The organism is Pseudovibrio ascidiaceicola (assembly GCF_900114245.1).
GTDB lineage: Bacteria > Pseudomonadota > Alphaproteobacteria > Rhizobiales > Stappiaceae > Pseudovibrio > Pseudovibrio ascidiaceicola.
This window is the reverse complement of the sequence record NZ_FOSK01000009.1, coordinates 1-57,671: the sequence shown is the minus strand read 5'-3', so window position 1 is coordinate 57,671 and position 57,671 is coordinate 1. Positions and strand designations below refer to the sequence as shown.

Below are 57,671 nucleotides of genomic sequence, written 5' to 3'. Positions count from 1 at the left end.
CAGGGATTAGCGGCAAAACTTTCCGCCCGCCTTGGCGAAGGATTGGTCAACGGTTTCCTCACAGCACGCATTGGCGTTGCAGCAATTCAAACCTGCCGCCCCACACCATTCATCGCCACAAAAGGCCCGTCGCTAACAGAGCTCATGAGCGAGATCACGAAATCTGCCCCAGATGAGATTGTCGACCAAGATTAACGAATATCTCACGCCAGCCCTGTGCTTCCCCCAATCTCTTGGTATGCTCAAAGGACTGGCAAAACAAAGGCGGCAGACACAGCTATGATCACACGCAAAGTCAAAGTGGTAGATGCACAAGACGACTGGGCCGAAGAGTTCCTGCTGGAGCAAGAAATTTTGCGTGAGCTGCTCGGAGATATTGTCGAAGACATTCACCACATTGGCAGCACCTCCGTACCAGCCCTTGCTGCCAAACCAATTATCGACATCCTGCTGGAAGTCTCCAGCATCCCAGCACTCGATGCTCAATCTGCAAAGCTGATCAATCTCGGCTATGTTGCCAAAGGCGAGAACGGTATTGAAGGCCGCCGCTACTTCGAAAAAGGCGGAGACGACCGCACCCACCACCTCCATGCGTTCAAATCAGGAGATCCACACGTCTACCGGCATCTGGCCTTTCGTGATTACCTGAAAGCACACCCTGACGTTCGCGAGAAATACGCCCACCTGAAGAAGAAAACGGCACAGGAGGTCAACGGAGATGTCGAAGCCTATCGCCAAGGCAAGAATGATTTTGTTGAACTACATCTAGCCAAAGCAATTGACTGGGCAAGAGGCTCTTATTGATCCCTATGCTTTTGCCTAAGGTATCAATTGCACTCTCGACACTGCACCGCTCAATCGCATAATGTGACCCCATGTTTATTCAGTTTTTCGAAGAGCTAAAATCCGCTGGTCTACCCGTATCCGTTCGCGAATATCTCACGCTTATGGAAGCGCTGGACGTTGATCTGGCCGGCAAGCGTGTAGAGGATTTTTACTTCCTTGCCCGCGCAACATTGGTCAAAGATGAATCCAACCTGGATAAGTTTGATCGCGTCTTTGGTCACACGTTCAACGGATTGGACCTGATGAGCGAAGTGGCAACCACAGACATTCCAGAGGAGTGGCTGCGCAAGCTCACAGAAAAACACCTTTCTGAAGAAGAGAAGAAGCTTATCGAATCCATGGGCGGCTTTGAAAAGCTCATGGAAACACTTCAAAAACGGTTGGAAGAACAGAAAGAGCGCCATCAGGGCGGCAACAAATGGATCGGGACAGGCGGCACATCCCCATTCGGCGCGTATGGCTACAACCCTGAAGGCATTCGGATTGGACAGGATGGCAGTCGCCATCGCCGTGCCGTCAAGGTTTGGGACAAGCGCGAGTTCAAGGATCTGGATGACACGGTTGAACTGGGCACCCGCAACATCAAGGTTGCCCTGAAGCGCCTGCGTAAATTCGCCAGAACCGGAGCAGCTGATGAGTTGGATCTGGACAACACCATCAAATCCACCGCCCACAAAGGCCTGCTCGACATCCAAATGCGCCCGGAACGGCGCAACTCGGTCAAAGTACTTTTATTCTTCGACATCGGCGGCTCAATGGATGATCACATCCGCGTCTGCGAAGAACTGTTCTCTGCTGCCAAAACCGAGTTCAAGGTGATGGAATACTTCTACTTCCACAATTGCCTCTATGAGTTCGTCTGGAAAAACAATCACCGCCGCCACACAGAGCGCATCAACACGATGGACGTGCTCCATAAATATCCAAGCGATTACAAAGTGATCTTCATTGGCGACGCTTCAATGAGCCCCTATGAGATCACTTATCCCGGCGGTTCAGTCGAACATTGGAACGAAGAAGCAGGCAACGTCTGGGTAAAACGCGTGACAGACCTTTATCAAAAAGCAGTCTGGCTCAATCCGGTAAGGGAAAAGCATTGGGATTACACCCATTCCATCGGCATGATGAAAGAGTTGTTTGACCATCGCATGTACCCTCTCACTCTGGAAGGTATGGATTCCGCCATGAAGGAACTTGTGCGCTAGAGCGTGTTCCGCTTGATTGGTTTCAATCAAACGACACAACGCATTTAACCTCCCCTTTTTGTAATTTTACAACTAGACTGCAAGTAGCATTGAGATCTAGACAGCAACCGCGCTTGGCAAAAAGCATGCTTCACACCTATTTTGGAGTAGAAGCTGCAACACGCTTTCAGCTGGGCGCAAGCTGATTGCGTTAGGCAACAAGTGCACCAGAAGGGCTAAGAGAGGCTATGCTGTGAGCAAATCTATTTTGTGGCAACTGTTTACAAGGACATCGGCAGGCACCATCGCCTTCATTGCACCGTTCCTTGCTGCCAATGCCAACGCGACAACAATTCCGCCCATTAACTCGCTTATTCCAGCGCTCATAATTGAAAGCTGCCTCGACAAAACCGATGTAGCTTTGGACAGCCCGGAATTCATCGATTGCCTGACCAACACCCTCACCAGACAACCTGAGGGCGATAACATACATAGCAGCGATCCGACGCACAGGCCTTCAACTGCAAACCATATCGCCAACACACCAGATCGTCTTGATGGCACCAACGTGGTTGTTTGCGCTTCTGAGAATGCTGGCTACACCAAATGCAAGATCTCGAACGCCAACCGCAATTACGTCCAGTTGCTGCGCCAGACCTCCTCAGCGCTCTGCAAACTCAATGAAAGCTGGGGCGTCGTCCCGTCACATCTTTGGACGGATAAAGGCTGTTCTGGCATCTTCTATGTTGGCAACAAACCGTACGCTCGCAAAACCGTAAATACGGTAAGTGCCAGTTCGTCTTCGCTAAAGAAACAGATCAAGTCCGCCAGCTCAGGTGGTGTGATCACCCCCATTCCGCAACTTCCTGAATTTACGAAGGACGGATGGCGTAAATGTGCCCTTGAATTTCAAGTCTGTGAGTTACCTTACGCGACAACGGTTCGCTTCGGCAGACCCGGCGCGTTTTATGAAAAGACCGCGAAAGGTGATGTTCATTGCCGGACTGACTTCTTCGGAGACCCAGATCCTGCCGCAAGAAAAGCATGTTATTACAAGCTGAAGCGGGATAGCACATCTCCACAGGCAGCACCTCCAACGCAGGTTGTGACACAAGACTTACCGCCATTGAAAAACAGCCAGATCGCACCGGAAGATGACCTGGTAATCAATGTAGCCGAACCACTCTGGAAGGCCCGCCGCGCTTGCTCAACACTGGGCAGTAAGATCATTGCGACCAAGAACTCCCTTTCAGAGCTGCCGCCTGTCTATCTGGGCCTCGGCACCTTCACCAATCAGCAGATAAACCAGAAACCGGTACTGGTACGAACAGGAGACAAGCTCGCGGGCCGCGGTGTCTACCAAAGTCAGGGCATGTACGTGCCCTTCAACTTCTCCTGCGCCCTCAACAGCAACGGAAGAGCGGCTCAACATTTTGTTTTCCATGAGCAAAACACAGACCTCATAACACAAGACCTTCTGCCAAATCCCGACAAGTTCCTTCAGGAAAAGGCTCCATTGAATGGATTTGACGGTCCTTATGTCTGGGTGTCAGGCCTCCCAACCGGTGCAGGCGACAAGAGCGCCGTTTTGGTCCATGGCGTGCCAGAAACAGACGACACAGACTTTTATGCCCGCTGCCTAGCTGGAAGCGGTGATATCGAGATCATGTTTCAGTCAACCGTTCCTGCACTCCAGGAAGGCGATAGTATCCTGATTTCGCTAAGCACGAGACGCTTCAAGGAAAGCTATGTTGGCGTTGGCAGTTCGTTGAATCAGGAGGCCGGTGTTTCCCTGCCACTCCTCACTTTGAGTAATGGCTCCTCACTCTGGAACCGAATGGCACGAGACAACGAGTTGAAGATCAATCTGGGCGGCTATGCAATCTACAATGTGAGCCTCAAAGGCAGCGCCAAGCATGTTCGCGATTTCATCCGCGCATGCGGCGCAAGCAAGTAAACAGCGCTACGCAGTCTTGAAGTATTTACCCGGCGTCGTGCCAAACGCTTTGCGGAACTGAGAGATGAATGGGCTTGGCCCTTCATAACCAAGTTTGAAAGCTACATCACCCACACTCCGGCCTGCAGAGAGTAACTCCAAAGCTCGGAACAGCTTGGCCTGCCCACACCACTTGCGATAGCTCCAGCCCGTCTCATCAAAAAACCGCCGCTCAAACGTGCGCTGAGACATAAGCGTCCGCTCAGCAGCATCCGCAAGGCTCGGCAAGTGCGCAGGGCATGACAGGATAGACTGACAAAGCTCTTTCAAAAGCGCATGATTAACTGGCATAGGCAATTGCAGCGGCGCATCTGGCAAGCTCTTCAACTGGTCAACAATCACCTGCGCAATCCGCGCAGTAGACCCATCAAGCGCATAGTCCCGGGGCGCGGACATAATCTCCTGTATCAACTCACGTAAGAGCGGCGTCACCTGCACCACAACAGGCTTATCAGAAAGCCGCGCAGACCAATCCTCTCGCAGATACAGGCTCCGAAACTGCGTTTTGATCGGATAGACAGTGCGATGCATCATCCCACCTGGAACCCAGACCGCACGCTCTGGTGGCACAACAAATGTTCCCTCCTCGGTAAACACCGTCGTGGAGCCCTGCATGATATGAACCAGCTGTCCGCGTGAGTGTGCATGCGGCGCCCCTTGTCCGCCAATGGGCATATCTACCGCATAAGCAACAATGGGTTGCGGACGATCCACCTCATGTGGGTCTGCAAAAACATCAGCATGAATAGGCATCAAACACCTCTTGGCGACTTCAAGATATTTTTTGGCAAACTAGTGCTATCACGTAAACAAACTTTTCGCTTACTTAATTGCAAAACTCATTTCTAAGAACGAAGCACCATGTTGAATATCATTAAAGACATCAGAGCCGACTGGCGCTCACCCTTTGTATTTTTGTTGGTCCTCACCGTCGCCTCACAGCTTTCGTTTTCTGTGTGGTGGAACCTCATCAATAACTTTGCCGTCAACACGCTCGATTTCACCGGACAGGAAATCGGCATACAGCAATCTATCCGCGAAATCCCTGGCCTGCTGGCATTCACAGTCATTTTCATGCTGTTGATCTTCAAAGAACAAACGTTCACGTTGATCTCCTTGGGTCTGATGGGCTTCGGCATTGCAATTACAGGATACTTCCCATCCGCGATCGGCTTTTATGCCACCACCCTCATCATGTCTTTCGGCTTCCACTACTACGAAACGCTCAAGCAGTCTCTATCCCTGCAGTGGTTGCCAAAGAAAGATGCCCCCGCGCTCCTCGGACAGATTATTGCGGTCTCATCGCTGGTCTCATTGTGCATCTATGGCTCGATCATGATCGGCTGGAAGACGTTCGACCTGTCCTATGAGCAAGTCTTCCTATGGGCAGGGATTGCAGGCATGGCCCTGACCATCTTTGCAGCCTTTGCCTTCCCAAAATACAAAGCACACGTGGAACAGCACAAAAAGCTGATCCTACGCAAACGCTACTGGTTGTACTATGCACTCACCTTCATGAGTGGCGCCCGCCGTCAGATCTTTACAGTCTTCGCTGGCTTCCTGATGGTCGAGCGTTTCGGTTACGAAGTACATGAAGTCGCAGCTCTGTTTCTGCTGAATGGCGCGATCAACATGTTCCTTGCACCAAAGATAGGCGCCTTCATTGGCCGGGTTGGCGAGCGAACCGCACTGACTTGCGAATATGTCGGCTTGATCATCGTCTTCTTGTCCTACGCCTTCGTCACCAACGTGTACGTGGCTGGCACCCTTTACGTGATCGACCATGCTTTCTTCGCCATGGCCATCGCAATGAAGACCTACTTCCAGAAGATCGCAGATCCGGCAGACATTGCACCAACCTCCGCAGTCGACTTTACCATCAACCACATCGCAGCTGTGGTGATTCCAGTGGTATTCGGCACAATCTGGCTCTTCTCTCCTGCATTGGTGTTCATCGCAGGCGCATCCATGGCTGCCGTCAGCCTGATCCTGAGCCGCATGATCCCGCGCAATCCGGAACCTGGCATGGAAACCGTATGGGTCCCTGCCCGCCAGCCACAAGCAGTTGGCGCTGAGTAAACGCTTCCAACCACACAACAAAAAAGGCTGGCCCAATCGGACCAGCCTTTTTTCATTCAAGCTCTGCAGCTGATTAGCTCTGGCTCTCTGGAATATGAACCACGAGACCATCCATTTCATCAGTCACACGGATCTGACAGGAAAGGCGAGACGTGTCACGAACATCCTGAGCAAAGTCGAGCATATCTTCTTCCATAGGCTCTGGTTCACCAGTCTTGTCATTCCAAGCTGGGTCCACGTACACGTGACAGGTCGCGCAAGCGCAGGCACCGCCACATTCCGCTTCAATTCCAGGAACCATGTTCTTAATTGCGTTTTCCATAACGGTAGAACCGGCAGCAGCATCCACCTCATGGCTTTCACCTGATGAGGTGATGAAAGTAATCTTTGGCATATTTAAAGTCGTCCCGACCCTGATTGGCTTATTCTGTTGTCTTCAGATACATGCAGGCGCCCAGCTATTCAAGAACTTCTGGACCAGACCTTATGGTCAAACCCGCACAGCCAATCATACTTTACGAATTCTGCAGCTCTGAGAGATCCGCCGAGACCTCGGCAAGGCAACTCTCAACAGTCATTAGCAATGGCACAGTTCCGTTCGCAGCTTCCTGCTCAGCTTGCTCCAGCGCCTCCCCAAGCGCAAACGCACCAACGCCGCGCGCAGAGCCCTTAAAGCGATGCAGCAAAGCACAAAGGGTTTCTGTTCCCATTGTCTCGCGCAATCCCCGACGGAACTCTTCTATCTGGTGAGCAAACATTTCCAGAATCTGAACTTGCAAATCCGGGTCATCAAACGTCACAGAAGAGAAGTGATCCCTACATATAGCACTTGTAGTTTTATGTAGTTCCATAGCCAAGTTTACGTCAGGCCTCCAAACACAGCCAAGTGACTCAAAGTTATCGCGATATTCTGAAAGTTGATTCGCTTGAGTGACTCAAACCCTGCCACCACCAAGACTCTGCAGTGACTCTACCCCTCATTTCCCATAGGCAACGGAATCTAGTCCCCAAAAGAAAACACAGGTTTTTATTTCATGGTTAACAAGATCCTACCGCCCAGATTCAAATCTAGACTCGTGAACCCGTCACCGGTCCTCACTGCCATTACACGTTAAAATTGACAAGGCGCTCTGTTAAAGATGGTTAACAAGATTTTTCGAATTACCATCGCGCTCCAGCATCGCACGTCCCTCATCGGTCAGCTTGCAGACGAGCCAATCCGGCTTCAACGGGTTGGAAAACCAAGGCTCCGCCCACCCTGCTGCAATACACGCCCGCACAGTTGCAGCTGGCACTTGTCGACCGCTCTCATCGAACAGCGGTAACTTTCCACCTGCTTCGTTAAGACCTCGCCTTAACCATTTGAGTTGTGTGGGACTCGGACGATTGGAACCTTTAGAACTGACTGGAGAATTTTCGCGATTAGCCATAGTGAGTTCCCCCCAAAATTGCTGCCTGTGACTTATCGTAGGGCACCTAAAAATCCCGGCAACTTCTGTTGTACAGTCCACCGGATTGTGCCATTAGGTTAAGGGTAGCTGCAAGGTGGGGAAATCTAAATCTTAAGGTACCGTTAACATTAACGGTCCGCTTTGATTCTGAAAACTCCCTGTTTTTGGCCCTAGAAGTTCGACGGTGCTCTCAATTCAGAGCTGTCGGATTGCATGGGGCCAAACCTATTGTTGTCTGAAATGCGTTCTTGTTTGGGAGGAATGTATTTCGCGTAGGACGGACACCTTGTGGTGACGGCGCCGGCACAAAAGGCGAAAGATGTGCTGACGACCGGCAAGTAGAGAGTACGGACGCGAGGCGAGATATGGCGAACACCCCGAAGGCGAAAGCTCCATCGGAAGTGGCTCTGTCAGCGGTAGAAGAAGCCCTTCAGGCTGATTTTGGCGCTCCACAAGAGTCTATTTTATCCAGTGAACAGGAGAGCACCATTGCGGAACCCCCGCAAATGTCTGCTAGCCCTGCAACGGAGTCTGTAACAACAGCTCCTTCCTCTGATAAAAAACTGGCTCAGCTTGTAGAAGAAAATCAGGCACCGAGACAGGTTCGCAAACGTGGCCGTGGTGGCCGCCCGCCGACAGCAAGCAACGATGACCGCCAGTCTATTGGCTCGTTGATGTTTGCTCTTCAGCGCAAGCCGTCTGCAGCTCCGTTTTGGTTTGCATTTGCAGTCTCCGTTGTCTGGGCCAGCCTTGGCTTGGCGATGTCCTGGGGCTCCTTTGCTGCTCAACTCGAAAAATCATCCTCCTTCTCAGGCGTATTTGAAAACCCGACGCTGGTTCTCATCTCCGTCTTTATTGTTGTTCCAATCGCATTTGTCTGGGTCATGGCACTCCTGTTCTGGCGTGCACAGGAAATGCGCAACGTCGCACGGGGTATGACGGAAGTTGCTCTTCGTCTTGCTGAACCTGAAGATGTTGCAAAAGAAAGCATCCTGAACGTTGGTCAGGCAATCCGCCGCGAAGCTGCCGCCATGGGCGACGGCATTGAACGCGCGATTGCACGTGCCAGCGAACTGGAAGTCCTCATTCATAAGGAAGTCTCTTCCCTTGAGAACTCCTATAATGACAATGAACTGAAAATTCGCCGTCTGGTGGAAGAACTTGTCAGCCAGCGTGAAGCCATTCAGGCAAACGCAGAGCTGGTTCGTGAAACCATCTCCGGCTCCCACGAAAATCTTGCATCACAGCTCGCGAACACATCAGAGGAATTCGCCTCCTCTGTTGATCGTGCCCGGGAACGCCTAACCGGTTCGATCGACGCTACGCTTGAGCAGATGACAAGCAAGATCGAAAATCGCGTCACAGAAGCAACCGACAGTTTCACTGAAGCTGGTAGCGAAATGGTCTCCTCGCTGACCGTTCGCTCCGATGATTATGTCGAGCGCCTCACCTCTACCGGCTCTGAGCTGGTTGAAACACTCTCCGACACCGGCTCCAAGCTCTCTGAAACACTTCACGAGCGCGGATCTTCCATCAATGAAGAGTTCTCCTCTACTGCAAACTCCTTCATTGATAACCTGACCGAGCGCGGCACAGACCTCAACACCCGTCTTTCTGAAACCTCAGAAGCACTCGTTGACAATCTGGCGAGCCGCAGCGATGAAATCACCGCTTCCCTGTCCTCCACCGGAACTGAAATTGTTGAGGGTCTTTCCACTCGCGGCAATGAAATCAGCGACCTGTTGGCAGAACGCGGCGATGCTCTGAACGCAACACTCGGTGCTGCTGGCGCAGAACTGTCTGCAACCATCACAGACCAGACAGAAGCCATGAAAGGCGTTCTGCAGGCACAGGGCACTGAGCTGACTGCGTCTATTGAAGAGACCGTCTCTTCTGTGACCGCACAGTTTGTTGGCGCAAGCTCTGACCTGACACAAACTCTGGTCACCACATCCGGTGATGTTGTTGGCCAGATCAGTGCAGCAAATACAGAACTTAACTCCACACTGACCAATGGTCTTTCCGAGTTTACATCCAGCGTTTCGCAAACCAGCGCCGAGCTGGCACAAACACTGGTGATCACCACATCAACCGTCACCGAGCAGTTGACCGAAGCAAATGCGTCTCTGACCGATACGCTCAACGTTTCCGTTCAGTCCATCAGTTCTGCTGCTGAAGGGGCGAGCTCTGAGGTGAGCGCTGTTCTTTCAAGCGGCGTGACAGAGTTGAGCGCAAGCGTCACAAGCGCAAGCTCCGAACTCTCGCAAGCTCTGGCAACAACAACCTCCACTGTGACCGATCAGATCAACAGTGCAAACGACACCCTGACAGAAACAATGAACCTTGGCGTTGTTTCCATTAATCAGAGCGTCGAAACAGCAGGTTCTGAGCTGACAACGACACTTCTCACCGCTTCCAGCGAAGTCACCGAGAAGATCACCACAGCAAACGACAACCTGACTGAGACCCTGAAGGGCGGCATCGATACCATCACCCGTACAGTTGATGGCGTCAGCGGCGAGCTCTCCCAGTCTCTGGACAGCGGCGTTGAACTTCTGTCCCAAACAGTCAGCAACACAACCTCTGTCATGGCAGAGACAATGGAAAGCGGCGTAACCAATCTCAACGAGAGCGTTTACGGTGCATCTGCACAGCTGACAGAAACACTGGACACCAGCGCATCCAACTTCACAGCATCTGTGTCTGGCGCAACCGCCAACATCACAGAAGCTCTGGAAGAGGGCGTCTCCAGCCTCAGCACCACTGTTTCTGGTGCAAAAGAGCATATCTCCGAGGCTTTGGAAGGCGGCGTTGTCACACTCAGCGAAACCGTCAATGCTGCAGGCTCCCAGATCTCCACGATCATGGACAGCGGCGTGGGCAGCCTGACAGACTCCGTCAAAACTGCAGACACAATCATTTCCGAAACGCTGAACACAGGCGTCGGCAACCTCAGCGAAACCGTCAATGCAGCAAGCTCCCAGATTTCCACGATCATGGACAGCGGTGTGGGCAGCCTGACCGACTCCGTCAAAACTGCAAACACGATCATTTCCGAAACGCTGGATACAGGCGTCGGCAGCCTCAACGAAACCGTCAACTCCGCAAGCTCGCAGATCTCGACGCTTATGGAGACCGGCGTTGGCAGCTTGAACGAGACCGTAAACACTGCCAATACTCAGCTGACAGATACGCTGAACCTGACAGTCACAACAGTTTCCGACCAGTTCGGCAGCGCAAACGCGCAGCTGCATGAAACGCTCGAAACCTCTATCTCTGGCATCACCGATCACTTCACCTCCGCAAGCACACGTCTTTCCGACGAGATCCTTACCCGCGGTGAAGAAATCAACGCCAACCTGTCTCTTACAAGTGGCCGCCTAATCGACACGATCACAGGCCGCACAGAAGAGATGATGGGTGTTGTTGATGAGCGTGTGACCAACCTGGACACTGCCCTGCGCTCAACTGGCGAACAGGCAGCAGAAGGCATTGCAAACCGTGGTCGCGAGATCAACGAAGCAATCGCTGTTCAGTGCACCGACTTCATCGACACACTGTCCCACCGTTCCACTGAGGTTTCCGAAGTGTTGCGCGGCGCTGGTGAAAGCATCATTGCGGATCTGTCTCTGCGTGGCGGCGACATTGCGACCCGTCTGGATGACACGGCAAACACACTCGGCACCACCATCACAGTTAGCGGCGGCGAGCTGGCTGACCGTCTTGGCAACGTCAGCACTCAGATCTACGAAAGCATCACCATCAACGGTGCTGAGCTGGATCAGCGTCTGGCAGAGCGCGGTGCAGAAGTTGCTGAAACCATCAGCAAACAGACATCCGCCTTCAAGACCGCTCTTGAAAGCACAACAACAGACATTACCGGCGCACTTGGCCTGCGCACTGAGGAACTGGCTGACAAACTGGCTGACACCGGTACTCAGCTGGCATACCTCATCGGCTCTCGTGGTGAGCGCGTAACTGCTGATCTGACCGAAATCGGCGATCGCATTACCGAAACCCTCGACATTCGTGGCCGTGCTCTTAACGATGGTCTGGCAAGCAAACTGGCAGAACTGGAACAGGTTGTTACCGAAAGCGGTTCCGATCTTGTTCAGTCCCTCGACTTGCGCAGTCAGAACATCGGCGAATCCTTCGACAACCGCATCGAAACACTCGATGCAAAACTCGAAGAACGCACCAGCACCTTCGAGCAGAGCTTCGATACACGCGCAGCAGCCCTCACCGAGACCATCGAAAGCCGCACAACCAAGCTGGCAGACGCGGTCGAACAGGGCACTGGCATCATCGCAAGCACACTGGAAGAAAAAACCCAGTCCATCTCCAAGATCCTCGAAGATCGCACCGATATCATTGCGGTCAATCTCTCCGAGCGTGTGGAACAGGTCGGTGTTTCTCTTTCCAATCGCGCAGAGAAGATCGGCGAAATCCTCGCTCAGCGTTCAGAAGCCATCGAAGAGACAATCTCCACAAGCCTGTCCACCTTCGATCAGGCTGTCGGCGACAAAGTCGAAGCAGCTGCAACTGTCATCTCTGACCGTGCAGAACACCTTGCTGAATCTCTGTCCACTGGCACAGAACGCATTGATGAAGCTCTGGACGCACGTGCCAAGCAGATCTCTGAAACTCTGGTCAGCCGCACCCGTGAGATTGCCAAGGCATTCCACGACGGTCAGACCGAGATCAACGAAGCGCTCGACAGCCGTCTGGAAGAAGCTGGCAGCATCATCGTCAAGCAGTCCAAGAACCTCACCGACGCTCTGTCCGAGCAGGTCGCAGAGATCAATGTTTCTCTCGGCTCCAAGGTATTCGAAGTTGCAGAAACGCTCGACAGCCGCTCCAAGGCTCTCGAAACGATCCTCACAGACCGCCTCGAAGCAATCTCCTCCACTATGGGAGACGAGAGCGAGAAGGCAGCAACCACGCTTACAAGCGCAATGGCAGAGGCAACCTCTTCCCTTGGCTCCGAAAGCACCCGTGTTCGCGACCTTATCCTCGAAGTCGTTGGTCAGGCATCCGATCGCCTTGCTCAGGAACGTGACCTCACAACCGAAAAGGTTGTCAGCAGCGTAGAGCAGCTTTCCGGCACACTGAGCAAAGAAGGCGAGCGTCTACAGGAGATCGTATCCAACTCCATCGGCGAAGCCCGCAACTCTCTGGAAGGCGAAGGCGAGAAAGCAGCAGCAGCTGTTTCCGATGCCATGGCAACCGTACGCGGTACACTCACCAAGGAAGGTGACGAAGTCGCACAGCGCGTTCTCAGCACCGTGGCGCAGGCAGCAAATGCTCTGGCCGTGGAAAGCGAAAACGCCCGCGCCATGTACACCGCAACTCTGGCAGAAATGTCTGGCGCCCTCACCGGCGAAAGCGACAAGGTCCGTGGTGACCTGTCCCAGACCATCGAGCTGGTGACCGGCCGTCTCTCTGCGGAAAGCGAACGCTCCAAGACGATCCTCGCAGAATCTGCAGAAGATGTTCGCAAGCTTCTGGCAGGCGAAACCGACGAAGTCCGCGCTCGCGTCTTCACCACCATCGAAGAAGCTGCAGGCACCTTGTCCACCCGCGTCAAGTCCGTGGCAGACGAGCTGCTGGTTAAAGCCGAAAACCTCAACGATGCCTTCGGCAGCCGCTCTGCTGAGCTCTCCGAAATCATCGGTAAGGACGGCAGCGAGCTGATCACTGCCATCGAAAACCGTGCTCATGACCTCACGACACGCGTCAACGAAGTCCAGAACGCAATTCTGGATGCGGTTGCCGTGAAGGGCCGTGAAGTCTCTGACCGCTTCGCACAGAACGGTCTGCAGGCAACACGCGACCTGGTTGAAGCAGGCGATAAGATCGTGACTGCAATCGATGAGCGCAGCAACATCGCAACAACCCGTCTGGACGACAGCCGCGAGCGTATGCAGGCCGACATGAACGTCCTGCTCAACGCAGTCTCCACAAAGGGTCAGGAAGTTGCAGAGACCGTCACCCGTCAGGGTGCAGTCGCAACCGATGCTCTGACACAAACCATCGACGGCATCGGCAACACCATCGAAGATCGCACCCGTATGGCTGTGAACGTGATGACAGGCACCAAAGAGCGTCTGGAAACAGATGTCTCCGAAATCCTGACACGCCTCAACGCATCCAATGGAAGCCTTCGTCAGATCCTTGCATCCGCAAGCGAGAACCTGTCTGAAGTTGAGACCAACCTCGCAAACCGTGCAGGTGAGTTCAGAACTGCGATCGACCGTGCTGTCACCGAGACTGAAGCAGCAAACGCCACCATCGAGAACCAGGTCGGCCAGCTCCGCAACACAACACATACTGTGCTTGCAGACGCTGCGAAGATCGCAGGTCGCATGGAAGACCAGAACCAACTTCTCGGTCAGGCCATTGCAGATCTGGAAGCAACCAACACCCATGTTGACAGTCGCTTCACAGACCGCCGCATGGCAATCGAAATGGTTGCGGACACTCTGATCAAGAAAACGTCTGATGTTGAAGTGCTCATGGCGAACTACACCAACACCCTTGGTGACACGCTAGAAGTTGCTGACGACAAGGCCCGCGAAGTTTCTGGCATGCTCCGTGCTGCTGCTGAAGCTGCGACCAAGTCTGTGACTGAGCAGTTCGAAAGCATGCGCATGACCGCTGGTATGGAAGGTCAGAAGGCACGTGATGCAGTTAAAGCTGCCCACGATGATATCCTTCATGACATGAAGTCCACCGTCACTGAAGCATCCGAGCGCTTTACCGATGCAACATCTCGCATGCGTGAAGTTGCCCGTTCAGTACACCATGAGCTGGAAGCAACCCGCTCTGAACTGAATGCAGGTATTCTGGCTCTGCCGGATGAAGCAGAAGCATCTACCTCTGCACTGCGTCGCATCGTGAGCGAACAGGTGAAGGCACTGGAGGAACTCTCCACAATCGTGTCCCGCCAGTCCTCTCAGTTCGATGTGTCCACGCCAGCAGAACCAGCCCGCGCAGTCAACGCTGCTCCGGCAGCTGTGGCAGCAACCAGCCAGTATGCAGCAGCTGAAGCACCAACACTGCAGCAAGTTGCAGCCACCGGCGCAAAACCTGCCCGCATGGCCCCGTCCCCTCGCCGCATGGAAGCACCTGCTCCACGCGCAAAGCGTCCGCAGCCAGCACCAGCAGCTGCACCGCAGGGAAACGGCACATCCAAGGGCTGGATCAGCGACCTGCTCCGCCGCGCTTCAGACGATGAAGACACAATGGGCGGACATCCGCGCGACACAGCAAACGCACGCACCCCGCAACACATGGTTGAATCCCTCAACTCCCTGAGCATGGACATTGCTCGTGCAGTTGATCACGAAACCTTTGTAGATCTGTGGGAGCGCTACAAACGCGGTGAGCGTGATGTCTTCACCCGCCGTCTGTACACCCTGCAAGGTCAGCAGACCTTCGACGAGATCCGTCAGAAGTACGGTCGTGATCCTGAATTCCGCAGCGCAGTTGAGCGTTACATTCAGGACTTCGAGCAACTTCTCTCTCAAGTCTCCAGAAGCGACAGCGACAATCAGCTCGGTCAGACCTACCTGACCTCTGATACCGGCAAGGTTTACACCATGCTTGCTCACGCAAGTGGCCGCTTCGACTAAGCGCTGTAGACATTCAAACCCAAAAAAGGCTCCTGATATTTTCAGGAGCCTTTTTTGTTGGTTCAGCACAACTACACCAGCCGCGATACCCGCTACTTTTGTGTTTTGCCTCTTACACCTCTCAGTTTTTTGTGATCTTCGACCCCAAAACTCTCTCATTCGCATCCTACAACTCGGGGATGTTTGATCCTCTGAGTTAGCGATAGGGTGTGCTTCACAAGAGCAAAGGCGGATAAGAGTAATGCAGGCAACGTGGCGGCTAAATTCCTTAAAAAACGCATTGGAACACATCCATTCAACAATGCAGCTGAAGTTCGGGTTCCGGTTGTGGGATGGCACACACGTTCCCGCCAATCCGCCCACCGCGATTATTGCAATCAATGACCCTGGTGTGATCTCGGCCCTGATGCGACGCCCTAAGATTGAGACACTCGTCGATGCATGGGTGCAAAAGCGGATCGATATCGAAGGGGTCAACCTCTTCGAAATGGCAGAACTGCGCCCAGCTGGAAAAGTCAGTAAGCTGGCCAAAAAACTGAACCGTCGTCTTCTCGTAAAAGCTGCTCTCCCTTTCCTTTTCGCCCCCTCAAAACAGCGGACAAGCTCAGATATAAAAGGGGAAGGTGCCCGCGATGGCAGCGAGACCTCCAATAAACGTAACATCGCTCACCACTATGACGTCTCAAATGAGTTCTATGCATTGTTCCTTGATGAGCAAATGCTTTACACCTGCGCCTACTTTACGAAGGCCGAAAACACACTAGACCAGGCTCAACGCGACAAGCTGGATATGATTTGCCGAAAGTTGCGACTGGAACCGGGAGACCACCTGTTGGATATCGGGTGTGGTTGGGGTGCTCTTATCTGCCATGCTGCAGAGCACTACGGCGTCAAGGCGAAGGGCGTGACCCTTTCTGAGCAGCAAGTCCTGCTGGGCCGCAAAATCATCGCAGAACGTGGCTTGGAAGACCGTGTCTCAATCGAACTGCAGGATTTCTCCAAACTCACCGGCACTTTCACAAAGATCTCGTCCATCGGCATGTTTGAGCATGTCGGCCTTGCCAATCACGAAGGATACTTCCAGGCTGTGAAGCGCCTGTTGGAGCCCCGCGGAATTTACCTTCACCATGCCATTACAAGACCAGGCAAACGCACAGAGAAGAAGTTCAGGAAAAAGCCTGCAGAATACAAAGCACTGATCCGCTACATCTTCCCAGGTGGTGAGTTGGACCACATTGGCATGAGCCTCCGCAACCTTGAGGCTACAGGCTTTGAAGTGCACGATGTGGAAGGCTGGCGCGAACACTATGCTTACACGACATCCCACTGGGCAACACGGCTTGTGGCACGTAAGGAGGAAGCGATAGCGCTAGTGGGAGAAGAAACCTTCAGAATGTGGGCGCTGTATCTGGCAGGCGTATCGCTGGCATTCGAGCGCGGCTCAGCACAAATTTTCCAGACAGTCGCTACCCGAAAAACAAAAAGCTTCTCCGGAATGCCCCTGACACGAGCCTCCCTGTACAAACGAGAGAATGAGACCTGTTAGCGATCAGGATATCGGAGGAACTGCTCATCATCTCAAACTCCACGGCTCACAGGCCTCTTGCTGCGATAGCGACGATCAGCTCACCAGAGCAAATGCGATGACCCACATGACAACGGCGATGACACCATCAAGAAGCCTCCATGATATAGGATTTGCAAATATTGGTCGCAGCAAACGGGCGCCGTATCCCAGAGAGAAGAAGAACACGAAGGACGCCACAACAGCCCCCATACCAAAAATGTACTCAGCTCCTTCATGGCGACTTGCAACAGAACCAACGAGCAGCACCGTATCCAGATAAACATGCGGGTTCAAAAACGTAAGCGACAACACGACAGCGAGCGTACCAACCACACCAGCCGCTTTACCCTCATTAGGGCTAAGAACTGCCCCTCCCTTGATCGCCGAAAAAGCACTGCGCGCACCATAAAGTGTCAGGAAGGCCGCCCCGCCATACCGTAAAAATGGCTCCAACTCCGGAATTCTTGCAGATATAGCGGCAAGACTGGATATTCCAATCGTAATCAGGAAAGCATCACTGATAGCGCATGTGATGCAAGTCAGGAAAACATGCTCTCCTCGCAAGCCCTGCCTCAGCACAAAAGCGTTTTGCGAACCAATTGCGAGGATCAAACTAAGACCAAGTGAAAAGCCAGAAAAGGCAACTGATAACACTGACATTGCGCTTCCTAAGAGGGAATGGGAACTCATTGCCAACTTGACTATAACGGCCACCAACATTAGTAAAATTCAAATATCTACTCCTACATTAGAGATTCTAATGAACTTCGATCGTGCACAACTGGACGCATTCGCATCAATCTTAACGACCGGCACGTTCGAGAGAGCTGCACAGCACCTCGGCATCACGCAGTCCGCAGTGTCTCAGCGCCTGAAGTCCCTTGAAGAGAAACTTGGCTGCGTCCTCATAATACGAGGCACGCCATGTGTGGCCACCACTCAGGGAGAAGTGCTGCTCCGCCATGCCAACGAAGTTGCGTTGCTGGAAAAACAGGTCAAAGAGGAAATTGGCTTTTCAAGTGAGGCGAGCAACCTGACCAGCCTCCAGATCGCAGTCAACGCAGACAGCCTTGCCACGTGGTTCATAGATGCACTCGCACAGGTGGACGGCTTTCTGTTCGATCTGAAAATCGATGACCAGAACCACAGTGCAGACTGGTTACGACGCGGGGAAGTTCAGGCCGCTGTCAGCGCGGAACCAACTCCTATACGCGGATGCGATTGCTTTCCATTGGGCGCTCTGCGTTACCGTGCAACCGCAAGCCCGGCATTCGTAAAGCGATGGTTTCCGGATGGCATAACCCTTGAGGCACTAAAGCTCTCCCCTGCACTCACTTACAACGTCAAAGACACGCTGCAGACAGAGTGGTTACGCTCAGTTTTTGGTGAAAGCATTTTCCCAAACACCCATTGGCTCCCAAGCCCTCAGGCGTTTATCGATGCCACAGTCAATCACATCGGTTGGGGTATGAACCCAAGCATTCTGGTCGATCCTCTCATTGAGCAAGATAAGCTGGTTGAGCTGATCCCGGACACGCCATTCGACACAAAACTGTTCTGGCATACAAGCAGGTCAACAGCCCACACAATACAACCCCTCACAACAGCCATACGCCAGGCAGCAAGGTCAGCACTGGCTGACTAAGGCCAGATGCGAGTAACCCGACTTACACACAAACATAAGCCATGCCTGAGTGACGCCCCTTCTTTACGCGGCAAACCTTTATTATTGGAACTTAGCCTTAGCAAGCGATGCAGTTTTCCAGAGCACGACACATACGCTTTGGTACAAAGTGCTAAATTGACCTAGAAATCAACATCATAGTAGTTCTGCTTATCTGCACCAGTGTATCGGGCATGCCACCGCATCAAACTGAGCAGCTCCTTCTCATCGGGCAACGCAAGGAATGCTGACATGAACCACCCAAACATCGCAATTCTCGGGGCCGGAACAATAGGAATGAGTTGGGCAGCGCTGTTTGCCGCCACGGGTCGGCAGATCACGGTTTATGATCCCTCACCAGAGACAGAAGGCCGGGTGACCGCTCTGGTGAAAAATGCCACAGAAACGCTTGCTGCACTTGGGTGGCAACATGCCGGTGACACCTCGAAGTTGCGGTTTACAAACGACCCGGTGGCAGCAGTATCAGATGCCGACTTCATTCAGGAAAGCGTGCCTGAACGGCTGGAGATCAAACATGCGCTTTACCAGCAGATCGAACCACACCTGAATCCAGAAGTTATCATTGGCAGTTCAACCTCCGGCTTAAAGCTCTCTGAGATGCAGACTGGATTTAGCAATCCAGGTCGCTTCATTTTGGCCCATCCGTTCAATCCGCCACATCTCATCCCATTGGTAGAGTTGATGGACAACGAGAAAACGGATGCTGGCGTGCTCCAATCGGCAAAAGACTTTTACGAAAGCATCGGCAAAGTCTGCGTACGCCTCAACAAAGAAGTTCCCGGGCACATTGCAAACCGGCTCCAGGCAGCAATCTGGCGCGAGACCATTCATCTTGCGATGGAAGGTGTCGCCAGCGTCGAGGATATCGACAAAGCCGTTGCTTACGGCCCCGGCCTCCGTTGGGCCGCTATGGGTCCAAACACACTCTTGCATTTGGGCGGAGGTGAAGGCGGTATCCGTTCGTTCTGTGATCACCTCGGCGGGCCTTTCCAAAGCTGGTGGGACGATCTTGGCTCCCCAAGGATCACACCAGAGGTGGTGGATACACTCGAAGATGGCGTGAAAGCCTCATTGGAAAACACATCCATGCAGGAACTGGCAAAGCGCCGAGATGATCTCGTTTTGCAATATGTTTTGTCGGGGCAAACCAAGAAAGAGAAAAGTCCAGCCTAAGCCAAGCTGACATCCAGCCCATCAAGCGCTGGTCCTATGTTTTTTTTCCGACCCGTCCCTACCATGAGCGCATGCACAACAAAGGAGAGTGTAATGTGCTCATCAACGGGTTCGGCAAAACCGACAGTTCTGATCGAGAATGACCGCGTAAAAGTCACCGAATGGCGGTTCAAACAACGCGGAGACAACACCGGCTGGCATCGCCATGCCTACGACTACATCGTAGTCCCGCTCTTTGATGGCGCTCTGGAAATCAATTTAGGCAATGGGCAAACAGTGGAAGCCGCTATGCAAAACGGAGTTCCATACTTCAAAGAGATTGGCGTAGAGCACGATGTCATCAAGGCCAACAACTTCGAATGCGCATTCGTCGAAATTGAACTGCTTGAAACGCAGGCATAGCGAAGGACCTACACTATCAAGTTGCCTGCCTACCATCGATAAGCAATTCACCGCTGCTCCAAAACCGCTCTACCTTACCCCACCAATAACGACATTCAGGCGGTAGTAACCGGATGTACTCTACAGGGGACTTGCGTTGTCCAGAATACTGAGTTTGCAATCCTTCCAGTAGCCCTACGACTGCAGCCTCTCGCACATAACTATCACCATTTAGAAGCCAGCTTTCCGCAACACTCAAGATCGCACTGATTTCGTCTTCTTTATCACCATCCAAAAGCTCAGACATGTAGAGAGACAAATCAAGAAGTAAAAGATAAAAAGGTAAATCGTCAGCGTCTTCAGACCATTGATCAACAAACGACAACCAAACAACCTCGAAGTCGGGACAGATAGCCAACAGTGGATCAAACATCTTATCTTTAGTAATCAGATGCTTTTTTCCCAAAAGATTTGGCAATGGATAACCTTACTTCGCTGTCCCTGCGACCTCAATCACAGCCGGAGCAGCAGCAGCAACCTGTCGTTTGCCTGCATCCTGCTGGCTGTTCAGTGCGGCGCGTTTGGCAGCGGCCTTTGCACGGGGGATGCGACCGACAGTATTGATAGTCCAGCTGGTGATCTGGGCGAGCACATTGTCTGAGGCAGCATTAAGCGCCGGAATTGCATCAGTGACCGTATCGCCAGTTGTCGGCACACTCGCCGCAAACACACGCATGCCGATGGAGCGGCCATCTCGGTCATCCACGATGCGTGCAGCCACTTCCACATAAGCTTTGTCACCGCCGTCCACCTGCAGCTCAAAAGCCCGCAGAGTGGTTTGCAGTTGATAGTCGATCAACAACCCCTGCCCCGGTTGCGAAACCCCGCGCAGCTTGCCGGTGTTCTCCAGCGTCTCAACGAGCTTCGCCTGAAAGACGCGCGGCAGTGTGTCTGTCCATGCCACCTTCGGGAAGTAGGAGTAAATTGGGCCACCGCCCTGTGTCACAGCAATATTGCTCGTATCCAATGCCTGAAGAGCAACAGGTGTCGCCACAAGCATTTGATAATCAGAGGCACGGACTTTAACAGGAACATCGCGCGGCGCAGTCAAGCCATACAAAGCTTCAGGGCCACTTGCCCCACACCCTGCAAGACCACCCAGCAGAACGGCACCAACAACGATTTTTTTAAGTGTCGAACCGAACACGCCGAGCTCCAGCCTACTGCCATTAGCCACTCGCACGTTTTCGAGTCGCTTATCTACATTTTTGTCAAACATTTCAAAAAACTCAACGCCGCTGCGCACCATTAAAGACAGGTGTGTCCGATCCGCCGAAAATCACGCGATTTGGGTTACGGTCAAAATTGCTCACAGCACGCCGAATTTCAATAAGTGTCTGGTTTAACTGCTGCATTGCTGCAGTAAAGTCCTGTCCGCCTTGTTGGCTTAGTTTCAACAGGGCAGCAGAGATTGGCTCTGCCCGCAAGGCAAACGCATCCGCAACCTTGCGAATGGAAGCCGCAGCCTCAGTCGCTTCCTTGATGAAGCCCTGCCCATCAGCTGAAACCATGCCGTCTACTTTCTCCAAAATCGTGTTCACACGAACGGAGGCAGCGTTCAGGTTTGTCGCAATGCTCTTCGCCTGATCAATCACTTTATCGACGTCCGGCACCTTCTTCTTCAGCTCGCTCGTCATGTCACTGACAGATTTTGCAGCATTCTGAATTTCATCAATCGCTTTGGCGAGGTCTGGTGTCTTCTCAGCAAGAGTAGTCGCTACCTTGTCAGCCGAAGCAACAATATTGGAGACCTTTGCAGGGTCGATGGCTTCCACAATGCTGTTGGTGTTCGAAATCAGAGAGTTCGCATTGTCCATCGTCTCGCTCAACTGATCAGAGGCAGCGCTCAGGTTCGTCCCCACCTCACGGGCAGAAACGATCACACTGTCGATCTCCTTATTTCGCCCGGCAATGGTATTGCTCACTTCACGAATATTCGCTGTGGCAGCGCCCGCATCATCAATGACCTTTGCAATCACCTGATCTTTGTCAGAAAGCGTTTTGGTCACCGTTTCAACCGATGACACGATGTTTCTGACTTGCTCAGATTTCACCATGCTCAGGATACGGTTTGCATTCTTCGTGGTCAGCACAATCTCATTGGATGCTGTCTCAGCGTTCGTCACGATCCGGTCGATAGCATCCTTGTTCTTGGTCAGCTCAAGGGTCAACTCCCGCGCATTTTCCGCAACAACAGAGGCTGAGGAGAGCATGGTATTGATATCACCACGACGCTCAGTCAACACACCACCAAGATCAGACGCACCTTTCAAGATACGCGCAACCTCCTCAGGCTTAACAGCTCCAATTACAGCTTCAATCTGATCAAGCTCATCGGAAAGCTCTGTTGTGAAGTTTACCAGCTGATCAGAGGCCAGCTTACCATTGGCAATGATGTCGCCAACACCATCTGCAGAGGCAGACAGTTTCTTGGTCATGACCTCAACATTGGTGACGATCTCACCCAGCTTGTCCGGGGGTACATTCGCCAGCAGGTCTTCACCGCGATCAACCAGTTTCCCAATCCGTCCAGAAAGCCCCGTCAGCGCTTTACTTGTCTCCGTCACACCAGCAAGAAAATCATCAACGCCCTTGGCATTGTTTGCCAGTGCCTGAGTAAAGACCTCGACATTCTTTATGGTCTTTTCCACTTCGGGCCGTGCAGTCATCACCAGCTCATCAATATGCGCCAGCGTGGAATCTGCCTTGCGCATGATGTCTTTAGCACCCTCCAGCAAATCCTCAAACTGGGACCTGCGTGCATACATGACCGGAATAGTATCAGCTGCTTTGGAGAACAACGCCGGACTGTCAGAAGATCCACCGGACAGATCCACATAAGCCACACCCGTCAGTCCGGTAAATCCAAGAGACGCAACTGTGTCACGGCGCAGCGGAGCATTGGCATCAACGCGCACAATCGCAACAACAAGCTTGGGGTTTTCAGGATCATAAGTCAGCGCACTCACATCGCCGATCTTGATGCCATTAAACAGCACCTGACCACCAATCGGCAGACCAGTAACAGCTCCGGGGAAAATGATTTTGACGTCACGACGGCTTGAGCGGTCACCCGCACTCAACAGCCAGAACGTAAACAGAAAGGCAATGCCAACAACAGTTAGAACGAATGCACCAATGGCGATATTATTTGCGCGGGTTTCCATGCATCCTCCTCACACCCGTTTGAGGGCACGTGCCCCGCGGAAATAGGACTTAACCCAAGGGTGCTCCACCTGCATCATTTCCTCAATGGTTCCCTCAACCAGAACCCTGCGTTCGCCCAAAACGGCAATACGATCACAAATACTATGCAGACTATCCAGATCATGGGTTACCATGTAAACCGTGAGCCCCAGAGTTTCTTTCAGTTTTACAATAAGATCATCAAAATCAGCCGCTCCGATCGGATCAAGACCGGAAGTGGGCTCATCTAGGAACAATAAGTCAGGGTCCAGCGACAAGGACCGGGCCAGCGCAGCCCTTTTGATCATGCCACCGGAAAGCTCAGAAGGCAGCTTGTCCGCAGCATCCAGAGGCAGCCCAACCATCTCAATCTTCAGCAAAGCCAGCTCATCCCGCAATCGCGGCGAGAGCTTCAGGTGCTCCCGCATCGGCACCTGAATATTCTGCTTCACAGTGAGAGACGAAAACAAAGCCCCCTGCTGGAACAACACACCCCAGCGCTGCTCAATCTCGCGGCGCATGGCATCTGTTGCCTCATCGAAATCTTGCCCAAACACCTCAATGGAACCGGACCGTCGCGGCGTCAGCCCCAGCACAGCCCGCATAAGCACGGACTTGCCCATACCCGAGGCACCAACAAAGCCAAGCACTTCACCACGGTAAACATCCATGTTCAGGTTCTCAAGAACCAGTTTGTTTCCAAAGCCGACGGTAACATCGCGCACTCGAAGCAGAACGTCCCGGTCATCAGCCGTGCGGTGACCTGCACCCAATCCGTTCAACGGTCCTGATTGCCCTTGTCCCATACTGGTTAAAACCCGATAGACGCGAAGAACACAGCAAAAACTCCATCCACCACGATGACCATAAATATAGCTTTCACAACAGAAACAGTCGTATGACGCCCAAGTGACTCTGAAGAGCCCTCAACTTTCATACCTTCCATACATGCAATCAACCCGATGATCAGGGCCATGAACGGCGCTTTCACAATGCCAACCATCAATGTGTCGACAGTAACAGCCGCTTGTAGTTGTGCAATGAAGGAATGAGGCACAATGCCCAGATACCACCAGCAGGTCAGCCCCGCCCCGAACAACGCCGCGATGTTCGCCAGAAACACGAGGATCGGAAGCGCAATCATCAACGCCACCAGACGCGGCAGGATCAACACCTCGGTTACCCGTAAGCCGGTCACCTGAAGCGCATCAATCTCTTCCTGCATCTTCATGGACCCAAGCTCTGCCGTGTAAGCAGAACCGGACCGGCCAGCCACCATAATGGCTGTCAGAATAACGCCGATTTCGCGTAAAACCAGAATGCCGGAGAGGTCCACCACAAAGATCTCAGCACCAAACTGCTTCAGATAAAACCCACCCTGTTGCGCAATAATTCCGCCGATCAGAAAGCTCATCAGACAAACAATTGGAACCGCACCCATGCAGGAGCGCTGAAACTGAACACCAATGGAGATTGGCCGTAGCCGACTTGGATGCGTCGCCGCCGCTGTGATTGTCGCGGTCAATCCACCAAGCATGGCCAGAACATCGCGTGTATCACGACCCAACTGGCGCGTCGCCTCACCCACAGCCTCCAGATAATTGACGAAAGAGTTACCAGAGTGTTCTTCGGCAGGATTATCGACTTCTTCCCGATCAACTTCCTTCAGCAGGATGTCAAAACGCTCATCCTCGTAGATGAACTTGACCTCTCGCCCCTGCTCAGCTTGCTCCATCTGGAACCGCTGCAGCAACCAGGCACCAGCCGTATCAAGAAAACTAACCGCCTTTAAATCCACGCAAATTACGGAATGGCTCAGTTTGGACGCAGTCTGATTGATGAGTTTTTCGCAAGTAGAACCTTGCCGGATACCCCAGGCGCCGGAAGCCGTAAGCAAAAGTAACGCACCGTCTTCAGCAGTTACCAGGCCCGGCGCATCCATTTTATCAGTCAGCTTCATCACGGGACCCTGCGCCCTATAATCCAAAAATCCTATTGATCCTATACAGCTTTCTGTAGTGTGTCGTCTAGTAATCCTCATTCAGCCACAAGTACAACGGATAAAATTATGTCTATTTCTAAGCCATATCTATTATTTCTTGGGGACGTAAAAGACGAGCTGGCAGCAAAAACTGCACATGGCGTACTTGATTGGCGGCCAGAGTGGTGTCTCGGGCAAATTACACTCCCGGGCTGTAAAGCCCACACGACCCTGTCAGAGATGAGTCTGACCGACGCCACAGAGGCAGGCGCAAAGACCATGGTCATCGGCTGCGTCAATGCAGGTGGCATCTTGCCTGATCACTGGATTGAAACCATCGTCGATGCACTCAACCATGGGCTCGACATCGCAGCAGGCCTGCATATCGAGCTTGGCAGCATTCCAGCCATCGCCGAAGCGGCTGCAAAAAACAATCGTAAACTCCACGACCTGCGCTTTACAGATCTCACCTTTCCAACGGGCAAAGGCGACAAGCGCTCAGGCAAACGCCTTCTGACAGTTGGCACTGACTGTTCCGTTGGTAAGAAATACAGCGCACTCGCTCTACAAAAAGGCCTAGCAGACCGCAATATCAGCTCAGATTTCTGCGCGACCGGCCAGACCGGCATCCTCATAGCTGAACGGGGTGTTGCCATCGACTCTGTCGTCTCAGATTTCATCTCCGGCGCTGCTGAGCACATCAGTCCAGCCACCAAAGACGACCACTGGGATGTGATCGAAGGTCAAGGCGCACTGCATCACCCTTCCTTCGCCGGTGTCTCCCTTGGCCTGCTCCATGGCTCTCAGCCAGATGCGTTTGTCGTGTGTCATGAACCAACCCGCTCCACCATGCGCGGCGTTTCGGCCCCGATCCCATCCATTCAGGACGTTATTGACCTGACAATACAACTGGGCCGTCTCACCAATCCAGACATCCGCTGTGTCGGCTTAGCGATCAACACCATGATGCTTTCTGAGAATCATGCAAAAAACCTGATTGAAGAGCTGGGGGAAGCGCATAAACTGCCCGCTACTGATCCTGTCCGCTTCGGGACCGATCCAATCATTGATCATATTTGCGCGGAGTTTAAACTGGTTTGACCTGTCGCCTGTCTATTGAAGCTGAAACATTCCCAATTGCGGGAAGCTTTACCATTGCCCGCGGTTCCCGCACGGAAGTAAACGTCCTCACCGCCACACTCACGCAAGACGGTCACACTGGCCGCGGCGAATGCGTTCCTTACCCGCGGTACGGCGAAAGCGTCGAGAGCGTCACCGCTCAAATAGAAGCTGTGCGCACAGTTATTGAAGCTGGTGTGTCCATTGAAGAGCTACAAAGCCTCATGCCAGCAGGCGCAGCCCGCAACGCTGTGGACTGCGCCCTGTGGGACCTAACGGCCAAACGCCAGAACACCTCCGTGACTGATCTCATAGGCATCAAGTCCCAGCGCATTCTGGAAACCGCCTACACCATCTCTGTTGGCACGCCGGAAAAGATGGCGACAGACGCCGCCAAAGCAGCAAGCCGTCCTCTCCTCAAAGTCAAATTGGCAGGGAATGGTGATGTGGAACGTATCGCTGCGGTCAGACAAGCTGCACCAAACAGCAAGCTGATCGTCGATGCCAACGAAGGCTGGTCAGAAGATAATCTGGAAGCCAACATCAAAGCCTGTCAGCAGGCAGGTGTTGGGCTGGTGGAACAACCTTTGCCAGCAGGCAAAGACGGTATTCTGGCAGAAGTGGAACACCTCATCCCGATCTGCGCAGATGAAAGTCTGCACACCTCTGCAGACTTGGAGAGCCTGCGCAATCGCTACTCAGCCATCAACATCAAGATCGACAAGACCGGCGGCCTTACAGAAGGGCTGAAGTTGCTGCGCAAAGCAGAAGAGATGGACTACGTCATCATGGTCGGCTGCATGCTCGCCACATCTCTCGCTATGGCGCCTGCCATGCTGCTCGCCCAAAACGCAGAGTTTGTTGACCTGGACGGCCCTTTGTTGCTTGCCAAAGATCGAAGCCACGCGATCCGGTTCGAGGGCAGCCTGATGCACCCACCTTTCCCGCAGCTCTGGGGCTAATAACAGATACAAAAAAGGCGGCTCTCACATCGAGGCCGCCTTGTTTTTTAAACGCGCTTGGTCACCAGCATAAGCGTTAGCACACCGACACAGCAGATCCCCGCCATCAGATAGAAAGCATAGGCTTGTTCAATCGCGTAGAGCCAACCGCTGGCAATACCGCTCACGCCCATCACCACACCAAAGGCTGTTTGTGTCAGGCCCTGAGCCGTCCCAAGACGCTTGCTTGAAACCAGTTTAGACGTGTAGGCAACCATGCCCAAAAACACCATGCCGAAACTTCCGGCATGCAACAGCTGGAGCAAAACAGCGGACCACGTCTCTGTTGCATAGGGAAACAGCAACCAGCGGATGATGCTGGCAACACCGCCAGTGACCATCAATCCCCAGGCTCCCAGGTGGCGCATGAAGAAGGAACCCCAAACAAAGATCCCAATCTCTGCCAGAGTACCGATCGCCCACAATCCACCAACCATCGCATCGCTGATACCCACAGAAAGCCAGAAAATGCTGGCGAAGGCATAAAGCGCTGAGAAGCTGCCAAGCAGCAAACCACCAGACAACACCACAAGCAGGAACTGCGGATCACGCAATTCTTCAGCAGCCCAAACGCTTTCCTTGCTTGAGCTGCGGCTTTCGGACGGCATCCCAGGCAACAAAACAGAGGTAAGCGCCAACACACCAAGGCTGCCAACAGTCAGAAACAGCAGTTCAGCAGGCTCTCCGAATGTCAGATACCAACCGCCGATCAGTGTTGCCACCACAAACGCAATAGACCCCCAAGACCGCATTGGTCCGTAATTCAGACCGAGTGTGCTCACGGTTTCATAGGCATATGCATCCTGCAAAGGCTGGATGGGCGTGTAAAAAATAGAGAGGAAGATAACCAGACCAATGACCACCCAGTAGTCATTTGAGTAAATCAGCGCCCAGAACGAGATCAAAGCAATGACACTAAAAAGCGCCATGGAATGACGCCTGCGTCCGGCACGATCAGAAATGCTCGTCATCACCGGCGTTGCAAAAATCCGCACGATGTTCGGCAAAGCAATCGTAAATGCGATCTGCACGGGGGTGAAGTTAATATCCTCTAGAAACAGAGGAAAGTACGCAAGAAAGAAGGCGTTCGCAAAATTGAACGCCGCAAACAGACCACTAACGCCGGTTGCGATCCAGAAAAGGTTACTGGCTTTCCCTAATGGGGAAGTTCTTCTGGGCATAGTCATTGGAAAACACTACAAATGGGGGTGGAGAGTACCCGGAGGCATCGATGGGAAGGGATACTCCTATTACTTGTGCTAATAGGGACTATCCAAATCAATGTAAACCAATTATTAGCCGTAGAATCTGTTATATAAACTTGTAGTATTATCTTAGTTAGTTATGAAGGAGCCACTTATGGCTGGCAACAACCGAAAGGTCCTTTTGAGCCCCGAGGAATTTGATGCCATCAAAAGCGCACTCTCTGAGACTGATAGAGGCCGCGCTTTCCTTCATGATCACCTCACACTAAACAGATCCGCCGAAACAGCAGACCTTCTGGAAGCTGTGCGACGACTTGAAAAAACATTGGTTGAGCGCGAACTGCCATCTGAGATGGAAACTTATCGCCTGCACACCTATGAAATGTATGAGGCAATTGAGCGAACTAAGGACGAAATCTCAAAGATCAAGCTGGAAAATGCCGACAATAATCGCTTTTCAGCTGCCTCTGACGAGTTAGATGCAATCGTCACATCCACAGAAAGTGCAACACAAGTCATTCTGGAGTCCTCCGAAGCTATTCAGGATCTGGTGGACAAGCTCCGTGCCTCCGGTGCAGAAGATGCCCCATGCGATGCCATTGAAGAAATGGCCATGGAAATTCTGATGGCATGTTCCTTCCAGGATCTGACTGGGCAGCGCATCAACAAAGTGGTGAAGGCACTTCATTATCTAGAAGGTCGTATCTCCAAGATGATCCGCATCTGGGGTGTAAACCTGGCTGATGAAGATCGACCGGAAATCAATCTGGACGAGCCGCATGATGAAGATGACCGTCATATTGACAAGCGCCCTGATGCCCATCTTCTCAATGGCCCGCAAATGGATGGTGCAGGCGTTGATCAGGCTGACATTGACGCTATGTTTGATGCAACTCCTGCCTCAACAGAGGAAGCACTGAACGAAAACGTCGTTCAATTTGCAGCTGAAACACGAGCAGAAGCCGCCCATCAGGAAGAGAACAAAGCAGAAGAGGCCGCCGAGGAACCTGCTGAAGTCTTCGAACTTGATGATGTAGAAGAAGAGCTGAACGCTGTCGAAACACCTCAGGTCGCATTGATCGAGGACGACGACCTCATCGTCACCAACGATGACACGCCAGCTGAAACGGATGCCGCTGCAGAGCAGGAAGATGCGCCGATAGAAATTGAGGGGCAATCGCCTCCGCTCACATCGCCAAGAGGCAGCAATTCCGACCCACTCCATCACCTCTCAACAGGTGAGCGCCTCGCACTCTTCTCTTGATTGGGAATTAGAGTCAGAAATTCGAAAGCCGTTTGCGATCTTTAAAGCGCAAACGGCTTTTTTCTTATGCAGGTGCTTTCTCTGCAGAGTACTGCTTCAGTGCTCTCTCAAAGATAGCAGGATCCACATTTCCGCCAGAGATCGTGATCACTGCTGTCTTTCCAGCAAGGTCAATCTTGCCGGACAAAACAGAAGCCAGCGCAACAGCCGCCCCCGGTTCAACAACCAGCTTCAGCTCAAAATAGGCAAAGGCAACCGCATTCATCGCCTCGTCATCCGTGACACACAGGCCTTTTGCATGACGCCTGCTCAGAACTGAAAAGCCTTTGTCTCCCGGCATCTCAGTCAGCACCGCATCACAAACAGACCCACCCAGCGCAGCATTGCGAACACGTGTTCCAGCTTCAAGTGAACGTGCATAATCATCAAAGCCAGCGGGCTCTGCCGTGTAAATCTGACACTCTGGCAGCTTGTCTTCCAGCGCCAGTGCAATGCCACTGGTCAGACCGCCGCCGCCTGTGCAACTGATCAACACATCAGGCGTGACACCCAGAACCTCACACTGTTCCGCAATTTCAAGCCCGGTCGTGCCCTGACCTACAATCACACCACTGTCGTTATAAGGGTGGATGAACGTCGCACCGCGCTCCTCACAAAGACCACGGGCAATCGCTTCACGGTCCTCACTCTCACGATCATAAAGAACAACCTGCGCCCCCAGAGCCTTCGTCCGCTGGATCTTCAGCTGCGGCGCATCCTCAGGCATCACAATCACCGCCGGAAAGCCAAGGATCTTCGCAGCAGCTGCAACGCCCTGCGCATGGTTGCCGGAAGAACACGCAACCACACCAGAAGGCCGCTGCTCCTGAGGGATCAGGGAAAGGCGGTTGAACGCCCCACGAAACTTGAAAGACCCTGTGCGCTGCAGGTTTTCGGCTTTGATGAAAACACGGCCATTCACCTGCTCATCCAACACCGGATAGTTCAAAAGCGGTGTCAGGCTGGCATAGCCTTGCAGCCTTGTTCTTGCTTTCTCAATTTCGGAAAAAGTGAGTTCGACAGGACTGGAAACATCTAAAACCATAAGAACCTCGGGCAACAGCAATATGCCGCCATGTATAGCACGCAAATCCACGTGGGCTTCAGATATTCTGATCTCAGCCCAAGGAGATCCGCTCAACCATTCAGGTGATTTCCAACAGAGCCTTTGCCCGCATACATGTCCTGCCGAAATCCTGTAGCAAATGCAGGGTCATAGGCATGTTCGGCGTTGGCCAGAAACTGCTCAGCACTCGCCCGCCACGTAAATCGCAGGGCAACATCCCGGCAGTGATCCCGAGAAACCTCCAGCGCTTCCAGTGCCGCCGCCTGCAGATCATTCTTCAGCACGCCTGCCCCACTATTCCCAATCACATCAATCGGTCCCATCACGGGAAAGGCCGCGACAGGCGTCCCGCAAGCAATTGCTTCCAGCAGCACATTGCCAAAAGTGTCAGTCAGGCTCGGAAACACAAACACATCCGAATTCGCATAATACTCAATCAGTTCATCACCAACGACAGGTCCGGTAAACAAAACCTCCGGATAAGCAGTCTTAAGCTCCTCCATCTGCGGACCACCACCAACAACCACCTTGGTTCCCGGCAAGTTAAGTTGCAAAAAAGCTTCGATGTTCTTCTCAACTGCCACACGTCCCACATACAAGAACCGCGGTCCTGGCAGGTGGTCCAGCAAACTGGTCCGCATTGGCCGGAACCGCTGGTGATCTACCCCGCGGGACCAACGCAGCAGGTTCTCAAACCCACGCATACGCAAGTCCGCTTCCAAAGTGCTCGTCGCAACCATGCACCCTTGTCCACTATTGTGAAAACGGCGCAGCCAGGAATAGCTGAAGGACAGCGGCACCGGATAACGCGCCTGTAGATACTCAGGAAAGCGAGTGTGATAGCTGGTGGTGAAGACACGCCCATCCCGCTTTGCCACCTGCCGTGCCATAAGACCCAATGGCCCTTCGGTCGCGATGTGCAGATGATCACAGTCGTACTTCTCAATAAACCCACGCACGATATGCGGCAGTGTCAGGCTCAGCCGGATCTCACCGTAAGATGGCATCGGAATGCTATGGAACGATTGCGGCGTCAGGAACTCAACCCGAATACCCATGGAGCGCAGCTCAACAGCAAGCCGCTCCAATGTCCGCACAACACCATTGATCTGGGGCTTCCACGCATCGGTGACGATCAGGATCGAGCTCATGCGGCCACCTGTCCGTCAGAACTCTCATCCGATGGTTCACTCTCGACCCGCTTGCCATCTCCCCAATGAATAAGCTCAAACGTTCCATCAAAGTTCTCAGCAACAGCGGTGCAACTCTCCACCCAATCACCAGTGTTGATGTAATGGATGCCGTTGGTTTCATGATCAGCCGCATGGTGGATATGACCACAGATCACCCCATCCACCTTCTGACGTTGCGCTTCGGAAACCAGCGTCTCTTCAAACTTGCCAATGAAGTTGACGGCGTTCTTCACCTTCAGCTTCGCCCATGCTGAAAGGCTCCAATAGGTCAGCCCCAGCTTGCGACGGCAATAATTCAGCACTGTATTGAGGTTGAGAGCACTCACATAAGCCCAGTCGCCAAAGAAGGCCAACCACTTTGCATGGCGTACCACCACATCAAACTGGTCGCCGTGAATGACAAGGTATTTCTTGCCATTGGCTCCCTCATGAATGAACTGGTCAACAACTTCCACACCCCCAAAGTGAATGCCGAAGAAGTCCCGCAAGAATTCGTCATGATTGCCGGGAATGTAAACAATCCGCGCACCCTTGCGCCCTTTGCGCAAAAGCTTCTGCACCACATCATTATGCAGTTGAGGCCAGTACCACGACCGTTTTAGCCGCCAGCCATCAATAATATCCCCGACAAGATAAACCGTGTCGGCATCGTTTTGCTTCAGAAAGTCCAGTAAGAGATCAGCCTGACATCCGCGTGTGCCCAGATGCACATCAGACAAAAACAAGCTTCTGTACTTTTTGCTAGTAGAATCCCCGGTCACCACAAAGCCTCCGGAATAAGAAAACCTTCTTTCCTTTAAATTGATTCACAAGAAACAAATATGACAGGATACATATACTCAAACCTGTCAGTTTCTTTCTTGAACCTCAAGAAACATTACTCACTGTTTATTAGGGGAGATAAAATCAAGTACCTGCAATTCAAGTGAATATTCTATTTGCTTGCTAAGCTTGATCCTGACTGGCTCAAACCTTTCTGAGAATGTAGGCTGCCCTTCACAATTCACCGATTCATTAGGATGTTGAAATGCACTTGGGTATTGAGGGGCGCAAAGCCATCGTCTGCGCATCCAGCCGTGGGCTGGGTTTGGGAACAGCAAAAGCACTCGCAGAGGCTGGATGCGATCTTGTAATCAACGGACGCAACGAGAAACTACTCTATCAAATCGCGAGCGAACTGGCAGCACAACACAACATCTCAGTCATTCCCGTGGCAGCAGATATCTCCTCACCAGAAGGCCAGCAAGCCGTCCTCAACGCCTGTCCAAATCCGGATATCCTTGTCAACAACAACGGCGGGCCACCGCGCAAAGATTTCAAAGAGCTCGACCGTCAGGCCATTCAGGACGGAGTGATTCAGAATATGATCACCCCGATCGAGCTGATCAAAGCAGTCATTGATGGTATGGCAGAGCGCCGTTTTGGCCGCATCGTCAACATCACCTCCATGTCCGTGAAGATGCCAATTAAAGGTCTGGATCTGTCCAGCGGCGCCCGCGCTGGTCTCACCGCATTCCTTGCAGGGGTTTGCCGTCAGTACGCACAGCACAACGTCACTATCAACAATGTACTGCCCGGAAAATTCGACACCGACCGCCTCAAAGGTGGGTTTGAGCGTCAGGCGGAGCAAACAGGCATCTCCATAGAAGAAGCCAAACGTCTGTCTTCAGAAGAGATCCCAGCAAAGCGCCTCGGCGATCCAGAAGAGTTCGGCAAAGCCTGCGCCTTCATGTGTTCAGCCCATGCTGGCTACATCACAGGCCAAAACCTACTGCTCGACGGCGGCCTTTACCCAAGCGCCTTTTAAAAACGAAAAGCCTCCCCGCAGTCACACTGCTGGGAGGCAAATCAAACTAACATCGGCAAAGCCTTAGAACTTCAAACGCGCACCAAAGCTGATGATGTCAACATTGGTATCATTGACCGGCCCTTGAATGGTAATGCCTTCATAGAACGGGTGGTCCGGATTGATATTGATGTTTGAGCTTTCTGGGAAAATATGCGAGTAGCCAAAATCAACTTCCAGCCAGTCCTCGTAGAAATAACTCACCCCAGCACTCAGCCAGAACCGGTTTGAATCAGGTAGTCGCGGTGTCCGGTTCGCTTCGTCAATTGGAGACCACTCATAAGCCAACCCAAACCGGCCAGTGATGTTTTGAGTGAAATCGTACTCCGTGCCCAATGAAATGAAATAGCCATCATTGTATTGGAACGGCAACTCCGAAGCCTCGTTACCCTGCAGATCAAACACCGGGAAAGTTCCAAACCGAGACCAATGCGTCCATTCAAACGTACCCATCCCGCGCCAGCGCTCATTCAACACCTGCTGGAAGGAAACGGTCACAGTCTCTGGCATAATGATGTTTGCGCGAATTGGAGTTGGCGTATTACCGCCAACAATAAGCCGCCCCTTAAGGTTATGCTCAATAGGCGAACGATACCCAATACCAAGCTGAGTGCCTTCCCATGGTTTAAAGAGCGCCCCAACCGTTGCGCCAAATCCAAGATTATAGTCTTCACCACGCAGCTCTGCAGTTGGAGCGGCAGCAGCAACCCCAAACCCTGACTTTAATCGAACCTGAATATACTGAAGCTGCAAGCCCACGCCGACCGAGAATTTATCAGTCAGTTCGTAAGCAGCCATTGGTGTAACATTGACGGTTAGAACGCGGGAAGACCTCGCATAGACCTGCCCCGCCCACTCAATCTGAGGTTTGGTTTCAAAACCATAGGGCGCATTCGAACTGATCCCGAGAGACAGACGATCATCCACCTTCCAGGTGCCATAACCTGCTGGCACCCAGGCATCCACGCCGATATCTCCGGAGGAATATGGAACCCCAGTAATTGGCCCAAGCCCATCAATTGTCGCTGTATCCAGATCAATCGTTGCATTTGGAAACACAATGGTTTGCGAACTTTCCACCTGCACCCCGTCATGACCAGTCATGGTCGCCGGGTTCCAGTACATACTGGAAAGGCTTTTGGAGACAGTCGCATTTCCTGCAAAGGAAAGTCCCTGAAACCACGCTGATTGCTCACGAACAGCAAAAGCACCGGCAAAAGCATCAGACGCAATCAGCAAAGAAGAAAGGCTAGCGATCGTAATGGGTAAATATCTGGACATGCACGGTACTTTCTGTTCTCAAGAAAACATTCAAGCAGTGCCATGATCAAACTACGAGTTACTTATTGATTCGGCTCTCTCACTCATGATTGAAAATATTAAAAAGTAATTGCACTGGCATATTTAAAGGTATGGAGCGTTAACTTCACAAAACAACAATGGCTAGCGGGTTCACAGTCACTTGGTTATTCGCATTTCAGGCAGGTACGCTGAAACATTTTCTGTGACAAAACTTCCGCATAACAAAAGACCCTCCAAGTGGAGGGTCCTTCAAACACCGTTTGGTCTGCAAGTTAACCTCTAGCAGAGATGTTTTTGCCCAATGAAAGAGCGCTCCATCCCGCCAGAAGCTCCTGCGCTTCTATGTAACTCTCATAAATCTTACGAGCCATTTTGTCTTTCTGGGTATACACATCCAACACCTCAGCACTGGTTTCCTTCAAGGCGGTTAGCACCTCCTCCGGAAACTCACGCACCTCAACTCCATGCTCTTCTTGCAGCACTTTCAGGCTGGCCGCGTTCTGCGCATTTGCTTCAGACAGCGCAAGATCAGCTTCCACGCGGCAAGCCTCTTCGACCACCGCCTGCAGTTCGGGAGACAGCCCCTCCAGCGCAACAGCGTTCACGATAGCCTCACCCGTGCCGTTTGGCTTATTGAAGCCCGGGCCGTAGTAGTATTTGACCAGTTTCTGGAAGCCCAGCGCACTGTCACTCCATGGACCGAGGAACTCGACACCATCCACCACATGCGTTTGCAGACTGGTGAAAATCTCAGAGGCTGGAATGTTGACCGGGGTAACACCAAGCTTACGCAAAATCTCACCACCAAGGCCAGCTATACGAAGCTTGCGGCCTTTCAGGTCGTCCAGTGTCTCAACAGGGTCACGATACCAACCAGCCATAGTTGGGCCAGTGTTGCCACCCATAAACGGCTTCACACCAAATGGTGCGTAAAGCTCATCCCAGAGTTCCTGACCACCAAGCTGATCCACCCATGCAGTGTGTTCCTGAGGCAAAAGGCCAAACGGAATTGTCGTAAAGAACACGGATCCGGGCATCTTGCCAGCCCAGTACATGGCAGCTGAATGCCCCATCTGTGCAGTACCGCTTGAAACAGCGTCAAACACCTCAAAAGCCGGAACCAGCTCACCAGCAGCAAACAGGCGAACACGCATCCGGCCATTGCTCATGATGTTGATGCGATCACAAATGCGTTGCGCAGACATTCCAGGGCCAGGCAGGTTCTTCGGCCAGCTGGTCACCATGCGCCATTCGATCACCGGATCAGCATCCTGCGCCAGTGCAGGCACAGCAAGTGCAGCACTTCCAGCAACCGCCCCGGCTGTTAGCCCAAGCGCCTGACGGCGGGTCAGATTGTTTTCTTTGTTCTTGGTCATTATCTCCGCCTTATTACTCAGACCAGAATTCATGGAAATGGTGCACAGGCCCATGTCCCTCGCCTACATCAAGCGTATCCGCAGCCTTGATCGCCTGACTAATATATTCTTTTGCTTCACCAATGCCATCTTGCAGCGCTAACCCTTTGGCAAGCTCCGCTGCAATCGCTGAGGACAAGGTGCAGCCAGTCCCATGTGTATTCTTCGTTTCATACCGTGGCGCTGTATACCACCTCTCCACATCGCGGGAGAGGAAGAGGTCATCACAGGTATCATCAGATCCATGCCCGCCTTTCAGCAGAACCCCGTTTGCACCCATATCCAGCAGCAACAAAGCCTGCCTGTGCATGTCATCACGAGACCCGGCCACCGGCTGTCCAAGCAAAAAGGCCGCTTCCTGCATGTTTGGCGTAATCAACGCCGCAATTGGAAACAACTTCTGCTTCAACACAGAAACAGCGGAATTTTGCAGCAAAACATCCCCGGAAGTGGCCACCATCACCGGATCAAGGACGACGCGCTTAACATCATATTCCGCCAGCTTTGTGGCAATAATATCGATAATTTCTGGCTGAGAAAGCATACCGATCTTCACGGCATCCACCTTCAAGTCAGAAAAAACAGCATCCATCTGCTCCGCCACAAATGCTGGCGGCACATCATGAATTCCTGTCACACCCTTGGTGTTTTGAGCGGTCAGTGCAGTGATGACACTGGCCCCATAGACACCGCGAGCTGAAAAGGCCTTCAGGTCTGCTTGAATTCCGGCACCACCGCCAGAATCCGAACCTGCAATTGTGACTGCAATCGCACTCATTAGGCCAATACCCCACCTTTATTATTCATTGTTTCGAGCTTGAGGCGCTCGTTGAATTGGTCAGCCTTCAAGCCATAAAGGGTATCGATGAAAGCTGGAGTGAAGCTTCCCGGCCCGTTCGCCTGCCCTGCGGCAATCTCGCCGCATACACCATAGACGGCAAGAGCAGCCAGCACGGCAAGTTCCTTTTCCCGCTCAACAGCAGCAAAACCAGCCAGCACACCACCCAGCGCACAGCCGATGCCAGTCACCTTGTCCATATAGGCATGCCCATTGCCCACGGTGTAGGTTGCCTCTCGGCCAAACACAGCATCTTCAATACCGGTACGCACAACCACCGTATTCTCCGTGACAGCTCCACCAAGCCCAGCGCTCTCAGCCATGTTGGCTTTGAGGATTGAGACGTTCTCTTTCAAAATGTCCTTGGCAAACTCCATGCGAATGTCTGAGCGATCTACTTTAACCGGGTCCAGCACCACGGGCATAGATTTCTTGGCCGCCCCTTCAAGCCCCAGCCGAATACCATGCCGTCGCTTACCATCCAGCGTACCAAGATTGAGGAGTAATCCGTCAACACTCTCAGTGAATGCAGGAATTTCATCATGAGCAGACGTCATTGACGGCACAATGTTACAAGCCAGCATCACATTCGCAGTGATGCTCTGAGCAACAGAGTTCGTCAGGCAATGAACTCGCACACCACGCTCGCGCACGCTCTCAAAAACCTGCCAAAGATTTTCAGCTGTGTAGGACATTTGTTTTCGCTTCCCTATCAATTACGGCGGGAACGATTACCTTGGTACTCATCCCAATTCCCTCCGCCGGCACAATCCGGATCAGGTTCTAGGAGTTGGCCTTCCGCCTCTCAGCCCGTCAGTCATTGCCGAGCACCCCCATTGGTTAGAATTTTTTGCTAGCAAACCAGAGAGCGAACTGCAAGCGGAAACGAGAGACAGCGACAAAAGGCAACTGGGGGTAGATTTCTCATAAAAAACGCAAAAGCTTGCAAAAAAACGCAGCTTCAACGCAAAATGCTCACAAAACAACGCAAACTCAATTTTGAGCGCAGCCCTGAAAGACAAATCAGTCTTACGGGACAGAAGGATAGCAGATTAATGATTCCGTTCTTTGTACAGATCAAATGCCAGCTCGGAAAAACCTATCAGGTTGCCAATGCAATTGCGGACGCAGAAGTTGCCTCCGAAATCTACTCCACCTCCGGGGATTTCGATCTGCTGGCCAAGTTCTACGTCAACGATGACGACGACATCGGCCACTTCGTTGCTGACAAGGTTCAAGTCTTCGATGGCATCCAGGACACCAGAACCATCATCACCTTTAAAGCGTTCTGATACCTACGAAAACAGGCGGGACATCAGCCCGCCTGCACAATCTCTTTTCAAGCTCTACAGTCTTGATAGCTTAGCTCTGTGCGTCCTGAATTGCAGTCCACACAGCAACCGGCGTCGCGGGCATATCTATATGCTCAACACCTGCATTCTTGCGCAACGCATACTGCACAGCATTCATCACCGCTGGCGCTGCCCCAATAGAACCAGCCTCACCGGCCCCTTTGATACCCATCGCATTTGTCGTGGAAGGAACGTTGCTCGTCGAGAAGTCGAAATTCGGCAAATCATCAGCGCGTGCAACATGATAATCCATAAAAGAGGCTGACAGCAGCTGCCCTGTTTCATCATAAACCGTGTTCTCACACAACGCCTGCGAGATCGCCTGCCCAGCACCACCATGCACCTGACCAGCCAGAAGCATCGGATTCACCGTCACACCAAAATCATCCACGATCACATAATTGACCACGTCCGTCTTGCCGGTTTCCGGATCGATCTCCACCTCACACACATGCGTGCCATTCGGATAAGTACATTCATCCTGCATGACTTTTTCCGCTGCACTCAATGTATCCGGTTGCGATCCAGCCACATCAACAAGGCTGACCTGCTGGTCGGTACCAACCACACGCACCTGCCCGTCTTCAAGTGTTAGGTCCCCAACACCAACCTCAAGCTTCTCACTGGCGATCTCCTTGATCTTCTTGACCAGCGTTTCAGAAGCCGCCTTCACAGATGGCATCCCAATCGGAATAGACCGCGACCCACCGGTACCACCACCAGTCGCCACACGGTCCGTATCTCCCTGCACCATCTCAACCTGATCAAGCTGCAAACCAAGATGTTCTGCAATGACTTGGCCATAAGCTGTGGCATGCCCTTGACCGTTGCTCTGCGTTCCAATCAACAAAGTAACGCTGCCGTTTTTGTTCAGCTCAAGCTTGGCCTCTTCACCGCCAGCAAAGGCACAGGCCTCCACATAAGTGGATAGCCCAACACCACGGTATAGCCCTTTCGCACTGCTCTCCGCTTCACGCTCTGCAAACGTTGAATAATGGATCTCGTCGAGCGCCTTGGTAAGATGAGCCCCAAAGGATCCCGTATCATACATGCGGCCAAGCGCTGTCGTATAAGGTAAGGCAGCATCGGGGATAAAGCTCTTACGACGGAACTCCGCCGGATCCATACCCATCTCATGCGCGGCTTTGTCCGCCAACCGTTCCATCAGATAAAGCGCCTCTGGACGCCCCGCCCCACGGAATGCATCTACCGGCACCGTATTGGTATATACGCCTGTCGCTTCCACCCAAGTTGCGGGGATATCATAAAGACCAGGGGTCATGGTGATGCCGACCTGCGGAATGCCGGGGCCAAACTCATGCAGATAAGCCCCCATGTTTGCAAGCACATGCACCTTGAGGCCGATCATCTTGCCGTTTTCATCAAGCGCAAGCTCAGCCGTGGATACATTATCCCGGCCATGTGCATCAGACATGAAGTGTTCAGTGCGCTCCTGAAGCCATTTTACAGGGTGCCCAAGACGTTTTGCGGCAATCAGGCAAAGCGGGTATTCAAGATAGGTGAACATCTTGGTTCCAAAGCCACCACCCACATCAGGTGTTACAACGCGAATATCTTTAGGGTCTACGTTGAGTATGTTCTTGGCAATCAGATCACGCATCCCGTGACCACCCTGAGTGCCAGTTGTCAGCGTATACCTGCCGCTCTCGCCATCATACTCACCAATACAAGCACGCGGCTCAATCGCATTGGACACCAGACGGTTGTTGATCACCTTAATCTTGGTAACATGATGCGCCTCCTGGAAGGCCTCTTCCATCGCGTCCTTGTTACCCATCCCAATGTGAAAGGCCTCATTAGACCCATGCTCCGGCCACACAAGCGGAGCGCCGCCTTCTAAGGCTGCTTCAGTTCCGATTGCCGGATCGACATCCTCGAAGTCAACCTCAATCATCTCCATCGCAGCCCGCGCTTGCTCCACCGTATCAGCAACAATAAACGCAAGAGCATCACCAACAAACCGGGCTGTATCAGTGCAAAGAACTTCCCGATGAGGCACCCAATGCTTCGTTCCATCCAATTGACGAAGCACGGCTTTACAGGGGATAGAGTTCGTTCCCTCGATATCCGCAGCAGTCAGAATAAGCTGTACACCATCCATGGCCCGTGCATCATCCACCCCCTCTAGGGTAAACTTGGCAAACGCCAGAGGGGATCGCAAAACAACGGCATGTGCTGCACCAGCCACCTTCAGATCATCCGTATAATGACCCTTGCCAGAAATAAAGGCAGCATCTTCTTTTCGGCGAACGGGAGCACCAATTCCAAACTTCGGTGTAGCAACCTGATTCATGAAAACCTCAAAAATCTGGAGAGCGACCCAACACCGCACCTCCCAATACAGCTTTTTACGTATCAGCAGAGAACGTACAGTGCTTTTCTCAAGCTGCAAGTGTTTTCTGGTTCACCATAGAGGTGTATTTCCCAGAGTGACTTAAGGTCATTATTGCATGATTTAGAACAAATTACGGAAGGGTACTTGGAGCCATAAGTTGTCGGCAGCTTCGTGCTTGCTGTCGAAACTCTCAAGCTAAAATTTGTTTTAGAATTTGACCAAACCGCAAACATTAGGTTATTTAAGCTATACACCCATCTGATCTTTGTTACGTTGTCCGCCCCCTGGCGCACACCATTTTGCACCAGACATCGGGTCTGGTCGTTTTGATCGTATCAAGGCAGCTTCGAAAGCAGTTACATGCCTGTTCCTTCAGCAGAGCCTGAAGGCAGCTCATCATCTGCTGCGTTAAAAACAAGGTTTTCCGCAAAATGGCAAAGCCTGTCTAATAACACACGCGGCATCTGCTGGGCCCTTCTGGCAACATTCCTTATGGCCGTCATGAGCACCATCATCAAGCTGCTCGGCGACCGCTTACACGTTACGCAAATCCTTATGCTTCGCCAGTTTTTCATGCTGGTAATCTCAGCTCCGATCATTATCAAAGGATTTCCGGGTTCGCTCAAAACACAGGCTCCACTGCTTCACTTGGGCCGCATCCTGCTTGCGTCCTCTGCAATGTATTTCGGCTTCACCGCAGTCATTCACTTGCCGCTTGCTGAAAGCACAGTGATTGGTTTCGCACGCACGTTTTTCATCACGATCTTCGCAGTTTTCTTCCTGAAAGAAGTCATTGGCATTCACCGAATCTCGGCAACTGTCCTTGGTTTCATCGGGGTGATGGTCATCGTCCAACCCGGTACCGGTGCGGAAATGAGCATCTACAGCTTCATGGCGATCTTAGCCTCAGCCTGTGCCGCACTCGTAGGCATCATCCTGCGCAAAGTCACGCAGGTTGATCAACCAATCACGATTCTGACCTTTCAGGCAACCTTTGTCGGTTTGATCATGGCCCCCTTCGGCATCTACTACTGGGTCTCGATCAATCTGAATGATGCGATCCTCCTGCTCTGCCTGGCAGGCGTCAGCTGGGGCGCGCAGATGAGCAACATTCAAGCTCTTAAGTTTGGTGAGGCTTCAGCAATCGCACCGTTTGATTACATTCGCCTTGTCTACGCAGCAATCATCTCTGTTGTGATCTTTGGCGTCTGGCCGCTCTGGACCACTTATCTTGGCGGCGCAATTATCGTCGCAGCTTCCCTCTACACCCTGCACCGCGAGACTGTGCTGGGCAAAAAGGTGGCTACGGGAACAGCACCCTCTAAAACTCACTAGAGCAGGCGCTACGCTCAAACAAAAAGCCCTCGCAAACGCGAGGGCTTTTCTTTTTTACGAAGTAACAATCAGCTAGCGTTTTCAGTGCTGCGCGTTTTGGCAGCCTCTTCCTCAACCAGCTCTTTCTTGGAGAGCTTACCAACCATTGTCTTAGGCAGCTCATCTCGGAACTCAATCGCCTTCGGCATTTCAATCTTGGAGATGTGCCCCTTCAGGAAGTCTTTCAACTCGTCTGCGGTAGCGCTCTGTCCATCTTTCAGCTTCACAAAGGCCTTCGGCGCCTGACCACGATACCCATCAGGGATAGCAATCACGATGACCTCAGCAACAGCCTGATGCTGATAAAGCGCTTCTTCGATCACACGCGGATAAACGTTGTAACCAGAGCAGATGATGAGGTCCTTGATGCGATCAACAAGGAAGATGAACCCCTCATTGTCCATGTAGCCCACATCACCAGTGTGCAAGACACGGCCATCTTCCAAAGTCTTGGCGGTCTCATCAGGACGGTTCCAGTAGCCCTTCATGACCTGCGGACCGATGATGCAAAGCTCACCCTTTTCACCTTGCGCAACAACCTTCTCAGGCTCATCCAAATCACGAAACTCAACAGTCGTCCCCGGCATCACTACGCCGATAGAACCGTCTTTACCTGTGCCATCCATCGGGTTAGCGGAGGCAACCGGAGAGCTCTCCGTCAGGCCATAGCCTTCCACCAGAACGCAGCCAGTCAGCGCTTCAAACTTTTGCTTCACTTCAACAGGCAACGGAGCTCCGCCAGACATACAATATCTGATTGATGTCAGGTCGTAGTTCTTGGTCAGCTCGCTGTTGTTGATCGCGGTGTAAAGCGTTGGCACAGCAGCAAACAAAGTTGGCTTCTTCTTCGCAGCCAGATCGAGCAGTTCTTTCAGATCGAACCTCGGCATCAGCAACATCTCTGCTGCACCAAGAATGGAAAGGTTCTGCAGGACAGTCATCGCAAACACATGGAAGAATGGCAGCACACAAAGTGTCTTCTCGTAGCCGCGCTTCAAACCACCGTAATGGCTTTCCAGCATCTCCATATTTGACGTGATGTTGTAATGCGTCAGCATCGCACCCTTCGGCACACCAGTCGTACCACCGGTATACTGCAGGATCGCCACATCTTCCTTCGGCGCGATCTCAACCGGAGTAATGCCTTTTGCCTTGGCAAGGAAGTCTTTGAAACGGATATGCGCTTTGTCAGCAGGAATGTTTGAAACATCCTTCCGCTTGAACAGCTGGAACAACAGCTTCTTAGGCTGAGGCAGAATATCCGCCATCGGACAAACAATGATGTTGTCCAGCGCACCTTCCTGACGAACAGCCTCCACACGATCATAGATCACGGAAAGATCCATGGTCACCATGATACGCGCGCCAGAATCCCGCGCCTGGAACGCAATTTCGCGCTCAACATAAAGCGGGTTGAAGTTGACGACGACGCCGCCAATTTTCATGATCGCAAAATAAAAGATGGTGTAGTACGGCGTGTTAGGCAGACAAAGGCCGACCTTGTCACCCTTCTTCACACCCATCGCCTGCAGGGCACCTGCAGCACGCTCAACGAAATCTCCCAATTCGCCGTAGCTTGTTGATTTGCCCATGAAGTAGATAGCCGGACGGTGCGCATAATTTTTGACCGTATCATCCAGATAGCTATCGATAGTACGAATTGGAAATTCCACTTGTCCCTCACGACCTGTCGCCATGCGCAGATCTCCTCCCCGAATTATTATAGTTCTTCAGACGAAGTTGACAGGAAACCGAAGCTGAGCGCCAAGGTTCATGTGCGCAACATATCAGAAAAACCTTATATCATCATGCTTTGCGTGGAATTTGCGTCAGGTTTACCATTGCGTCAACCCAGACATACGGTTGACCTTCAATGCGACACTTTATTCAATTCCACTGATTTTTTTCTCGAGAAACCGAGAGATATCAAAGCCCTGCTCTATTGAATGAGCTGAAAACTCGACACATCAAAAAGCCCAAAATCTGTAATTTTAAGGTGGGGAATAACCGGAAGAGGCAAGAATGCGACCTGTAAAAACGGCTCGGGCAACACACAATTGAGCGATTTTGCGGCTTTGCGCAGCACTTCCAAACGCTCTTTGACTACCTCAAAACGCTCCAGGCTCATCAATCCGGCAAGTGGCAATTCCATCTCAGCCAGCACCTCATCACCTTCAGCAACCACAAATCCACCGCGCAACGCAATGCATCGGTTCACAGCTGTTGCCATGGCTTCCTCATTGGCCCCAACCACACAGATATTGTGGCTATCATGCCCGACAGACGAGGCAATCGCCCCCGATGTCATTCCAAAACCATTTACGAACCCTGTCGCAATGTTCCCAGTCTTTCCATGACGCTCAACAACAGCCACTTTGATAGCATCCTGGCCAAGATCGATCTGGGAGTAGTTATGCTCAACCGGCAGATCCATTTTCAAATGCTCAGTAATGATTAGACCCGGTTTCACACCAATCACAGATGTTTCGCGCTGAGCAGGCACTCGGAAGCTCTCAGCATGCACAGGTTCTGCATGGCAACTGTCTAACAACCCGTCCGGCTCAATCAGTTTACGGCTGGCAAACAACTCATCCGAAACCACACGCCCAGCACTGATCACCTGATCCACATCGCAGCTTTCCAGATCATTGAGCAGCACGATATCCGCACGCCAACCCGGCGCAATCAACCCACGATCTCGCAGACCAAACGCAGTGGCCGCAGACCAGCTTGCAGCACGGTAGACGTCACGAGGCGCGCATCCATGAGCAATCAGGCGCTTGATGAGACAATCAAGATGTCCCTCCTCCGCAATATCAAGCGGGTTCCGGTCATCAGTACAAAGAGCAACAAAACTGGCCCGTTCTGGTGTCAGAACAGGAGCCAATGCATCCAGATCTTTAGAGACAGACCCTTCACGGATCAGGATCGTCATGCCCTTAGAGATTTTCTCCAGCGCTTCTTCTGCGGTGGTTGCTTCATGATCTGTTCGAATGCCGGCAGCAAGATAACCATTCAAGGCCTTGCCACGAACCAGAGGAGCATGACCATCAATATGCTCCCCTTCGAACTCCGCAATTTTAGCCAATGCGTCCGGATCACCCGCCAACACACCAGGGAAGTTCATGAACTCCGCTAATCCGATAACGCTTGGATGGTCTTTGAACGGCATTAGATCATCAATCTCCAACCGTGCACCAGCTGTTTCAAATTGAGTAGCGGGTACACAGGAAGACAGATTCACCCGCAAATCCAGAATGGTCTCAAGAGAACTGTCGAGGAAATACCTGATGCCAGCAGCACCCGTCACATTTGCAATCTCATGCGGATCACAGATCGCAGTCGTCACACCATGGGGCAACACACACCGATCAAACTCAAACGGCGTCACTAACGATGATTCCACATGAAGATGAGTGTCGATAAAGCCCGGCACAGCAATCTTACCACTACAGTCGATCTCATTCACACCCTCATAGGTGTCATAAGTCCCAACAACCTTCTCACCAGAAATCGCAATGTCAGTTTTCGTCAGGCTGCCGTCGATCACATTGAACAACTCAACATTCTTCAGCACCAGATCGGCAGGTGCATTGCCCTGCCCCTGATCGATGAGTGTTTTTAAACCGGCAACTTTTTGCTGACGAGATCCCATGCCATTTCCTCCCAGAAGAAGCATAGGGCATGCCTCCTCAATTATATTTCCCTTGGGGCAAGCCTAGCAAAAGATCGCAAGCTCCCCAATGCCAGCATTACAAATGCTTGTTGGAATTGTACAAATCATGACAGTGGGAAAACAAAACCCACAGAAACTGCATTATTTTGATGGTGGCTCCCCCTTTCAGCACGCCGAACTGCCTAGTTTCTAGGCACATTCGTATTTTTGCTTGCATTTTGATGAAACCCGCATCAAACAGAGGTGCAATTTTATAAATGCAACCTTTGTATGAGTTTTGATGCAGATAAGAGCAGTCCAACTGCCAAGCTTGCGGCTCACGTCCGCGCCTCTCACAACTCTACAATCAAATTTAATTCAGTTGGCCTGCTGGCTTGCTCCTGCAAATTCTCCAACTGATACCGCATGCCAAGCAATTGAAGCCGGATTTCCGATACCGGCTCACGACTAAGGGAACTCCATGGCGAACCGTCCTGCTCAATCTGACCCATTTGATCTCGTTGTTTTTGGAGGCACCGGCGATCTTGCACACCGCAAGCTGCTCCCAGCTCTCTATCATCGCGAACCAGTCGGTCATCTGGGTGAAGACGCGCGCATCATCGCCGTTTCCCGCCGCGAGCTCAGCGATACAGAATACCGCGACTGGGCCCGTACTGCCATTTGTGAGCACGTCGCTGAAGTAGATCAGGAAGCTCTCGAACGCTTCCTCGCTCGCATCCAATATGTGTCCGTTGACGTTGCTCAGAACACCGGTTGGGAAGCTCTGGAGCAAAAACTGGCGGGCCGCGAAGACGTTGTCCGTGCTTTCTACCTCTCTGTTTCTCCAGACTTCTTCGGCCCAATCTGCTCCGCGCTCGGCGAACATAACCTCGTGACAGAAACGTCCCGCGTCACCATCGAAAAGCCGATCGGCAAGAACGGCAGATCTGCGCACGACGTCAACGAAACCATCGGTTCTGTGTTCAAAGAGCACCAGATTTTCCGTATCGATCACTACCTCGGCAAAGAGACCGTTCAGAACCTTATGGCCCTGCGTTTTGCTAACGTGCTGTTCGAACCACTCTGGAATGCCGCTCACATCGACCACGTTCAGATCACCGTGGCTGAAACACTCGGTGTCGAAAGCCGCGCTGGCTATTACGACACTGCAGGCGCTCTTCGCGATATGGTTCAAAACCACCTGCTTCAGCTGCTTTGCCTCGTTGCTATGGAACCACCTGAATCCATGGCACCAGACAGTGTTCGCGACGAAAAGCTGAAAGTGCTCAAAGCCCTCCGTCCAATGAGCACCGAAATGGTCGAGCGCAACACTGTTCGCGGCCAGTACCGCGCTGGCGCATCCGCAGGCGGCGCTGTGAAAGGCTATCTGGAAGAACTGGGTCGCAACGATTCCAACACAGAAACCTTCGTAGCTGCCAAGGTAGACATCGAGAACTGGCGTTGGGCCAACGTACCGTTCTACCTGCGCACCGGCAAACGCCTCGCCGCTCGTGTCTCCGAAATCACCATTCAATTCAAAGATCTGCCTCACTCCATCTTCCTGCCAGATGCTGGACGAATTGCTGCAAACAAGCTGGTCATCCGCCTGCAGCCAGATGAAGGCGTGAAAATGCAGGTGATGATTAAGGACCCGGGCCCGGGTTCCATGCGTTTGCGCGAAGTACCGCTGGACATGACCTTTGCTGAAGCTTTCAGCTCCCGTCATCCGGATGCTTATGAGCGCCTCATCATGGATATGATCCGCGGCAACCAAACCCTGTTCATGCGCCGAGACGAAGTAGAAGCGGCATGGACATGGATCGACCCAATCCTCGAGCAGTGGTCCCAGATCAAAGAAGCTCCTAAGCCTTATACCTCAGGCACCTGGGGTCCATCGGCCTCCATCGCCCTTATCGAGCGTGATGGTCGTACATGGCATGACGAAACATACTGATTAAGTTGCAGGTGCCGGTCCCCGGCACCTCACCACCCTAGCAAGTATTTCTCCCACTTGCGCCAATCCCCGAAACAATCAAAATTGCCTATGGCAGAGTTGTCACAATAAAAATTAAACTCAGAATTTAAATCGATTAAAACGACCAAAATCAGGGATTCCTCCTCCCATTCCCGCAGCTGGTCATTCGGTTTGACTGATGAAAAGTCAAAGAACAAAAGGCAGAGCAAAAGACATGGTTTACCCTCGCCTCAAAGAGATTACGGATCGCATAATTGAACGCAGCGCCGCGAGCAGACAAGATTATCTTCGTCGCATGCAGGCGCAGCATACCCAAGCACCACAACGTACAAACCTCGGCTGCACCAACCTTGCACACGGCTTTGCTGCATGCCCCGCAGCTGACAAGCAACACCTCGCCACAGACAAGCAGCCAAACCTCGGCATCATCACCGCTTACAACGACATGCTCTCCGCCCACCAACCATATGAGAGCTACCCGGAAATCATCCGAGAAACAGTCCGCAAAATTCAGGCGACAGCTCAGGTTGCTGGCGGCGTACCAGCCATGTGCGATGGTGTCACGCAAGGTCTGCCAGCGATGGACCTGTCACTGTTCTCCCGCGACCTGATCGCCATGTCCGTTGCTGTAGGCCTGTCCCACGGCATGTTTGACGCAGCTGTGTTCCTCGGTGTTTGCGATAAGATCGTTCCCGGCTTGCTCATCGGCGCTTTGTCCTTTGGCCATCTGCCTGCTATCTTCCTGCCAGCCGGCCCAATGACCTCCGGTATTGCCAACGACGAGAAAGCCCGCATCCGCCAGCTGTTTGCAGAAGGCAAAGCCACCCGCGAAGAACTGCTCGCTTCTGAAAGCGCATCCTACCACTCTCCGGGCACCTGTACGTTTTACGGCACTGCAAACTCCAATCAGATGCTGATGGAAATCATGGGCCTGCACATGCCGGGCAGCTCCTTCATCAACCCGCTGACGCCCCTGCGCAAAGCACTGGTTGAAGAGGCAGTCACACAAGTCGTCGAACTCACCGCACAGCGCAGCACACCTACGCCGCTCTTCGAGATCATCGACGAACGCGCGATCGTAAACGGTGTCGTTGGCTTGCACGCAACAGGCGGCTCCACCAACCACACCATGCATCTTGTTGCCGTGGCAGCCGCGGCTGGCATTCAACTCACCTGGCAGGACATTTCAGACCTCTCCGAAGTCGTCCCGCTGCTCGCCCGCGTCTATCCAAACGGCAAAAGCGATGTAAACCATTTTGAAGCAGCAGGAGGAATGGGTTTCCTCATTCGCGAACTGCTGGATGCAGGCCTGCTGCACAAAGACGTTAAAACAGTCAACGGAACTGGCTTGGACGGATACACCGTCAATGTCTTCCTTGATGACAAGGGCGGCGTCCTCCGCAAGCCAGCCCCAGCTAAGGCATTGGATGAAACCATCCTTGCGCCAATGTCCGTTCCGTTCAACAAAGACGGCGGCCTCAAAGTCCTCACAGGCAACCTCGGCTCTGCCATCATCAAAACCTCTGCTGTCGCACCTGATCGCCATGTCATCGAAGCTCCGGCTCAGGTTTTCCATACGCAGGAAGATGTTGAAGCTGCCTTCAAAGCAGGCGAACTCAACAAAGATGTGATTGTCGTCCTCCGCTACGTCGGTCCGCAAGCTTGCGGCATGCCAGAAGCCCATAAACTGACACCGCCTCTTAGCGTTGTGCAGAACCGGGGGTATAAAGTCGCACTTGTAACAGATGGTCGGATGTCCGGCGCCAGTGGCAAGATCCCAGCTGCAATTCATGTTACTCCCGAGGCCATGGATGGCGGACCAATTGCAAAGGTAAAGGACGGTGACTTGCTGCGCCTTGATGCAGTAAGCGGTACGCTGGAGCTGCTTGTTCCTGCAGATGAGTTTGCGCAAAGGCCTGCCGCACCTGCAGACCTGCAAGCTTACCAGAGTGGAACTGGACGAGAATTATTCGCAAGCTTCAGAGCAAACGTGAGCTCAGCCGACACCGGCGCTCGCCTTTTCAATCTGGAGCAAATCAACAAAACCCAACAGAATGCTGACACGGTCAGCGCAATGGAGACAGTGTAATGGCTCAGAACATCGAGCGCGTAGAAGCAATCATGACCGCCGCCCCGGTGATCGCAGTTCTCATTGTGAATGACCCTAAAAAAGCAGTGCCAATGGCTCAGGCCCTCGTTGACGGTGGCATCCCCGGCATCGAGATCACCCTGCGCACCCCAAACGCTCTGGACTGCATCAAAGCAGTTGCCGACAACGTGGAAGGCGCTCTGGTTGGTGCAGGTACCGTTCTCACCCATCAGCAGTACGAAGCCTCTGTCAAAGCAGGTTCAACATTTGTCGTTTCTCCGGGCGCAACAGACAATCTGATCGCAGCTGCTGAAGACTTCCAGCAAACTCCTTTGCTTCCGGGCACATGCACTCCGTCAGAAGTGATGAAGCTTTTGGAAGCAGGCTATGAGCGTCTCAAGTTCTTCCCAGCTGTCCCAGCCGGCGGCACTCCAATGTTGAAAGGTCTGTCTTCTCCTCTGGCTGCGGCTAAATTCTGCCCAACTGGTGGTATCAACCTTGGCAACGCACGTGATTTCCTTGCTCTGCCAAACGTACTTTGTGTTGGTGGCTCCTGGATCGCAGACGCAAAAGCAATTGAATCTGAAGACTGGGCCGGTATTGAAAAGCGGGCTCGCGAAGCAGCTGCATTGACTGTTTAATCGCAAACCATCACGATTGATTGCATTGAATTTCTTACCCGGGGTCTTACATCAAGGACCTGTCATGCTCCTAAAAACAGGAACAGATTTTCGGGTAAGAAGACGTATAAAAACAAAACTTTGAAGCAGTTTGCACGTCCCGAAAACGAGCAAGCTGCTTTACGGTAAATTGGCAAGGCGCGACACTCGCTGCCAGCCAGAAGCTATTACAAGAATAAATGGAGGCCTCGATGCCGACAGCTAATCCAAAAGATATCTTTAAGCGCCTTGATGAACACGCTCAGGCCATTCATTCCACTAAGATTACCGATCTCTTCGCTGCAGATCCTTCTCGTTTTGATAAGTTCTCCCGTTCTTCTGACGACCTGCTCTACGATTTCTCCAAGAATAAGCTGACCGAAGAAACCCTTGAGCTCCTGCTCGAACTCGCACGCGCTGCCAATGTTGAAGCAAAACGTGATGCCATGTTCGTAGGTGAACACATCAACACCACTGAAGATCGCGCTGTGCTGCACACCGCTCTGCGCAACCAGTCCGAGAACCCGGTTCTGGTGGACGGCAAAGACGTTATGCCTGACATCAACGAAGTTCTCGTCAACATGGGCGACTTCGCAGAAGGCATCCGCTCTGGCGAAATCACAGGCCACTCCGGCGAGAAGATCACGGACGTCGTCAACATCGGCATTGGCGGCTCCGATCTTGGCCCGGTGATGACAACTCTGGCGCTGGCCCCATACCATGATGGCCCGAACCTGCATTACGTCTCCAACGTAGATGGCGCACACATCGCCGACACACTGGAGAAACTGAACCCGGCGAAAACCCTCTTCATCATCGCCAGCAAAACCTTCACCACTATTGAGACCATGACCAACGCGGCAACGGCCCGTCGTTGGATCGCCAAACATAACGGCGAAGAAGCTGTTGGAGCACACTTCGCAGCTGTCTCCACCGCACTGGAAAAAGTCGCGGCCTTCGGCATTTCCGAGGAGCGTGTCTTTGGCTTCTGGGACTGGGTCGGCGGACGTTACTCCATCTGGTCTGCGATCGGCCTCCCGCTTATGATCGCTATCGGCCCGGACGCATTCTCCGATTTCCTCGGCGGCGCCCATGCAATGGACAATCACTTCCGCACAACCCCGATTGAAGACAACATCCCGTTCCTGATGGGCCTCATCGGCGTCTGGCATCGCAACGTGTTGGGTTACGACACCCGCGCAGTTCTGCCATATGATCAGCGCCTCGCCCGCTTCCCTGCCTACCTGCAGCAGCTGGACATGGAATCCAACGGTAAGAGTGTCACCAAAGACGGCACTGCTGTTGAAACCCAGACCGGCCCAATCGTCTGGGGTGAGCCTGGCACCAACGGCCAGCATGCGTTCTACCAACTGATTCATCAGGGTACGAGCATCATTCCTTGCGAATTTCTGGTTGCTGCCAACAGCCACGAAGAGGACCTGCAAGTCCATCACAATCTCCTTCTGGCAAACTGCCTTGCCCAGAGTGAAGCCTTGCTCCGTGGCCGTTCTCTGGACGAGGTTGAAGACAAATTTCGTAAAGATGGAAAATCTGAAGAAGAGATTGCCAAACTAGCTCCACAAAAGGTCTTCCCGGGTAACCGGCCTTCAACCACCCTCATCTATGATCGTCTTGATCCATTCACACTGGGTAGATTGATCGCGTCTTATGAACATCGCGTCTTCGTTGAAGGAGCGATTTGGAACATCAACTCCTACGACCAGTGGGGTGTTGAACTTGGAAAAGAACTTGCGACACAGCTGTTGCCAATGGTTGAAGGCAGCCAATCTGCAGCAAACAAAGACAGTTCGACCCAAGGCTTGTTAAAATACCTAAAGAAGGCGAGGAGCCTCTAATTTTTAACAAACTTTAACCATGTTCTTTTTGTTAGCTCAGCCTCACAAAGTTAGAGCTGCCAGGAGGTATCGGGGTCCGGTCAAATTGGGATTGGCAGCAAAAGGAGACTGGAAAAAATGAAAAAAATTGCTCTTGCTGGTGTAAGTGTTGCTTTGCTTGCCCTTGCTGGCTGTAACACATCCTCAAGCACAGACCGTACTCTCATCGGCGGTGGCCTTGGTGCTGCGACTGGTGCAGCTATCGGTGCTGCCACAGGCGGTGGTGTGGGGTCTGCTGTCGCTGGTGCAGCAATCGGCGGTGTAGCTGGTGGCATTGTTGGCAATGTGACAACTCCGAAAAACTGTACTGCCTATGATCAGTATGGTCGCCCTTACCGCGTGAAGTGCCCATAAGCCTCGCAAAAAGATTTGGTTATACCATTCCAAAGGCCCTGCAATTGCGGGGCCTTTTTGCGTTACATACCTACAAGTCTCAAAAGACAAACAGCTTCAACTTAACCACCTTGCCATCTCGTCAGCCGCATTCATTCATCTGCAACAGGTCAAGCACTACCTTGGGTTTCAAACAATCAGACCATGGGTAGGATCGTGAGAAAAATAATAATCCTAACAGCCACCCTGCTCACACTCAGTGCTTGCAGTGAGTATAACCGAACAGACCGCGTCCTTGTTGGCGGTGGTCTTGGTGCAGCCACAGGCGCTGCCATTGGGGCTGCAACAGGTGATGTTGGCGCAGCCTTTGCCGGTGCTGGTATCGGTGCAGTTGCAGGCGGTTTAATCGGAGCAGCCACCACCCCGCGCCGCTGTGTTGGTTACGACACCTATGGCCGCCCTTACTACTACCGCTGCTGACAGCAATCGTTTCTACAGATCAGCCATAAACTCCGGCGCAGCCATGTCCAGCTTGAAGCTGCGCGGGCTTTTGGCACTCGAACTCTGCTGCACCATCTTCTTGTAGATGATCTTATGCGCAGCCGCCAAAGCCATTTTAGCGTATTTCATCGCACCAACGCTGTGCCGATTGCCAGAGATCCCTGCTCTACGCAGCAAACCATTGGCATAGATGATCGCATAAAAATCCCTGATCTCAGTGGTGAAGTGCTCAGTGGTCACCGAGATGTTCACCTCATCATGGTTCTCAACCCGATGCGGGTTGTTAAGTGGCCAGTGCGCCATCTCACCCGGGCTCAGCGTCACCTTTGTAGCGAACTCATCATACCAGGGCTCAAAGCGGATCTCTTCTTCGGTCGTCCCAAGGAAGATACCTTCCAACTGCTCATCAGAAAGAAACGGCGCGGTATTTTCATAAATATAAACGTCCTTATGGCCCTTCACTTGCCAGAGGGATTGTCCGGGTACATCTGCATGATAGTACACTTGAGCACCGGGGGAAGAAATCAGCATCCCGGTCTTGTGCTTAAAGGTCTCAAAGCCCGGAACCTTCACCTCAAGCTCGTCGAAAATTTTCGACGTGACTTGCCTGAAGCCCTCATCCCATTCCTGAAGTGCACGAAGAGAAAGCCAGAAACGCCCTTCTTCTACAGCACGAAGCACGTCCTCGCCTTTGGTACCTTCAATACTGCCCTGCAGCCACTGGGACTTCTTGGTGCCAATTGCACCGGGACGAACAAAGTCATAATGCTCAGAAGGAGTTGTCTCAATCAATCGCGCCAGATTTTCTGGCAGAAAGACAGGCAGCTCATGCAGGCGGTTGCTCAGCAGGAGCGTGTGCTTGCCGAACACCTCTTTGTAATGCTCTTTCCAATCAACAATCAAATCATGCTGAAGAACCAATTCCAAATCATGATACATGACGCCGCCCAATCCGAAAAATACTAGTTAATTTTGACCAGTATATCCAAGCTGCACCTGCAAACTCATTAACGTGGCGGCAAACCGATGACAGGGTAAACAGAACCTTTATCAACGCAAAACGGGAGCCAGTGGCTCCCGCTTCCAATCTCTAAGTCCGCTTGGACTTTCAGGCTGCTTCAGTTTCCTGAACCAGAGCAGCTTCAGGAGCCACGTAAGTGTAGCCAAGGTTTTCAGCAACTTCAGCAACAGTCACCTGACCCTTGTAAACGTTCAGACCCGGCAAGAAGCCTGGGATGTCACGAAGAGCAGCTGCGTAGCCTTTGTCAGCCAGCGCCAGAACGTATGGCAAGGTCGCATTGTTCAGCGCGTAGGTAGAGGTGCGAGCCACAGCACCTGGCATGTTTGCCACGCAGTAGTGAACCACTTCATCCACGATGTAGGTTGGATCCTGGTGAGTTGTTGCGCGGGACGTTTCAAAACAACCACCCTGGTCGATTGCAACATCAACCACAACAGAACCCGGCTTCATCGCCTTGATGTGTTCTTTGGTCACCAGTTTCGGCGCAGCAGCACCAGCCACCAGAACAGCGCCAACAACCAGATCAGCGGCCAGAACTTCTTTTTCCAGCGCGGCACGGTTGGAGAACACTGTCTTCAAACGGGAACCAAAACGAGCAGAAAGAGCGTCGAGAACATCAACGTTTCTGTCCAGAACAGTCACATCGGAACCAAGGCCGATTGCCATTTCAATTGCGTGGGCACCAACAACACCACCGCCAATCACAACGGTTTTCGCAGGAGCAACACCCGGTACGCCGCCGAGAAGAACACCAGCGCCGCCATTAGCTTTCTGCAGTGCAGTTGCACCAGCCTGAATGGACAGACGACCAGCAACCTGAGACATTGGCGCCAGCAGAGGAAGGCGGCCTTTTTCATCCGTTACTGTTTCATAAGCGATGCAAACTGCACCAGAAGCGACAAGGTCAGCAGTCTGCTCTGGATCCGGAGCCAGGTGTAGGTAGGTGAACAGCAGGTGATCAGGACGGAGCATCTTGCGCTCAACAGCCTGAGGTTCTTTCACCTTCACAATCATTTCTGCTTTCGCGAAGACTTCAGCAGCAGTCGGCAGGATGGATGCACCAGCTGCAGTATAGTCAGCATCGCTCGCGCCAATGCCAACACCGGCATTGGTCTCAACAACCACTTCGTGGCCATGAGCAACAACTTCGCGCACGCTGTCTGGCGTCAGACCAACGCGATATTCGTGATTTTTTATTTCCTTAGGAACACCAACAAGCATCACATTCTCCCAATCAGCTTCGGCTTTGTGTTTCTACATAGCTTATGGAAATCTCGGCTGCAGATGCTTGCAATGTGCGCACGACACGGTACATTTTAGCAAACATCTACGAATAAACATCGTTCAGACACAATAATCTGCGAAAACGGCAAAGCTATGAAACTCGACAAGCTTGATAAAAAGATCCTCCGCGCGCTGCAGGACAATGGCCGTATCTCCAATTCTGATCTCGCAGATCATGTGGGTCTGTCCGCCTCTGCCTGCTTGCGCCGTGTCCGGACGCTGGAGTCTGAAGGCGTTATCGAGAAGTACGTCGCATTGCTTAATCCGAAGAAATTGGGCAAGCGTATGAGTGTCTTTGTCGAGATCTCGCTCGGCTCTCAGTCAGAGGAAGCTCTTTCGACATTTGAGAAGGCCGTTGATCGCTCCACCGAGATCATGGAGTGTCACCTCATGGGTGGCGATGCGGATTACATCCTGCGCGTGATGGCCGATGATCCAGTTGATTTTGAGCGCATCCACCGCGACCACCTCACCCGCCTTCCCGGCGTTGTCCGCATGCGCTCCTCCTTCGCGATCCGCTCCACCAAACAAGGCAGCGCCCTGCCAATTTCCGAAGGTTAAATCACCGCGGAAACCTTGCGGTTTTCTCACAGGCATACTCGACGCTCCTGCCAAACCTCTCTATAACAACGCTCAATTGTATATCGCCTGCAGCTCTCCCGGGCTGCATGAGTATGGAGCACGACTTTGACCCCAATTATCACTTGCTTGCTGGACGGTCGCTACGAGCTGGCCGAAGGTCTCCTCTGGGATGAACTGACAAAACACCTGTTCTTCTGTGACATCCTCGGAAAACAGATCCACGCAATGCATTGGGATAGTAAAGAAGTCACCACATGGGACTTCCCGAAAGTCGTTGGCTCCTTTGGCCTTTGTAAAGACGGCCGCCTCATCGTGGCGATGAAAGACGAAATCATCCTGTTCGATACAGGCACCAAAATGTACGAGGTCATCGCGAAGATTGAGCCGGATAACCCACGTACTCGTCTGAACGACGGCAAGGTTGGACCTGACGGCGCATTCTGGGTGGGCACCATGGACGACATCAGTCCAAGAACACCAATCGCCAGCCTCTATCGCGTCACACCAGACGGCAATGTCACGCAAATCGCTACAGAGATCAGAACCTCCAACGGCTTGGCGTGGTCTCCGGACAACAAGACCATGTACCACTCTGACACCGGCTCCGGCGAAGTCTTCGCCTATGATTTCGACCGTGACTTCGGCGCGGTCACCAACCAGCGCAAGTTCCTGCAGCTGGACAACACAGTGGGCAGACCGGACGGCGCCACAACAGACACCGATGGCAACTACTGGTCCGCAGGCGTCTCAGCAGGCAACGTCAACTGCTTTGACCCGGAAGGACAGCTGCTGCAATCCATCGCCATGCCAGTCCCACGCCCAACTATTCCGTGCTTTGCAGGTCCAAGCCTCAATACACTGGTCGTGGCAAGCCTGCGCCCGCATGGAGATGACGAGCTTCTCAAAGAGTTCCCTAAATCAGGTGGTCTCTTTGCAATGGATGTAGAGCACAAAGGCCTGCCAACCTGCCGCTTTGGCTAAGCGCTGCGCCAAAAAGGCCTGCCTTACCTCCAAAAAAGCAAACAGAATTAGCACCGCTGGCTCATGTCCGGCGGTGTTGTTGTTTGAGCCCGCAAATACGGGGT

Annotated in this window: 47 protein-coding genes and 1 riboswitch (1 of these 48 running past the window's edge); of the genes, 24 read left to right on the top strand and 23 right to left on the bottom strand. The window is 52.5% G+C overall.

The annotated features are described in order from the left end of the window. From BM231_RS17165 to BM231_RS17150, 4 genes are all read left to right on the top strand, one after another. On the top strand, window positions 1-195 hold the final stretch of the coding sequence (locus BM231_RS17165; RefSeq protein WP_093521249.1) for a YcjF family protein. 867 nt of this gene lie to the left of the window's left edge; only the last 195 of its 1,062 coding nucleotides appear in the window; its start codon lies off the left edge, out of view; its stop codon occupies window positions 193-195. Between the two features lie 84 nt (window positions 196-279). After that, window positions 280-804, top strand: a complete 525-nt coding sequence (locus BM231_RS17160) for a GrpB family protein (RefSeq protein ID WP_093521248.1) — start codon at window positions 280-282, stop codon at window positions 802-804. Between the two features lie 71 nt (window positions 805-875). Further along, entirely contained in the window at window positions 876-2,051 is a 1,176-nt protein-coding gene (locus tag BM231_RS17155) for a vWA domain-containing protein (protein ID WP_093521247.1), read from the top strand. A gap of 232 nt (window positions 2,052-2,283) precedes the next feature. After that, window positions 2,284-3,987 (top strand): DUF3011 domain-containing protein, encoded by a 1,704-nt coding sequence (locus BM231_RS17150; protein WP_208860458.1) that lies wholly within the window; start codon window positions 2,284-2,286, stop codon window positions 3,985-3,987. A 6-nt stretch (window positions 3,988-3,993) separates the two neighbouring features. On the opposite strand, the gene BM231_RS17145 is transcribed toward BM231_RS17150, so the two are convergent. Then, window positions 3,994-4,779, bottom strand: a complete 786-nt coding sequence (locus tag BM231_RS17145; protein WP_093521246.1) for an AraC family transcriptional regulator — start codon at window positions 4,777-4,779, stop codon at window positions 3,994-3,996. Window positions 4,780-4,887: 108 nt separating this feature from the next. Between BM231_RS17145 and BM231_RS17140 the strand changes: the two genes are divergently transcribed. Then, entirely contained in the window at window positions 4,888-6,105 is a 1,218-nt protein-coding gene (locus tag BM231_RS17140) for an MFS transporter (protein WP_063300914.1), read from the top strand. A gap of 73 nt (window positions 6,106-6,178) precedes the next feature. Here the strand turns inward: BM231_RS17140 and BM231_RS17135 are convergent, their stop codons facing one another. The 3 genes from BM231_RS17135 to BM231_RS27075 all read right to left on the bottom strand — a co-directional run bounded on the left by BM231_RS17135 (window position 6,179) and on the right by BM231_RS27075 (window position 7,535). Next, complete coding sequence (locus BM231_RS17135) at window positions 6,179-6,499, bottom strand: 2Fe-2S iron-sulfur cluster-binding protein (RefSeq protein ID WP_008547474.1); 321 nt, start codon at window positions 6,497-6,499, stop codon at window positions 6,179-6,181. A gap of 121 nt (window positions 6,500-6,620) precedes the next feature. Then, entirely contained in the window at window positions 6,621-6,905 is a 285-nt protein-coding gene (locus BM231_RS17130) for an Hpt domain-containing protein (RefSeq protein ID WP_063300915.1), read from the bottom strand. A 333-nt stretch (window positions 6,906-7,238) separates the two neighbouring features. Continuing rightward, window positions 7,239-7,535 (bottom strand): hypothetical protein, encoded by a 297-nt coding sequence (locus BM231_RS27075; protein WP_167550309.1) that lies wholly within the window; start codon window positions 7,533-7,535, stop codon window positions 7,239-7,241. Window positions 7,536-7,921: 386 nt separating this feature from the next. Between BM231_RS27075 and BM231_RS17120 the strand changes: the two genes are divergently transcribed. Next, window positions 7,922-15,190, top strand: a complete 7,269-nt coding sequence (locus BM231_RS17120; protein ID WP_093521245.1) for an apolipoprotein A-IV repeat region-like domain-containing protein — start codon at window positions 7,922-7,924, stop codon at window positions 15,188-15,190. 241 nt (window positions 15,191-15,431) lie between these two features. After that, window positions 15,432-16,736 (top strand): SAM-dependent methyltransferase, encoded by a 1,305-nt coding sequence (locus BM231_RS17115; RefSeq protein WP_063312201.1) that lies wholly within the window; start codon window positions 15,432-15,434, stop codon window positions 16,734-16,736. A 75-nt stretch (window positions 16,737-16,811) separates the two neighbouring features. Here BM231_RS17115 and BM231_RS17110 read toward each other — a convergent pair whose 3' ends face one another. Continuing rightward, entirely contained in the window at window positions 16,812-17,417 is a 606-nt protein-coding gene (locus BM231_RS17110) for a LysE/ArgO family amino acid transporter (protein WP_208860457.1), read from the bottom strand. 100 nt (window positions 17,418-17,517) lie between these two features. Between BM231_RS17110 and BM231_RS17105 the strand changes: the two genes are divergently transcribed. From BM231_RS17105 to BM231_RS17095, 3 genes are all read left to right on the top strand, one after another. Then, window positions 17,518-18,402 carry a LysR family transcriptional regulator ArgP gene (locus BM231_RS17105; protein WP_093521243.1) on the top strand — a complete coding sequence of 295 codons (885 nt, stop codon included), beginning with the start codon at window positions 17,518-17,520 and terminating at the stop codon, window positions 18,400-18,402. 270 nt (window positions 18,403-18,672) lie between these two features. Next, entirely contained in the window at window positions 18,673-19,614 is a 942-nt protein-coding gene (locus BM231_RS17100; protein WP_093521242.1) for a 3-hydroxyacyl-CoA dehydrogenase family protein, read from the top strand. Window positions 19,615-19,707: 93 nt separating this feature from the next. Continuing rightward, on the top strand, window positions 19,708-20,016 hold the full coding sequence (locus BM231_RS17095; protein ID WP_093521241.1) for a cupin domain-containing protein: 309 nt from the start codon (window positions 19,708-19,710) through the stop codon (window positions 20,014-20,016). A gap of 16 nt (window positions 20,017-20,032) precedes the next feature. Here the strand turns inward: BM231_RS17095 and BM231_RS17090 are convergent, their stop codons facing one another. The 5 genes from BM231_RS17090 to BM231_RS17070 are packed head-to-tail and all read right to left on the bottom strand — an operon-like array spanning window position 20,033 to window position 25,201. Continuing rightward, window positions 20,033-20,473 (bottom strand): DUF7674 family protein, encoded by a 441-nt coding sequence (locus tag BM231_RS17090; protein ID WP_139226361.1) that lies wholly within the window; start codon window positions 20,471-20,473, stop codon window positions 20,033-20,035. Window positions 20,474-20,482: 9 nt separating this feature from the next. Beyond that, window positions 20,483-21,274, bottom strand: a complete 792-nt coding sequence (locus BM231_RS17085; protein WP_208860456.1) for an ABC-type transport auxiliary lipoprotein family protein — start codon at window positions 21,272-21,274, stop codon at window positions 20,483-20,485. A 10-nt stretch (window positions 21,275-21,284) separates the two neighbouring features. Then, on the bottom strand, window positions 21,285-23,222 hold the full coding sequence (locus BM231_RS17080) for an MlaD family protein (RefSeq protein ID WP_093521230.1): 1,938 nt from the start codon (window positions 23,220-23,222) through the stop codon (window positions 21,285-21,287). 9 nt (window positions 23,223-23,231) lie between these two features. Then, complete coding sequence (locus BM231_RS17075) at window positions 23,232-24,047, bottom strand: ABC transporter ATP-binding protein (protein WP_093521229.1); 816 nt, start codon at window positions 24,045-24,047, stop codon at window positions 23,232-23,234. A 5-nt stretch (window positions 24,048-24,052) separates the two neighbouring features. Further along, a complete protein-coding gene (locus tag BM231_RS17070) occupies window positions 24,053-25,201 on the bottom strand; it encodes an MlaE family ABC transporter permease (protein WP_093521228.1) in 1,149 nt (382 codons plus the stop codon). Between the two features lie 108 nt (window positions 25,202-25,309). Here BM231_RS17070 and dgcN point away from each other — a divergent pair, with 108 nt between their 5' ends. Both dgcN and dgcA read left to right on the top strand, forming a co-directional pair. Then, window positions 25,310-26,323: an N-acetyltransferase DgcN gene (gene dgcN, locus BM231_RS17065; RefSeq protein ID WP_093521227.1), complete on the top strand. Its 1,014-nt coding sequence runs from the start codon at window positions 25,310-25,312 to the stop codon at window positions 26,321-26,323. Continuing rightward, entirely contained in the window at window positions 26,320-27,303 is a 984-nt protein-coding gene (dgcA, locus tag BM231_RS17060) for an N-acetyl-D-Glu racemase DgcA (RefSeq protein WP_093521226.1), read from the top strand. Before dgcN ends, dgcA begins: the two co-directional genes overlap by 4 nt. Window positions 27,304-27,350: 47 nt before the next feature. Here the strand turns inward: dgcA and BM231_RS17055 are convergent, their stop codons facing one another. Continuing rightward, a complete protein-coding gene (locus BM231_RS17055) occupies window positions 27,351-28,529 on the bottom strand; it encodes an MFS transporter (RefSeq protein ID WP_208860455.1) in 1,179 nt (392 codons plus the stop codon). Between the two features lie 172 nt (window positions 28,530-28,701). Here BM231_RS17055 and BM231_RS17050 point away from each other — a divergent pair, with 172 nt between their 5' ends. Then, a complete protein-coding gene (locus BM231_RS17050) occupies window positions 28,702-29,811 on the top strand; it encodes a protein phosphatase CheZ (protein ID WP_208860454.1) in 1,110 nt (369 codons plus the stop codon). Between the two features lie 64 nt (window positions 29,812-29,875). Here the strand turns inward: BM231_RS17050 and BM231_RS17045 are convergent, their stop codons facing one another. The 3 genes from BM231_RS17045 to BM231_RS17035 all read right to left on the bottom strand — a co-directional run bounded on the left by BM231_RS17045 (window position 29,876) and on the right by BM231_RS17035 (window position 32,834). Beyond that, window positions 29,876-30,895, bottom strand: coding sequence for a threonine ammonia-lyase (locus BM231_RS17045; protein WP_093521535.1), 1,020 nt, complete (start codon window positions 30,893-30,895; stop codon window positions 29,876-29,878). A 92-nt stretch (window positions 30,896-30,987) separates the two neighbouring features. Next, window positions 30,988-32,067: a glycosyltransferase family 4 protein gene (locus BM231_RS17040; protein ID WP_093521222.1), complete on the bottom strand. Its 1,080-nt coding sequence runs from the start codon at window positions 32,065-32,067 to the stop codon at window positions 30,988-30,990. Further along, entirely contained in the window at window positions 32,064-32,834 is a 771-nt protein-coding gene (locus BM231_RS17035) for a UDP-2,3-diacylglucosamine diphosphatase (RefSeq protein WP_167550313.1), read from the bottom strand. Before BM231_RS17035 ends, BM231_RS17040 begins: the two co-directional genes overlap by 4 nt. 302 nt (window positions 32,835-33,136) lie before the next feature. On the opposite strand from BM231_RS17035, the gene BM231_RS17030 reads away from it, so the two are divergent. Further along, window positions 33,137-33,916 carry an SDR family oxidoreductase gene (locus BM231_RS17030; protein WP_093521218.1) on the top strand — a complete coding sequence of 260 codons (780 nt, stop codon included), beginning with the start codon at window positions 33,137-33,139 and terminating at the stop codon, window positions 33,914-33,916. A 63-nt stretch (window positions 33,917-33,979) separates the two neighbouring features. Here BM231_RS17030 and BM231_RS17025 read toward each other — a convergent pair whose 3' ends face one another. The 4 genes from BM231_RS17025 to BM231_RS17010 all read right to left on the bottom strand — a co-directional run bounded on the left by BM231_RS17025 (window position 33,980) and on the right by BM231_RS17010 (window position 38,205). After that, entirely contained in the window at window positions 33,980-35,236 is a 1,257-nt protein-coding gene (locus tag BM231_RS17025) for an OmpP1/FadL family transporter (protein ID WP_093521216.1), read from the bottom strand. A 293-nt stretch (window positions 35,237-35,529) separates the two neighbouring features. Next, window positions 35,530-36,633 carry a TRAP transporter substrate-binding protein gene (locus BM231_RS17020; RefSeq protein ID WP_093521214.1) on the bottom strand — a complete coding sequence of 368 codons (1,104 nt, stop codon included), beginning with the start codon at window positions 36,631-36,633 and terminating at the stop codon, window positions 35,530-35,532. Window positions 36,634-36,646: 13 nt separating this feature from the next. Further along, entirely contained in the window at window positions 36,647-37,450 is an 804-nt protein-coding gene (gene thiD, locus BM231_RS17015) for a bifunctional hydroxymethylpyrimidine kinase/phosphomethylpyrimidine kinase (protein WP_093521212.1), read from the bottom strand. Beyond that, complete coding sequence (locus BM231_RS17010) at window positions 37,450-38,205, bottom strand: hydroxyethylthiazole kinase (RefSeq protein WP_093521209.1); 756 nt, start codon at window positions 38,203-38,205, stop codon at window positions 37,450-37,452. The genes thiD and BM231_RS17010 overlap by 1 nt, the downstream gene beginning before the upstream one ends. A 41-nt stretch (window positions 38,206-38,246) precedes the next feature. Then, window positions 38,247-38,355, bottom strand: a riboswitch (TPP riboswitch). Window positions 38,356-38,565: 210 nt separating this feature from the next. On the opposite strand from BM231_RS17010, the gene BM231_RS17005 reads away from it, so the two are divergent. Beyond that, complete coding sequence (locus tag BM231_RS17005) at window positions 38,566-38,802, top strand: Lrp/AsnC ligand binding domain-containing protein (RefSeq protein WP_063300934.1); 237 nt, start codon at window positions 38,566-38,568, stop codon at window positions 38,800-38,802. Between the two features lie 70 nt (window positions 38,803-38,872). Here BM231_RS17005 and BM231_RS17000 read toward each other — a convergent pair whose 3' ends face one another. Then, entirely contained in the window at window positions 38,873-41,176 is a 2,304-nt protein-coding gene (locus tag BM231_RS17000) for a xanthine dehydrogenase family protein molybdopterin-binding subunit (protein WP_093521533.1), read from the bottom strand. 402 nt (window positions 41,177-41,578) lie between these two features. On the opposite strand from BM231_RS17000, the gene BM231_RS16995 reads away from it, so the two are divergent. After that, the gene (locus BM231_RS16995; protein ID WP_093521207.1) at window positions 41,579-42,553 is read left to right on the top strand and encodes a DMT family transporter; all 975 of its coding nucleotides are present in this window, start codon (window positions 41,579-41,581) and stop codon (window positions 42,551-42,553) included. Window positions 42,554-42,621: 68 nt separating this feature from the next. Here the strand turns inward: BM231_RS16995 and BM231_RS16990 are convergent, their stop codons facing one another. Together BM231_RS16990 and ade are read right to left on the bottom strand one after the other, a co-directional pair. Further along, window positions 42,622-44,289: a long-chain-fatty-acid--CoA ligase gene (locus BM231_RS16990; RefSeq protein WP_093521205.1), complete on the bottom strand. Its 1,668-nt coding sequence runs from the start codon at window positions 44,287-44,289 to the stop codon at window positions 42,622-42,624. A 242-nt stretch (window positions 44,290-44,531) separates the two neighbouring features. After that, entirely contained in the window at window positions 44,532-46,247 is a 1,716-nt protein-coding gene (gene ade / locus BM231_RS16985) for an adenine deaminase (protein WP_093521531.1), read from the bottom strand. Window positions 46,248-46,728: 481 nt separating this feature from the next. On the opposite strand from ade, the gene zwf reads away from it, so the two are divergent. The 6 genes from zwf to BM231_RS16955 all read left to right on the top strand — a co-directional run bounded on the left by zwf (window position 46,729) and on the right by BM231_RS16955 (window position 53,678). Beyond that, window positions 46,729-48,201, top strand: a complete 1,473-nt coding sequence (gene zwf, locus BM231_RS16980; protein ID WP_063312222.1) for a glucose-6-phosphate dehydrogenase — start codon at window positions 46,729-46,731, stop codon at window positions 48,199-48,201. Window positions 48,202-48,436: 235 nt separating this feature from the next. Then, window positions 48,437-50,311 carry a phosphogluconate dehydratase gene (gene edd, locus BM231_RS16975; RefSeq protein WP_093521203.1) on the top strand — a complete coding sequence of 625 codons (1,875 nt, stop codon included), beginning with the start codon at window positions 48,437-48,439 and terminating at the stop codon, window positions 50,309-50,311. Continuing rightward, window positions 50,311-50,952 (top strand): bifunctional 4-hydroxy-2-oxoglutarate aldolase/2-dehydro-3-deoxy-phosphogluconate aldolase, encoded by a 642-nt coding sequence (eda, locus tag BM231_RS16970; RefSeq protein WP_063300938.1) that lies wholly within the window; start codon window positions 50,311-50,313, stop codon window positions 50,950-50,952. The genes edd and eda overlap by 1 nt, the downstream gene beginning before the upstream one ends. 230 nt (window positions 50,953-51,182) lie before the next feature. After that, the gene (gene pgi / locus BM231_RS16965; RefSeq protein WP_093521201.1) at window positions 51,183-52,826 is read left to right on the top strand and encodes a glucose-6-phosphate isomerase; all 1,644 of its coding nucleotides are present in this window, start codon (window positions 51,183-51,185) and stop codon (window positions 52,824-52,826) included. 117 nt (window positions 52,827-52,943) lie between these two features. After that, a complete protein-coding gene (locus tag BM231_RS16960) occupies window positions 52,944-53,219 on the top strand; it encodes a glycine zipper domain-containing protein (RefSeq protein ID WP_057460914.1) in 276 nt (91 codons plus the stop codon). Between the two features lie 195 nt (window positions 53,220-53,414). After that, a complete protein-coding gene (locus tag BM231_RS16955) occupies window positions 53,415-53,678 on the top strand; it encodes a glycine zipper domain-containing protein (protein ID WP_093521530.1) in 264 nt (87 codons plus the stop codon). A 12-nt stretch (window positions 53,679-53,690) separates the two neighbouring features. Here the strand turns inward: BM231_RS16955 and BM231_RS16950 are convergent, their stop codons facing one another. Further along, entirely contained in the window at window positions 53,691-54,638 is a 948-nt protein-coding gene (locus tag BM231_RS16950) for a transcriptional regulator (protein WP_093521199.1), read from the bottom strand. 169 nt (window positions 54,639-54,807) lie between these two features. Further along, on the bottom strand, window positions 54,808-55,941 hold the full coding sequence (gene ald, locus BM231_RS16945; protein ID WP_093521197.1) for an alanine dehydrogenase: 1,134 nt from the start codon (window positions 55,939-55,941) through the stop codon (window positions 54,808-54,810). Window positions 55,942-56,097: 156 nt separating this feature from the next. Between ald and BM231_RS16940 the strand changes: the two genes are divergently transcribed. Both BM231_RS16940 and BM231_RS16935 read left to right on the top strand, forming a co-directional pair. Further along, window positions 56,098-56,565: an Lrp/AsnC family transcriptional regulator gene (locus tag BM231_RS16940; RefSeq protein ID WP_093521195.1), complete on the top strand. Its 468-nt coding sequence runs from the start codon at window positions 56,098-56,100 to the stop codon at window positions 56,563-56,565. A 126-nt stretch (window positions 56,566-56,691) separates the two neighbouring features. After that, window positions 56,692-57,567, top strand: a complete 876-nt coding sequence (locus tag BM231_RS16935) for an SMP-30/gluconolactonase/LRE family protein (RefSeq protein WP_093521193.1) — start codon at window positions 56,692-56,694, stop codon at window positions 57,565-57,567. Window positions 57,568-57,671 lie beyond the last annotated feature (104 nt).

Coding starts and splice junctions, on each gene's coding strand:
- BM231_RS17160 (WP_093521248.1), top strand. CDS start 280: ATGATCACACGCAAAGTCAAAGTGGTAGATGCACAAGACGACTGGGCC.
- BM231_RS17155 (WP_093521247.1), top strand. CDS start 876: ATGTTTATTCAGTTTTTCGAAGAGCTAAAATCCGCTGGTCTACCCGTA.
- BM231_RS17145 (WP_093521246.1), bottom strand. CDS start 4,779: ATGCCTATTCATGCTGATGTTTTTGCAGACCCACATGAGGTGGATCGT.
- BM231_RS17140 (WP_063300914.1), top strand. CDS start 4,888: ATGTTGAATATCATTAAAGACATCAGAGCCGACTGGCGCTCACCCTTT.
- BM231_RS17135 (WP_008547474.1), bottom strand. CDS start 6,499: ATGCCAAAGATTACTTTCATCACCTCATCAGGTGAAAGCCATGAGGTG.
- BM231_RS27075 (WP_167550309.1), bottom strand. CDS start 7,535: ATGGCTAATCGCGAAAATTCTCCAGTCAGTTCTAAAGGTTCCAATCGT.
- BM231_RS17120 (WP_093521245.1), top strand. CDS start 7,922: ATGGCGAACACCCCGAAGGCGAAAGCTCCATCGGAAGTGGCTCTGTCA.
- BM231_RS17115 (WP_063312201.1), top strand. CDS start 15,432: ATGCAGGCAACGTGGCGGCTAAATTCCTTAAAAAACGCATTGGAACAC.
- BM231_RS17110 (WP_208860457.1), bottom strand. CDS start 17,417: ATGTCAGTGTTATCAGTTGCCTTTTCTGGCTTTTCACTTGGTCTTAGT.
- BM231_RS17105 (WP_093521243.1), top strand. CDS start 17,518: ATGAACTTCGATCGTGCACAACTGGACGCATTCGCATCAATCTTAACG.
- BM231_RS17100 (WP_093521242.1), top strand. CDS start 18,673: ATGAACCACCCAAACATCGCAATTCTCGGGGCCGGAACAATAGGAATG.
- BM231_RS17095 (WP_093521241.1), top strand. CDS start 19,708: ATGTGCTCATCAACGGGTTCGGCAAAACCGACAGTTCTGATCGAGAAT.
- BM231_RS17085 (WP_208860456.1), bottom strand. CDS start 21,274: ATGTTTGACAAAAATGTAGATAAGCGACTCGAAAACGTGCGAGTGGCT.
- BM231_RS17080 (WP_093521230.1), bottom strand. CDS start 23,222: ATGGAAACCCGCGCAAATAATATCGCCATTGGTGCATTCGTTCTAACT.
- BM231_RS17075 (WP_093521229.1), bottom strand. CDS start 24,047: ATGGGACAAGGGCAATCAGGACCGTTGAACGGATTGGGTGCAGGTCAC.
- BM231_RS17070 (WP_093521228.1), bottom strand. CDS start 25,201: ATGAAGCTGACTGATAAAATGGATGCGCCGGGCCTGGTAACTGCTGAA.
- dgcN (WP_093521227.1), top strand. CDS start 25,310: ATGTCTATTTCTAAGCCATATCTATTATTTCTTGGGGACGTAAAAGAC.
- BM231_RS17055 (WP_208860455.1), bottom strand. CDS start 28,529: ATGACTATGCCCAGAAGAACTTCCCCATTAGGGAAAGCCAGTAACCTT.
- BM231_RS17050 (WP_208860454.1), top strand. CDS start 28,702: ATGGCTGGCAACAACCGAAAGGTCCTTTTGAGCCCCGAGGAATTTGAT.
- BM231_RS17045 (WP_093521535.1), bottom strand. CDS start 30,895: ATGGTTTTAGATGTTTCCAGTCCTGTCGAACTCACTTTTTCCGAAATT.
- BM231_RS17040 (WP_093521222.1), bottom strand. CDS start 32,067: ATGAGCTCGATCCTGATCGTCACCGATGCGTGGAAGCCCCAGATCAAT.
- BM231_RS17030 (WP_093521218.1), top strand. CDS start 33,137: ATGCACTTGGGTATTGAGGGGCGCAAAGCCATCGTCTGCGCATCCAGC.
- BM231_RS17025 (WP_093521216.1), bottom strand. CDS start 35,236: ATGTCCAGATATTTACCCATTACGATCGCTAGCCTTTCTTCTTTGCTG.
- BM231_RS17020 (WP_093521214.1), bottom strand. CDS start 36,633: ATGACCAAGAACAAAGAAAACAATCTGACCCGCCGTCAGGCGCTTGGG.
- thiD (WP_093521212.1), bottom strand. CDS start 37,450: ATGAGTGCGATTGCAGTCACAATTGCAGGTTCGGATTCTGGCGGTGGT.
- BM231_RS17010 (WP_093521209.1), bottom strand. CDS start 38,205: ATGTCCTACACAGCTGAAAATCTTTGGCAGGTTTTTGAGAGCGTGCGC.
- BM231_RS17005 (WP_063300934.1), top strand. CDS start 38,566: ATGATTCCGTTCTTTGTACAGATCAAATGCCAGCTCGGAAAAACCTAT.
- BM231_RS17000 (WP_093521533.1), bottom strand. CDS start 41,176: ATGAATCAGGTTGCTACACCGAAGTTTGGAATTGGTGCTCCCGTTCGC.
- BM231_RS16995 (WP_093521207.1), top strand. CDS start 41,579: ATGCCTGTTCCTTCAGCAGAGCCTGAAGGCAGCTCATCATCTGCTGCG.
- BM231_RS16990 (WP_093521205.1), bottom strand. CDS start 44,289: ATGGCGACAGGTCGTGAGGGACAAGTGGAATTTCCAATTCGTACTATC.
- ade (WP_093521531.1), bottom strand. CDS start 46,247: ATGGGATCTCGTCAGCAAAAAGTTGCCGGTTTAAAAACACTCATCGAT.
- zwf (WP_063312222.1), top strand. CDS start 46,729: ATGGCGAACCGTCCTGCTCAATCTGACCCATTTGATCTCGTTGTTTTT.
- edd (WP_093521203.1), top strand. CDS start 48,437: ATGGTTTACCCTCGCCTCAAAGAGATTACGGATCGCATAATTGAACGC.
- eda (WP_063300938.1), top strand. CDS start 50,311: ATGGCTCAGAACATCGAGCGCGTAGAAGCAATCATGACCGCCGCCCCG.
- pgi (WP_093521201.1), top strand. CDS start 51,183: ATGCCGACAGCTAATCCAAAAGATATCTTTAAGCGCCTTGATGAACAC.
- BM231_RS16960 (WP_057460914.1), top strand. CDS start 52,944: ATGAAAAAAATTGCTCTTGCTGGTGTAAGTGTTGCTTTGCTTGCCCTT.
- BM231_RS16950 (WP_093521199.1), bottom strand. CDS start 54,638: ATGTATCATGATTTGGAATTGGTTCTTCAGCATGATTTGATTGTTGAT.
- ald (WP_093521197.1), bottom strand. CDS start 55,941: ATGCTTGTTGGTGTTCCTAAGGAAATAAAAAATCACGAATATCGCGTT.
- BM231_RS16940 (WP_093521195.1), top strand. CDS start 56,098: ATGAAACTCGACAAGCTTGATAAAAAGATCCTCCGCGCGCTGCAGGAC.